Below are 55,609 nucleotides of genomic sequence, written 5' to 3' on the forward strand. Positions count from 1 at the left end.
CCGCCACTGTCGGTGGCCGCCGCTACTCTCGCTCGTATGGCTGTCTCCCCCTCCCCCCAAAAACCGCTCCCCGCCGGCGAGGGGGGCCGGGGAGGGCGGGGCGGCGGGCTGAGGGCGGCGGGCTGAGGGTGAGGCGGCCGCCACTGTCGGTGGCCGCCGCTACTCTCGCTCGTATGGCTGTCTCCACGTCCCCCGAAACGCCGATCCCGGTCGGCGAGGTGTCCCGGCTCATCGGCGGCTGGATCGACCGGCTTGGCGCGGTCTGGGTCGAGGGGCAGATCACCCAGCTCTCCCGTCGCCCCGGCGCGGGCGTGGTCTTCCTGACGCTGCGCGATCCGTCCCACGACATCTCGCTCCGCGTGACGTGCTACCGCCAGGTCTTCGACAAGGTCGCGGACGTGATCAGCGAGGGCGCCCGGGTGGTGGTGCACGCCAAACCGGAGTGGTACGCCCCGCGCGGTCAACTCTCCTTGCGGGCCGCGGAGATCCGGCCGGTCGGGGTCGGTGAGCTGCTCGCGCGGCTGGAGCAGCTGAAGAAGTCGCTGGCGGCGGAGGGGCTGTTCGCGGCGGACCGCAAGAAGCCGCTGCCGTTCCTGCCGCAGCTGATCGGGCTGGTCTGCGGGCGGGCGAGCGCCGCGGAGCGGGACGTGCTGGAGAACGCCCGGCACCGCTGGCCGGCCGTCCGCTTCGAGGTGCGCAACGTACCCGTGCAGGGTGTGCATGCGGTGCCGCAGGTGGTCGCGGCGGTGCAGGAGCTGGACGCGCTGCCCGAGGTCGACGTGATCATCGTGGCCCGTGGCGGCGGCAGTGTGGAGGACCTGCTGCCGTTCTCCGACGAGCAGCTGGTCCGGGCGGTGAGCGCGGCGGTGACGCCGGTCGTCTCGGCGATCGGCCATGAGCCGGACACGCCCCTGCTGGATCTGGTGGCCGATCTGCGCGCCTCGACTCCGACGGACGCGGCGAAGAAGGTGGTGCCGGACGTGGGCGAGGAGCTGTCCCGGGTGCAGCAGCTGCGGGAGCGGGCGCTGCGCGCGGTCGAGGGCTTCCTGCAGCGGGAGCAGCGGGGGCTGGCGGCGGCGCTGCAGCGGCCGTGCATGGAGCGTCCGCAGCGGATGGTGGACGAGCGCGAGGAGCAGGTCACGGCCCTGGTGGAGCGCGGCCGGCGGACGCTGGGGCATCTGCTGGACCGGGCCGATTCGGAGCTGACGCACACCCTCGCGCGGGTGGTCGCGCTCTCGCCCAGGGCGACGCTGGAGCGCGGCTATGCGGTGCTCCAGAAGGCGGACGGGGCGGCGGTGCGCTCCCCGGGGGAGGTCAGTTCCGGGGAGGAGCTGCGGGCCCGGGTGTCCGCGGGCGAGTTCCAGGTCCGGGTCGACGGCGTCCAGGGCGCTGTCAGTGACCCCGAATAGGGTGGGAGACATGGCGAAGGCGCAGGCGAAGACGGAGCGGGAGACGGACGGCGTGGCGGAGACGGAGCAGGGCCCGGCGGCCGGCGCGGACACCGGCGCGCGGGCCGCCCAGAGCGCGGAGCCCGCCGCGGAGCCGGGTCCGGACGCCGCCGGGCCGCAGCCGGGCGCGCCCGCGGCGGCGGACGCGGTGCCCTCGGTGGAGTCCACGCTCGGCTACGAGCAGGCGCGGGACGAGCTGATCGAGGTCGTCCGCAGCCTGGAGGCGGGCGGTACGACGCTGGAGGAGTCGCTGGCGCTGTGGGAGCGCGGCGAGGCGCTGGCGAAGGTGTGCCGCCGCTGGCTGGACGGCGCCCGTGCCCGGCTGGACGCGGCGCTGGCCGAGGAGCGGTAGGCGCGGCGGTCCGGGCCGCGCGCCGCGCGCGGATCAGGCGTCCCCTCACACCCATTCATGTGAACCGGCTCACAACACCCTCGATTTAGTTGAACATTAATCTACCCGCTTTAGAGTGGAGAGCACGGAGAACCGTGCAGTATGTGGACTGCGATATCCGCATCGTGGTACTCACCGCATCCGCGGCGGCTACCGCAGACCCGTTTGACCACCGAGCTGACCACCGAGGTGCCCTTTTATGTCTCTCGCCCTTGACGCCGCCGCCCAGGACCTGCTGTTCCGCGAGGCCCAGACCGCCAACACGTTCACGGACGAGCCGGTGACGGACGAGCAGGTCCAGGCGATCTACGACCTGGTGAAGTTCGGCCCGACCGCCTTCAACCAGTCGCCGCTGCGGATAACCCTGGTCCGTTCGCCCGAGGCCCGGCAGCGCCTGGTCAACCACGCCATGGGCGCCAACGGCCCGAAGACCCTGACCGCGCCGCTGACCGCGATCCTCTCCGTCGACCTGGACTTCCACGAGAAGCTGCCGGAGCTCTTCCCGCACGCCCCCGGCATCAAGGACAGCTTCTTCGCCGAGGCCGCCGTCCGCGAGGTCGCCGGCACCCAGAACGCCACCCTGCAGGCCGGCTACTTCATCGTCGGCGTCCGCGCCGCCGGCCTGGCCGCCGGCCCGATGACCGGCTTCGACTTCACCGGCATCGACAAGGAGTTCTTCGGCGACGGCAAGCAGAAGTCCTTCCTCGTCATCAACATCGGCAAGCCGGGCCCGGACGCCTTCTTCCCGCGCGCGCCGCGCCTGACCTTCGACGACGCCGTCACCACCGTCTGACGCCTGTCACCGCCCTCCGACAGCCGTCACCACCGTCTGACGGCCGTCGGAGAACCACGCAGGGGCCGCCGCACCCAGCCCGGGTGCGGCGGCCCCTGCGCGCTTCGCCTGCGTCAGCCCTACTTCGCCACCAGCGCGGCCGCCAGGTCCGCCAGCCGCCCGTACGGCGCGGTGCCGGTGACGACCGTGGTCACGCCCTTCTCCTCGCGGACCAGCGCCTTGTACCTGTCGCCCTCGTAGCGGTCCCACTTCTTGCTGCCGACGGCCTGCTTGCCCTCGGTCCTGGTGGCGCCGAGCGTGACCTCCTGGATGAACTTCCGCGCCGGCGCGTCACTCTGCTCGACCGCCGCGTACTGCTCCTCCGGGTCGAGCATGCCCAGGTGCCAGGCACCGCCCTTGCCGTCGTCGCTCACCTTGTAGGAGACGGAGGTGGCACGCCAGGTCTTGGGGAGCCCCTGGGGTGCGGCGACCGGATAGGGCGCCGCGCGCCGGGCGGTGATCAGCTCGACGCGGTAGTCGACCGTCTTCACCGCGTTCTTCGCCGCGTCCGCGCTCTCGTCGTGCGGGATGAAGATGTAGATCGCCCCGACCAGGACGCCGATCACTGCCAGCGACAGGACCATGTCCCGCACCGTTTGCCTGCCTCGCATACCTGCCACGCCCCTATGGTCCCCCATCCCGGCGCCGGCCCCGACAGGCCCCCCGGTGACGCCCGTCACCTGCGCGAACGCCGTGTCGCGCATCCCCCGGTCGGCCGCTCATGCGAAGGGCCCTCTGCTCATTTTGGCGACGTGCGGATACTGTGAACCTCTGGGGGAGACCCCCGCGCCCCCGCACAGCCACCCTCACTCCTCCACGGCCGTCGCCGTACAGAAAGGTGCGCTCGATGACCGAGCATCATCTCCCGTCCCAGCTCGAGGTCAGCCCCGAGGCCCCGGACCGCAACCTCGCCCTGGAACTCGTCCGGGTCACCGAGGCCGGTGCCATGGCGTCGGGCCGCTGGGTGGGGCGGGGTGACAAGAACGGCGCGGACGGCGCGGCGGTCAAGGCCATGCGCGCCCTGATCCACACCGTCTCGATGAACGGCGTGGTGGTGATCGGGGAGGGCGAGAAGGACAACGCCCCGATGCTCTACAACGGCGAGCGCGTCGGCGACGGTACCGGCCCGGAGTGCGATGTGGCGGTGGACCCGGTGGACGGGACGACGCTGACCGCCAAGGGCATGGCCAACGCGGTCTCCGTGATGGCGGTCGCCGAGCGCGGCTCGATGTTCGATCCCTCCGCGGTCTTCTACATGGACAAGCTCGCCACCGGCCCGGAGGCGGCGGACTTCGTCGACATCACGGCCCCGGTGGCGGTGAACATCAAGCGGATCGCCAAGGCGAAGAAGTCCGCGGTCGAGGACGTCACCGTCGTCATCCTGGACCGGCCCCGCCACGACGGCTTGGTCAAGGAGGTCCGCGAGGCCGGCGCCCGGATCAAGTTCATCGCCGACGGCGATGTCGCCGGCGCGATCATGGCGGCCCGCGAGGGCACCGGCGTCGACCTGCTGCTCGGCATCGGCGGTACGCCCGAGGGCATCATCGCGGCCTGCGCGCTGAAGTGTCTGGGCGGTTCGTTCCAGGGCAAGCTGTGGCCCAAGGACGACGAGGAGCGGCAGCGTGCGCTGGACGCCGGGCACGACCTGGACAAGGTCCTGCAGATCGACGACCTGGTCCGCGGCGACAACGTCTTCTTCGTCGCCACCGGCATCACCGACGGCGAGCTGCTGCGCGGCGTGCGCTACCGCGCCGAGACCGCCTACACCCAGTCCCTGGTGATGCGGTCCAAGTCCGGCACGATCCGGCAGATCGACTCCCAGCACCGGCTGTCGAAGCTGCGCGCCTACAGCTCGGTGGACTTCGAGCGCCCGAGCTGACGGCTGACCACCGGGACGACCCCGGACGCACTTCGCCCCCGCCGGAGAGGCTCCGGCGGGGGCGAAGTGGCCCATACGCGCGGTCGGTTCAGCCGGCCGCGGGCATATGGGCCGTACGCTGCAGCTCGGACTCCCGACGCCGGCGCCGGGTCAGCACGACCCTGCGCTCGGCCGCGGTGAGCCCGCCCCAGACGCCGTACGGCTCCGGCTGGAGGAGCGCGTGCTCCCGGCACTCGACCATCACCGGGCAGCGGGCACAGACCCGCTTCGCGGCTTCTTCCCTGGCCAGCCGCGCGGCGGTCGGCTCCTTCGACGGGGCGAAGAACAGCCCGGCTTCGTCCCGGCGGCACACCGCCTCGGAATGCCAGGGACCGGCCTCGTCGCGCGCAGGTACTCGCGGGGACGGAAGGACAGCGGCATCCTGCAGGGGCTGATGCGGTAGCAGCACGGTCTACTCCTGACGACGGCTTCGGCGCGAGAATCACCCTTGCCCGTCTCGCTGCGCACGGCCTTTTTCCGCACCCCGCAGCCGTACGAGAGACGATGCACCAGCCCTACCCGCTGTGCGCACGCTTATGCACACCGTGGCGATCGTGCGGAAAGGAGATCACGCGACAACGCGAAAAGTCGTACCGCGCCCCCGGGACGTCCGTGCGTCACCGGCCGCCGTCGAACCTCCCGCGGAAGCGGTCCCGGCGCTCCTGCCGCTCCAGGCGCAGCCGTTCGTGCCACTCGCGGTGCCGCTCGCGGTGCTCGTCGCGGAGCTGCCGGCGCAGTTCGCGGTGGTTCTCCCACATCCGGTCGCGCAGGTCGCTGATCAGCGCCCCGCGCTTGGGCCGGGCCTCCACGCTGCCGAGGACGGCGTAGCCGTTGACCTGGATCTGCGGGGCGTCACCGTCCTCCGCCTCGTGGGTGTCGATCTCGAAGGCACCCAGGATCCCGGAGCCGCTGCTGCGCAGCGTGACGTTCTCCGGCACCCGGATCTCCACGGAACCGAAGAGGGAGGTGACGGTGATCTCGACCTGCTGCTGCGGGAAGACCGCCTCGGTCAGGTCGATCTCCACGGAACCGAAGATCGCGACGGCGTTGATCCGCGCCGGGACGTGCCAGCGCCCCTTGCGGGACGCGGCGCTGAAGATCGCGACGAGGTTCTGGTCCGGAGGCGGCGCACCGGCGCCGGAAGCGGTCGCCGCCGCGCCCGCTCCCGGCTGCGGACGGCCGCCGGCCGCCGGCAGGTCGCGTACGACCGGCTCCAGCTCGCCCAGGGTCTTGGCGCGGTAGACCGTGTCGATCCGCTCGGCGTGCTCCTCGGGATCGAGGCGGCCCTCCGCCAGCGCCTCCCGGAGTATCGCGGCGATCCGGTCGCGGTCCGCGTCGGACGCCCGGATGTGGGCCTCGGCCGCGGGCGCGCCCGCTGGCCTGGTCGCGGCCTTGGTCAGGTCCACCGTTCGCGGGTTCTCGGGGCCCACTCGTCCCCCGTTGTCTGCATCCACGGCGCCAGCGTAGCGAAACGCGATAGATCGCGACTAGATATCGCGGGAGCGGACCACACATCCGCCCGAACCGGAGCGCGCACCTCCGCCGAACCGGAGCCTGCCGCCGACTGAGCCTTACCTCACAGCCCCGTCCGCGCGCCAGGGTTCTACGCTGTTGGGGCGCTGCCGCAGATGTCAGCCGAAGCCATCGTCGAGTAAGGATTGGCCGCGATGCCGGAATTCGCCTACACCGACCTACTGCCCACGGGAGAGGACAAGACCCCGTACCGCCTCATCACGAAGGAAGGTGTCAGCACCTTCGAGGCCGACGGCCGGACGTTCCTCAAGGTCGAGCCGGAGGCGCTGCGCAAGCTGGCCGAAGCGGCGATCCATGACATCCAGCACTACCTGCGCCCCGAGCACCTCGGGCAGCTCCGGAAGATCATCGACGACCCCGAGGCCTCGGCCAACGACAAGTTCGTCGCCCTCGACCTGCTGAAGAACGCCAACATCGCGGCTGCCGGCGTGCTGCCCATGTGCCAGGACACCGGCACCGCGATCGTGATGGGCAAGCGCGGCCAGAACGTGCTCACCGAGGGCGGCGACGAGGAAGCGCTCTCCCGCGGCATCTTCGACGCGTACACCCGGCTGAACCTGCGCTACTCGCAGATGGCCCCGCTGACCATGTGGGAGGAGAAGAACACCGGCTCCAACCTCCCGGCGCAGATCGAGCTGTATGCGACCGACGGCGGCGCCTACAAGTTCCTCTTCATGGCCAAGGGCGGCGGCAGCGCCAACAAGTCCTTCCTCTACCAGGAGACCAAGGCGGTCCTCAACGAGGACTCCATGATGAAGTTCCTGGAGCAGAAGATCCGCTCGCTCGGTACGGCCGCCTGCCCGCCGTACCACCTCGCGATCGTCGTCGGCGGCACGTCGGCCGAGTACGCCCTCAAGACCGCCAAGTACGCCTCCGCGCACTACCTGGACGAGCTGCCCGCCGAGGGCTCGCCCACGGGCCACGGCTTCCGGGACAAGGAGCTGGAGGAGAAGGTCTTCGAGCTGACGCAGAAGATCGGCATCGGCGCGCAGTTCGGCGGCAAGTACTTCTGCCACGACGTCCGCGTGGTCCGCCTCCCCCGGCACGGCGCCTCCTGCCCGGTCGCCATCGCGGTGTCCTGCTCCGCGGACCGCCAGGCCGTCGCCAAGATCACCGCCGAGGGCGTCTTCCTGGAGCAGCTGGAGACCGACCCGGCCCGCTTCCTGCCGGAGACCACGGACGAGGAACTGACCAAGGGCGCCGGCCCCGACCTCGACGCGGTCGCCATCGACCTCGACCGCCCCATGGACGAGGTCCTCGCCGAGCTGACCAAGCACCCGGTGAAGACCCGGCTGTCCCTGACCGGCACGCTGGTCGTCGCCCGCGACATCGCGCACGCCAAGATCAAGGAGCGCCTGGACGCCGGCGAGGAGATGCCGGAATACCTCAAGAACCACCCGGTCTACTACGCGGGCCCGGCCAAGACCCCCGAGGGCTACGCCTCCGGCTCCTTCGGCCCGACGACCGCGGGCCGGATGGACGCCTACGTCGAGCAGTTCCAGGCCGCCGGCGGCTCGAAGATCATGCTCGCCAAGGGCAACCGCTCGCAGCAGGTCACCGACGCCTGCGCCGCCCACGGCGGCTTCTACCTCGGCTCCATCGGCGGCCCGGCCGCCCGCCTGGCCCAGGACTGCATCAAGAAGGTCGAGGTCCTGGAGTACGAGGAGCTCGGCATGGAGGCGGTCTGGAAGATCGAGGTCGAGGACTTCCCGGCCTTCATCGTCGTCGACGACAAGGGCAACGACTTCTTCCAGGACCCGGCCCCGGCCCCGACCTTCACCAGCATTCCGGTGCGCCAGGGCGCCTGACCCGCCCGGCCCTCCCCCGGGCCGCCGCACACCACACCACCGCCCCGCCGAGCGAACTGCCGGCGGGGCGGAGTGCGTCGGGCCGGGAACAGATCCCCTCCGCCGGGCACTGTCATAGGTATGAGTGACACGAGTGCAGTGGGTGACGGCGGCGGGTTCCGGGTGGAGCACGACTCGATGGGCGAGGTCCGGGTGCCCGCGGGGGCCAAGTGGCGGGCGCAGACGCAGCGCGCGGTGGAGAACTTCCCCGTTTCCGGGCAGCGGCTGGAGCGGGCGCACATCGAGGCGCTGGCGCGGATCAAGGGCGCGGCCGCCAAGGTGAACGCCGAACTGGGGGTGCTGGACAAGGACGTCGCGGAAGCCGTGCAGGAGGCGGCCGCGGCGGTCGCCGGGGGTGAGTGGGACGCGCACTTCCCGGTCGACGTGTTCCAGACGGGCTCCGGGACGTCGTCGAACATGAACACCAACGAGGTCATCGCCACGCTCGCGAGCGAGCGGCTGGGACGGGACGTCCATCCGAACGACCACGTCAATGCGAGCCAGTCGTCCAACGATGTGTTTCCCTCGTCGATCCACATCGCGGCCACGTCGGCGGTGCTGAACGATCTGATTCCGGCGTTGGAGCATCTCGCGGCGGCGTTCGAGCGGAAGGCGGAGGAATTCGCGGACGTCGTGAAGTCGGGGCGGACGCATTTGATGGATGCCACGCCGGTGACCCTGGGGCAGGAATTCGGCGGATACGCCGCCCAGGTGCGGTACGGCGTGGAACGGCTGCGCAGTGCGGTGCCGCGGCTGGCGGAGCTGCCGCTCGGCGGTACGGCCGTCGGGACGGGCATCAATACCCCGCCCGGGTTCTCCGCCGCGGTGATCGCGGAAGTGGCCCGGGCCACCGGACTGCCGCTGACCGAGGCCCGCAATCATTTCGAGGCGCAGGGCGCGCGGGACGGGATCGTCGAGACCAGCGGGCAGCTGCGGACGATCGCCGTCGGGCTGACGAAGATCGCCAATGACCTGCGGTGGATGGCGTCGGGGCCGCGCACCGGGCTCGCCGAGATCAACCTGCCGGATCTCCAGCCCGGTTCGTCGATCATGCCGGGGAAGGTCAATCCGGTGATTCCGGAGGCGGTGCTGATGGTCGCCGCACAGGTCACCGGGAATGACGCGACGGTGGCCGCGGCCGGCGCGGCCGGCAATTTCGAGCTCAATGTGATGCTCCCGGTGATCGCGCGGAACGTCCTCGAATCGATCCGGCTGCTCGGCAATGTGGCGCGGCTGCTGGCGGACCGTACGGTCGACGGCATCACGGCCAATGCGGAACGGGCCCGCGAATACGCCGAATCGTCGCCGTCCGTCGTCACCCCGCTGAACAAGTACCTCGGTTATGAAGAGGCGGCCAAGGTGGCGAAGAAATCGCTCGCCGAGCGGCGGACGATCCGTCAGGTGGTCCTGGACGAGGGGTACGTGGAGCGCGGGCTGCTCACCGAGGAGCAGCTGGACGAGGCGCTGGACGTGCTGCGCATGACCCGGCCGTGACCCGCCCGCGGGCCCGCCCGTAACACCGCGAGCAAGGTACGTTACCGCGCCCGTAACGCGCGCTGCGTCTCATGTCACGGCGGGCGTCATACGGCACCTCTAAAATCTGCCCATGACAGCGGACATGGTGGACACGACGGAAGGCGAGGCGGCCGGCGGGCGCGGGACGTCCGGGGTGCGGCAGGCGGCGGCGGACGGCGCGGCGGGCAGGTGGGCGCCGGGCGACCACGTCCTGTGGCGCTACCGCGACAACGCCGACCCGGGGCGCTTCCACATCTGCCGGCCGATGACCGTCGTCCAGGACACCGAAGAGCTGCTGGCGGTGTGGATGGCGCCGGGGACCGCGTGCATCAGGCCGGTGCTGGCCGACGGCACGCCGGTGCACCGCGAGCCGCTCGCCACCCGCTACACCAAACCGCGCCGGACCACCCGCGACCACTGGTTCGGCACCGGCGTGCTGAAGCTCGCGCGGCCCGGCGACCCCTGGTCGGTCTGGCTCTTCTGGGAACAGGGCTGGCAGTTCAAGAACTGGTACGTCAACCTGGAGCAGCCGCGCCGTCGTTGGTCAGGGGGAATTGACTCCGAGGACCACTTCCTCGACATCTGTGTCTATCCGGACCGGCACTGGGAGTGGCGGGACGAGGACGAATTCGCACAGGCGCAGCGGGACGGGCTGATGACGAAAGCGCGGGCCGCGGAGGTCCGGTCCGCCGGACGGGCCGCGATCGCCCAGATCTCGGCCTGGCGCGAACCGTACTCGGACGGGTGGGAGGACTGGCGGCCCGACCCGGCCTGGCAGGTCCCCCGGCTCCCGGAGGACTGGGACCGCCCGCCGGAGTGTTTGCGGTCGTGAGGCAGTGAAGGGAAACGGGGTACACCGAGTGGGAGTGAAGGGGGCGGACCATGGAAAGGTGCGCCTTTGGGCAAAGCTGTTTCCCGCGGGGCGAGGAGCCGGTCCGAGCCCCCTTGCTGCGCCCCGGGTCTTCAAACGTAGGATCGTCCTCCGCAAGACTGCACAGGCGCAACTCCAGAACTGGAAAACGAACTTGACCGCGGTCGCAGGAGGGGCGAGGTCGTGAGCGCGAAGAGCTACGACGAGTACGAGGGCCTGAACCGGTTAGCGCTGGACCGGGCCGGGCAGGCCGACGCCTTCGACGCGATCGGCGACCGCTACAACGACGCCTTTCCGCACAAGGAGGGCCAGGTGTCCTCGGGCGCCTGGCTGGCCGGTGCACTGCCCGCCGGCGCCCGCGTCCTGGACGTGGGGTCCGGTACGGGCCTGCCGACCGCCCGTCAGCTCTCCGCGGCCGGGCACCGCGTGGTCGGTATCGATCTCTCCCCCTCCATGGTCAAGCTGGCCCGGGACAACGCCCCGGGCGCGGAGTTCCACCGCCTGGACATCGCCGATCTGCGGGGCGGCCGGCTCGGCGGCCCCGGTTCCTTCGACGGTGTCGCCGCTTATTTCTCGCTGTTGATGCTGCCCCGTGCGGAAATCCCTTACGCACTGGGCCTGCTGCATGATCTGCTACGACCCGGGGGCCTGATGGCCCTGTCGATGGTCGAGGCGGACGTGGACGACTTCCCGATCCCGTTCCTGGGCAACACGATCCGGGTATCGGGTTACCTGCGGGACGACCTGCGCCGGGTCGTGCACGACGCGGGTTTCGACGTCGTCGGGGAGGACGCCTACGCCTACGCCCCGGCGAGCACGGACGTACCACCCGAGATCCAGCTCTTTCTGCACCTGCGACGCGCCTGAAACGCAGCGCGTCGGGCGCGTCCCGTACGGGCTGCGCGCCCGGAACGCGGCGCGTCGGACGCGCAGCCCCGGACGGATGGAATCCCACGCGTGACGGAGCATCCCACCTCCCACGAATCGCGGCGGTCGGCCCCGACCGCCGCGCCCTCGGCGTCCCCTGCGCGGGGGCCGGGCCGGACACCGCCGCTGGGCGCCGTCCCGGACCCGCGCGGCGCCCTGCAGCAGCCCGCCGCGGCCGGCTTCGTCCCGGCGGGGCCGCCGGCCGGCCGGGCCGACGGCGAGCCGCCGGCGGACCACGGTGCGGCCCGGGACGACGCGGCGATTCCGTACGGGGAGGCGTACGGGGACACCTTCGGCGGCGCGGGCGCGTACCGTGGCGCGGGCATGTACAGCGGCGCGAACGCCTATGGCGGCGCGGACACTTACGGCGGCGACCCCTGGGGCGCCGACTCTTACGGGGAGGTGGCCATGCCGGCGAGCGGGCGGCCGGGCGGCGCACCGGACGGGGAGCGCGAGGCGGCCCCGGCGCGGCGGCGGGTGGCGCAGGGCGCGGTGGGCCGCGCGGGCACACCGGATCCGGCTGAGGAGCCGCACCGCGGCGAGCGTCCACGGCCCGGCGGCGAGGGCATCGGGCGGCCGCGGGACGGCGGCGCCGGACGGTCCCGGGCGACGGCCGGGGAGGCGACCGGGGCACAGGTGCCGGCGCCGGCCGGGCCGCCGCCGGGGCCGCCGCCCGCTCCGCTGCCGCCGGCCGGCCCGGCGCGTTCGGCGCATCCGGGCGAGAGCGGTGAGGTCGCGGCGGCCCGTCAGGCGGGCGGTGACCGGCTGCGGTTCATCGGTGCGGCGACCCGGCGGATCGCCCGTGGCATCGACCTCGACGAGATCGTGCTGGGGCTGTGCCGGGCGACGGTGCCGACCTTCGCCGACGCGATCCTGGTGTATCTGCGTGATCCGCTGCCGGTGGGCGACGAGCGGCCCACCGGGCCGGTGGTGCTGCGGCTGCGGCGTACCGACCGGATCCCGGAGGAGCCGGACACCAACGGCGGGCGGCTGCCGGTGCTGCCGGCGCAGCCCGATCTGGGTCCGGCGATGGGCGGCAGCGCCGCGGAGCTGGCCGAGGTCCGGCCCGGCGGTCCGCTGGCGGAGGTGCTGCGGGGCGTACGGCCGCTGTTCGGCGAGGCGCAGGCGGCACGGACCGCGCTGCCCGAGCTGCTGGGGCCGGATCCGCGGCTGCCCGGCGGGCACCGGGTGATCCTGGCGCCGCTGCGCGGGCGGCGGCGGGTGATCGGTGCGGCGGTGTTCCTGCGCAGGCCCGACCGGCCGGCGTTCGAGCCGGACGACCTGCTGGTGGCGGCGCAGCTGGCGACGCACACCGCGCTGGGCGTGGACAAGGCGGTGCTGTACGGCCGGGAGGCGTACATCGCGGACGCGCTGCAGCGCACGATGCTGCCGGACTCGCTGCCGCAGCCGACCGGGGTGCGGCTGGCCAGCCGTTATCTGCCGGCCGCCGAGACGGCCCGGGTGGGCGGTGACTGGTACGACGCGATCCCGCTGCCGGGCAGCCGGGTGGCGCTGGTGGTCGGTGACGTCATGGGGCATTCGATGACCTCGGCGGCGATCATGGGCCAGCTGCGCACCACCGCGCAGACCCTGGCCGGGCTCGACCTGCCGCCGCAGGAGGTGCTTCACCACCTCGACGAGCAGGCCCAGCGGCTGGGTTCGGACCGGATGGCGACGTGCCTGTACGCGGTGTACGACCCGGTCGCGCACCGGATCACGATCGCCAACGCGGGCCATCCGCCGCCGCTGATGCTGCACCGCGGTGGGCGTGCGGAGGTGCTGCGGGTGCCGCCGGGCGCGCCGATCGGCGTAGGCGGGGTGGACTTCGAGGCGGTGGAGCTGGACGCCCCGGCGGGGGCCACGCTCGTGCTGTACACCGACGGTCTGGTGGAGTCGCGGATCCGGGACGTGTGGACCGGGATCGAGCAGCTGCGGGAGCGGCTGGCGGAGACGGCCCGGCTGACGGGTCCGCATCCGCCGCCGCTGGAGCCGCTGTGCGACGAGGTGCTGGACATGCTCGGGCCGGGCGACCGGGACGACGACATCGCGCTGCTGGCGGCCCGGTTCGACGGGATCGCGCCGAGCGACGTCGCGTACTGGTACCTGGACCCGAAGGCGCAGACCGCCGGGCAGGCCCGCCGGCTGGCCCGCCGGGCGCTGGCGCGCTGGGGCCTGGACGACCTCACCGATCAGCTGGAGCTGCTGGTCAGTGAGGTGGTGACGAACGCGGTGCGGTACGCGGAGCGGCCGATCACGCTGCGGCTGCTGCGCACGGACGTGCTGCGCTGCGAGGTGGGGGACGATGTGCCGCAGCTGCCGCGGCTGCGGCAGGCCCGGCCGTCGGACGAGGGCGGGCGGGGGCTCTACCTCGTCAACCGGATGGCCCGGCGCTGGGGTGCGACCCGGCTGAGCATGGGCAAGGTGGTCTGGTTCGAGCTGAGCATGCCGCCGGGGACGCCGCGGCGCTGACCCGGTCCCGTACGACGAACAGCGCGGCCCCCGCCGGTTCGGCGGGGGCCGCGCTGTTCGTCGTGGCGGACGGCTTCCGGCGTCAGTTGAAGCCCGGCAGGCTGTTGGCGCCCTTGGTGCCGCCGTTGCCGTCGCCGCTGGTGCCGCCGTCGGCGCCGCTGGTGGTGCCGCTGGTGTCACCGCCGTCCACGCCGCCGTCCGGCGGGGAGGCCGAGCCGCTCGGGGTGGTCGGGCTGCTCGGGCGGCCGCTCGGGGTGTGCGACGGGCGGCCGGACGGGGACGACGGGGTGCCGCTGGGGGTGCTGCTCGGGGTGCCGGTGGGCGACGGCGTCGTCGACGGGGTGGCGGTCGGCGACGGGGTGGTGGTCGGCGGGATCGCGGCGCCCATGTCCGTCTCCAGGTCGAAGTCGCCGCCGTCGCCGCCGCCGAGCGCGCTCTCCGTGTAGTCCGCCCACACCTTGGCCGGGTAGCCGCCGCCGTTGACCCGGCCGCCGCCACCGGTGCCCTTGAGGGTCACCTGGGCGCCGCCGTTGGGCGACTCGCCGAACATGCCGACCGCGGTGACCAGCTTGGGCGTGTAGCCCACGAACCAGGCCGACTTGTCGTCGTCGGAGGTACCGGTCTTGCCGGCCGCCTTGTAGGCGGTGTTCTTGACGGCCTCCGAGGCGGTGCCGTCGTTGACCACGCCGGTGAGGACGGAGGTCACGGTGTCGGCGGTCCGCCGGTCGAGGACCTCCGGGCCGATCGGGTCCTTGAGCTGCTGCTCGGTGTCCACGCCGTTGACGCTGTGCACGGCCTTGGTCACGAGGGTGGGGGTGACCTTCTTGCCGTGGTTGTCGAGCGTGGCGTACGCGCCGGCCATCTGGAGCGGGCTGGCGCCCATGGTGCCCAGGGTCATGGCCGGCTTGACGTCCATCTTGGAGCCGTCCATGCCGAGGCTGACCGCGGTCTTCTTCACGTTCTCCAGGCCGACGTCCTGGCCCATCTGCGCGAAGACCGCGTTGACGGAGTTGTTGGTGGCCGTCTGGACGGTGATCCTGCCGTAGTCGCGCTCGTCCTCGTTGGGCGGCGCGAAGGGGATGGTGCCGCCGACGACCGGACGGCGGTTGTGGCCGTCGTAGATCGTGTTCGGGGTGATCGGCACGCCGTCCTGGGTCTGCGCGCTGTTCTGCATCGCGGAGGCGAGGATCAGCGGCTTGAACGTGGAGGCCGCCTGGTAGTCGGAGCGGGTCGCGTTGTTGGTGTAGTGCTTCGGGTAGCCGGCACCGCCGTACATCGCCACGATGTGGCCGGTCTTGGGGTCGACGGAGGTGGCGCCGAGCTGGGCGTCCGCGTCGACCTTGCGGGCCTTGGCGTTCAGGTCGCGGGTGAGCTTGCGCTTGACCGCCCGCTCCAGCGCCTTCTGCTTGTCCCTCTCGATGCCGAGGGTGATCGTCCAGCCGCCGGCGTCGAGCTGCTTGCCGTCCACGCCCGCGGCCAGCAGCTCGCGCCTGGCCTCCGCGACGAGGTAGCTGGTCTGCCCGCCGACGCCGGGCAGCGGCTTGGGATCCTTCGGCTTCTGGAACTTCTGCTTGGCGCGCTGCTGCGGCGAGAGCCAGTGCATCTCGACCATGTTGTTGAGCGTGTACGCCCAGCGCTCCTGGGCCCGCTTCTTGCCGTCCGCGGTCGCGAGGGACCAGTCGTACTGGTTCGGCGCCTGGAGCAGCGCGGCGAGGTAGGCGCCCTGCGAGACGGTGAGCTTGTCGACGTCCACGCCGTAGTAGGCGCGGGCGGCGGCCTGGATGCCGTAGGCGCCGCGGCCGTAGTAGCTGGTGTTGAGGTAGCCGGCGAGGATCTTGTCCTTGCCCAGCTTGTTGTCCACCTTCAGCGAGATGACGATCTCCTGGAGCTTGCGGCTGACCGTCTGCTCCTGCGTCAGGTAGTAGTTCTTGACGTACTGCTGGGTGATCGTCGAACCGCCCTGCTTCCCCTTGCCCATCAGGGTGTTGAGGATGCCGCGCGCGGTGCCCATCAGGTCGACGCCGGAGTCGTGGTAGAAGTTCTTGTTCTCGGCGGCGACGAAGGTGCGCTGCACGGCCCACGGGATCCGGTCGAGCGAGACGTTCTCGCGGTTGACCTGTCCGGCCCGGGCGAGGATCTTGCCGTCGGCGTACTTGTAGACGTTGCTCTGGAGCTGGGCCTGCTTGTTGCCGTCGTTGGGGATGTCCACGTACAGGTACAGCCCGATGAAGCCGAGGATGCCCAGCAGGCACACCCCGAGGAAGGTCCCGAGGATCTTCTTCCAGGTGAAGAGGCGGCGTATGCCGGACTTCTTCTGCTTCGTCTTGGCCCGGCGGGCGCTCCCCTGCTGCGCCCGTCTCGCTTCGGCTCGGCCCATCGCTTCGACAACTCCAGTCGTTCCGCCCCCAGCTAACTCAGCTGTTGAAGCTAACACCGCATCTGTCAACAAATACTCATCGATCAAGGCTTTTCCCGACGTGACAAACAGCACCCGGCCCGACGGAACCAGGGGGTGGGTTTTCTGCGTCGCCCGGCTCCCACCTGCGCACTTGTCGTAAATCGGGCTCGGCGCGGGGGCTGGACGCCCCGGCCACCCGTCCGTTAATCTGCTATCACTTTGCTAGACCAGCGACATCATCGAATGCGGTGGACATCACGCGCCGTATCGGGAGAAACGGGGATCTTCATGTCCGAGAAGCCAACGGCCGACCACCTCACCGGCCCCACCTCAGGCCGCACCGCCACCGCCGGCGACGACCTCGCCGTCACCGGCCCCGAGATGCCCGGCCCGCAGATCCGCGAGGTCAGGGCGCACAGCATCGCCGGCGGGCTCGCCCTGCTGCTGACCGTGCTCGGCGTGGCGCTGGGCGTCGGCGGGATCGCCGTCGGCGGCATCCTCGCCGACGGCGGCAACAAGGCGGCCGGCATACCCCTGATCCTCGCCGGGGCCGCGATCCTGCTCGGCTCCCTCTTCTGCATGACCGGCGTGAAGATGGTGGCCCCCGGCGAGGCCCGGGTCATCCAGCTCTTCGGGCGGTACGTCGGCACCATCCGCACCGACGGCCTGCGCTGGGTCAATCCGCTGACCACGGCCCGCAGCATCTCCACCCGGGTGCGCAACCACGAGACCGCGGTGCTGAAGGTCAACGACGCCTACGGCAACCCGATCGAGCTGGCCTCGATCGTGGTGTGGCAGGTGGAGGACACCGCCCAGGCGCTGTTCGAGGTCGACGACTTCCTGGAGTTCGTCGCCACCCAGACCGAGGCGGCGGTCCGGCACATCGCGATCGAGTACCCCTATGACGCACACGACGAGGACGACCTGTCGCTGCGCGGCAACGCCGAGGAGATCACCGAGAAGCTGGCCCTGGAGCTGACCGCGCGGGTCCAGGCGGCCGGCGTGCGGATCATCGAGTCCCGCTTCAGCCACCTCGCCTACGCTCCCGAGATCGCCTCGGCGATGCTCCAGCGCCAGCAGGCCGGCGCGATGGTCGCGGCCCGCCAGCACATCGTCGAGGGTGCGGTCGGCATGGTGGAGCAGGCGCTGGCGAGGATCAGCGAGCAGGGCATCGTCGAACTGGACGAGGAACGGAAGGCTGCCATGGTCAGCAATCTGATGGTGGTGCTGTGCGGCGACCGGGCCGCCCAGCCGGTGCTGAACACGGGCTCGCTGTACCAGTGAGCACCGGGACCCCGGAGGAGTCCGGCGCCGAAGGCGGACGGACCCCCGCGCGACGGCCGCAGCAGCGCAAGCAGGTGCTGCTGCGGCTGGACCCGTTGATCCATGACGCGCTGACCCGCTGGGCGGACGACGAACTGCGCAGCGCCAACGCGCAGATCGAGTTCCTGCTCCGCAAGGCGCTCTCCGAGGCGGGGCGGCTGCCCCGGGGCGCGGGGGCGATCCCGCGCCGGGGCCGCCCGCCGAAGAAGCCGGACGGCCGGCAGTAGGGCCGCACGCCACGACGGGTGGCGCCGCCTCCTCCACCTATACACCTGGCGTATACACCGCCGTTACACCGCCAGTAGGGTGGTCGGCATGTCAATCGGTCACACGCTGCTGGGCCTCCTGGAGTCCGGCCCCCGTCACGGCTACGACCTCAAGCGGGCCTTCGACGAGCACTTCGGCCAGGACCGCCCGCTGCACTACGGGCAGGTCTACTCCACGATGTCCCGGCTGCTGAAGAACGGCCTGGTCGAGGTGGACGCGGTGGAGCCCGGCGCCGGCCCGGAGCGCAAGCGGTACGCGATCACCGACGCCGGCGTCACCGATGTCGCGCAGTGGCTGACCCGCCCGGAGAAGCCCGAGCCGTACCTGCAGTCGACGCTCTACACCAAGGTGGTGCTGGCCCTGCTGACCGACCGCAACGCCGCCGAACTCCTCGACGCCCAACGCGCCGAACACCTGCGGATGATGCGCGGACTGACCGAGCGCAAGCGCACCGGCGACCTCGCCGACCAGCTGATCTGCGACCACGCGCTGTTCCATCTGGAGGCCGATCTGCGCTGGCTGGAGCTGACCGCCGCCCGGCTGGAGAAGCTGGCGGAAGCGGTCCGGACATGACGCCCGAGGGCTCCCTGCTCGCCGCCGAGGGGCTGCACAAGGCCTACGGCCGCACACCGGCCCTCGTCGGCGCGGACTTCTCGATCCACCCCGGTGAGGTCGTCGCCGTGATGGGACCCTCCGGCTCCGGCAAGTCGACCTTGCTGCACTGCCTCGCCGGGATCATCACCCCCGACTCGGGCACGGTCCACTACGGCCCGCACACCCTCACCGGCCTGACCGACGCCCAGCGCAGCGCCCTGCGCCGCACCGACTTCGGCTTCGTCTTCCAATTCGGGCGTCTGGTACCGGAGTTGACCTGCCTGGAGAACGTCGCGCTGCCGCTGCGGCTGAACGGCACCCGGCGCAAGGAGGCCGAACGCCGCGCCCACGAGTGGCTGGAGCGCCTGGAGGTCGAGGCGGTGGCCGGCCAGCGGCCCGGCGAGATCTCCGGCGGCCAGGGCCAGCGGGTCGCGGTCGCCCGGGCGCTCGCCACCCGGCCCCGGGTGGTCTTCGCCGACGAACCCACCGGCGCGCTGGACTCGCTCAACGGCGAGCGCGTGCTGACCCTGCTGACCGACACCGCGCGGGAGACCCGTGCCGCCGTCGTCCTGGTCACCCACGAGGCCCGGGTGGCCGCGTACTCCGACCGGGAGGTCGTGGTGCGCGACGGCAAGGTGAAGGACATGCTGGCGGGCCTGATATGAGCCCGCTGCGCTCCCGCACCGGCACCTACGGCGCGGGCGGCGAGGGCCGCGGCCCGCTCGGCGCCGCCCGCTTCGGCCCCGGCGTCTGGGCCCGCGACCTCGCGATGGGCATGCGGTTCGCGGCCGGCGGCGGCCGCGAGGGCTGGATCCGCACCGCGCTGACCGCCGCCGGGGTCACCCTCGGCGTGGCCGTGCTGCTGCTCGGCGCGTCCGTCCCGCACCTGATGGACGCCTGGCACGGCCGGGAGAAGGCCCGCGAGAACCTCGGCCAGCGGCACCAACCCCGGCCCTCCGACACCACCCTGCGCTACGCCTCCGCCGACACCACCTTCCGCGGCACCGAGGTCCGCGGCCGGCTGGTCCGCCCCGACGGCACGCACCCGCCCGTCCCGCCCGGCATCGACCGCCTCCCCGGCCCCGGCCGGATGCTGGTGTCCCCCGCCCTCAAGGACCTGCTCGGCTCCCCCGGCGGTGCCCTGCTGCGCGACCGCCTGCCGTACGAGATCGCCGGCACCATCGGCGACGCGGGGCTGCTCGGCCCGAAGGAGCTCACGTACGTCGCGCAGAGCGCCACCCTGGCCGCGCCGGACGGCTACCGCATCGACCACTTCGGCAAGAGCTGGGACCCGCGGCCGATGAGCGCCCCGGCCGTACTGCTGGTGATCATGACCTGTGTGGCGCTGATGACGCCGGTGATGGTCTTCATCGGCACGTCGGTGCGGTTCGGCAACGAGCGCCGCGAGGAGCGGCTGGCGGCGCTGCGCCTGGTCGGCACCGACGTCCCGACGACCCGCCGGATCGCCTCCGGCGAGGCGCTGTTCGGCTCGCTGCTCGGGGTGGCCGGCGGTGCCGTGCTGTTCCTGGCCGCCCGCGGGCTCGCCCCGTACATCACGCTGTGGGACATCAACGTCTTCCCCGCCGACATCACCCCCGGCCCGCTCGCCGCCGCCCTGATCACGCTGCTCGTCCCGGCCGCGGCGGTCCTGGTCACCCTCCTCGCCCAGCGCTCCGTCACCGTCGATCCGCTCGGCGTCGTCCACCACCGCCGGCCGGTCCGCCGCCGGCTGTGGTGGCGGCCGGCGCTGCCCGCCGTCGGTGCGCTGCTGCTGGTGCCGCTGTCCTGGGAGGGGCCGTGGACCGACAACCCGCTCAACACCGTCCGCCTCGCGGCCGGTGCGATGCTGCTGCTGCTCGGGGTCACCGCGCTGCTGCCCTGGCTGGTGGACGCGGTGGTCGGCCGGCTGCACGGCGGGCCCGTCTCCTGGCAACTGGCCGTCCGCCGCCTGCAGTTGAGCAGCAGCTCGGCCACCCGCGCGGTCAGCGGGATCACCGTCGCGGTGGCCGGCGCGATCGCCGTCCACATGCTGATGACGGGCATGCAGGCCGGATACGCCGCGGCTTACGCGGAGTCCGGCAAGCTGCCGCGGATCGGCCTGTGGGGCAACGCGAAGGACTGGCCCAGGGCCCAGCGGGCGCTCACCGCGCTGCGCGCCACCCCCGGTGTGACGGACGCCCGCGGGACCATCGACGGCCTCGCCGGCCCGCTCCCCACCGACCGCGCCCCCGTCTCCGCCACCCACCCCTCCACCTTGGCCATCGGCAGCTGCGCCGAACTGCGCCGGCTCGCCCAGCTGCCCTCCTGCCGGGACGGCGAGGTCTTCCTCACCTCCCACAACCCGGATCCCGACCCCGCCCTGGTACCCGGGGCCCGGCTCGACCTCAACCCGCCGATCGTGCGGGGCGACCGGCTCGACCCGCACCCCTGGACGATCCCCCGGTCCGCCCGCACCGCCCGGCTGCTCTCCCCCGGCCACGGCCCCGAAGGGTCCTTCTACGACCTGCTGGTCACCCCGTCCGCGCTCGACCCGAGCCGGCTCAACGCCCCCAGCATGGAGCTCCGGGTCGACTTCGACCGCTCCGTCCCCGACGCGGTGGAGCACATCCGCACCACCGCGTCCCGGCTCGACCCGGCCGTGCAGGAGTCGTCCGCGGTCGACAATCCGCACGACGGCCAGTACTCCAGCGTCCGCAACGCCCTGTTCGCGGGCGCCGTGGTCACCCTGTTGCTGATCGGCGCGGGCCTGATCATCACCACCGTCGAGCAGCTCCACGAGCGCCGCCGCCTGCTCTCCACCCTCGACGCCCACGGCATCCGCCGCGCCACCCTCGGCCGGTCCCTCCTCTGGCAGACCGCCCTCCCCGTCCTCCTCGGCCTCGCCCTCGCCCTGGCCTGCGGACTCTCCCTCGGCGCCCTGCTCCTCACCATGATCGACAGCGCCGTCACCGTCGACTGGCCGGTCGTCCTCGCCATGACCACCACCGGCGCCGCCGTCATCCTCTTCGTCACCGCCCTGAGCCTGCCGCCACTGTGGCGCATGATGCGACCGGAGGGGCTGCGGACGGAGTGAGGTGCGGTGCCCTCGAACGGGTGAACGCTGTCGTACAGGACGCTTACGGCCGGTTCTGCCTACGATGATGGCCTCGGCACAAGCCAACGGGAGGCATGCATGTCCGCAGCAGCTGTCGAGGGTCCCTACGCGCACGGCCGCGCGCCTCTGACACTCCTCGAACAGGCCGACCAGCTCATGAAGCAGCTCCCGGGCCACCGCGTCGAGATCCTCGGAGGCGTCCTCACCGTGACCCCACCCCCTGACCCTGCCCACGCCAAGGGGCTCTCCCGCCTCCGGCGTCCCTTCGTCTCGGCGGGGCTGGACGGCGGCCGGACGGAGGTACTGGAAGGTCTCGGCATGTGGCTGCCGGGCGGCCCGGACGATTTCGCCGTTCCCGACCTCTCCGTGGTGGACGCCGACTTCCAGGATCACGTCGTCGAGTACGGGTGTTGTGACCCGGCGGTCTTCCGTATGGTGCTTGAGGTCACGTCCGGGAACTACGCGAACGACCTGCGCACCAAGGTGGCCGCCTACGGTGGCGCGCGGGTCCCGGTGTACGTGATCGTCGACCGCAGGCATGAGCGCCTGCACGTACTCACCGAACCCATGGCGGACGGGTACTCCGTGCACCGCATTCACCTGGCCGGGGAGAAAGTCACCCTGCCCGAGTCGATCGGCGCCGAAGTCGTGCTGGATGTGGGGCAGGTGCTGGACGACGCCCGGCCGCCGGCCCGCCGTAGCTGACCCTCACCCCTTCACCATCCGCACCGGCAGCCCCCGCAGCGCCTCCCGCAGTGCCGCCGCGAACTGCTCGAACTCCTCCTGGCGGGCCGCTCCCGTGCGCATGGCCAGGGCGATCCGGCGGGACGGGGCCGGGTCGGCGAAGTAGCCGGTGGTGAGCTGGTCGTTGCGGCCGGTCTCGACGCGGAGGGCGGTGCGCGGCAGGAGGGTCACGCCCAGGCCGCCGGCCACGAGCTGGACGAGGGTGGAGAGGCCCGCCGCGCTCGTCGTGACCGGGGTGTTCTCGTCGCGGCCGGCCTCCCGGCAGATGTCCAGGGCCTGGTCGCGCAGACAGTGGCCCTCGTCGAGCAGCAGCAGGTCGAGTTCCTGGAGCGCCTGGCGGGGGATGTCGCCGCGGCCGCCGAGCCAGTGGTCCTTGGGCGCGACGAGCACGAAGTCCTCGTCGAAGAGCGGGAGTTCGGTGACCTGGGGGACGCCGAGGGGGACGGCGAGCAGCAGCAGATCGAGGCGCCCGTGCGCCAGGCCGTCGAGCAGGGACGCGGTCTGTTCCTCGTGGACCTGGAGGTCCAGGTCGGGGTAGGTGTCGTGGACCAGGCGGAGCACGGCCGGGAGGAGGTACGGCGCCACGGTCGGGATGACGCCGAGCCGGAGGACGCCGGTGAAGGGCGCACGGGCCGCCTCGGCCTCCTCCATCAGGTCGCCGACGGCCTCCAGGACCGTACGGGTCCGGGCCGCCACCCGTTCCCCCGCGGGCGACAGCAGCACCTTGCGCGTCGTACGCTCCAGCAGCTGCACCCCGAGGGCCTCCTCCAGTGCGGAGACCGCGCCGGACAGTGCGGGCTGGCTCATGCCGATCTCGGCCGCCGCCTCGCGGAAATGCAGATGCTCGGCCACCGCTGCGAACGCCCGCAGCTGGGCCAGGCTGGGCTGGCGGGTCCGGCCGCCCTGGCTGGCTGGTGAAGCCACTGATAACCACCTCCGATCAACATCAACCAGTCTAGCTATTTCCCTGATCAATGCGTCCTGTGGCACTGTGACTTCCGTCCAAGCCTCAAGGAAAGCCCCAAAAGGGACTTTCTACGCAACAAGGAGAGCGCGTGCTCACTGTCGGTGACAAGTTCCCCGAGTTCGACCTGACTGCCTGTGTCTCGCTGGAGAAGGGCAAGGAGTTCGAGCAGATCAACCACAAGACCTACGAGGGCAAGTGGAAGATCGTCTTCGCGTGGCCCAAGGACTTCACCTTCGTGTGCCCGACCGAGATCGCCGCGTTCGGCAAGCTGAACGAGGAGTTCGCCGACCGTGACGCGCAGGTCCTCGGCTTCTCCGGCGACTCCGAGTTCGTGCACCACGCCTGGCGCAAGGACCACCCGGACCTGACCGACCTGCCCTTCCCGATGCTCGCCGACTCGAAGCACGAGCTCATGCGCGACCTCGGCATCGAGGGCGAGGACGGCTTCGCGCAGCGCGCCGTCTTCATCGTCGACCAGAACAACGAGATCCAGTTCACGATGGTGACCGCCGGCTCCGTCGGCCGTAACCCCAAGGAGGTCCTGCGGGTCCTCGACGCCCTCCAGACGGACGAGCTGTGCCCGTGCAACTGGAGCAAGGGCGAGGACACCCTGGACCCGGTCGCGCTGCTGGCTGGTGAGTGAGACCCATGGCCCTCGATGACCTGAAGTCCGCGGTCCCGGACTACGCCAAGGACCTCAAGCTGAACCTCGGTTCGGTGATCGGCAACAGCGACCTGCCGCAGCAGCAGCTGTGGGGCACGGTCCTGGCCTGCGCGATCGCCTCCCGGTCGCCGAAGGTGCTGCGCGAGCTGGAGCCCGAGGCGAAGGCGAACCTCTCCGCCGAGGCGTACACCGCCGCCAAGTCGGCCGCCGCCATCATGGCGATGAACAACGTCTTCTACCGGACCCGGCACCTGCTGTCGGACCCGGAGTACGGCAACCTGCGCGCCGGCCTGCGGATGAACGTCATCGGCAACCCGGGCGTCGACAAGGTCGACTTCGAGCTGTGGTCGCTGGCCGTCTCGGCCATCAACGGCTGCGGCATGTGCCTGGACTCGCACGAGCAGGTGCTGCGCAAGGCCGGTGTGGAGCGCGAGACGATCCAGGAGGCGGTCAAGATCGCTTCCGTCCTGCAGGCCGTCGGCGCCACCCTGGACGCCGAGGCCGCACTCGCCGAGTGACCCGGTAGCCCTACGGCGCCCGAAACACGCCAGAACCCCGCGGACGTTCCGTCGTCCGCGGGGTTCTGCGTGTCTTTGTCCGGGTGCTACTCCCGTTCACCGTCACCGTCGTCGTCGCTCCGGGCCCGCCGGACCGGCGGCGGGGTCGGCGCCACCCCGATGGCGGTGGCGCCGCGCGGGGCCACCGCCATCCGCACCGCCTGCTCCCGGGAGTACGAGCGCAGATACCCGACGACCGTGTTGGTGACCGCCACCAGGGGCACGGCGACGACCGCACCGCCGATCCCGGCGATCAGCCCGCCGGCCGCGACCGAGAGGATCACCGCGAGCGGGTGCACCCGGACCGCCCGGCCCAGGATGAACGGCTGCAGCACATGGCCCTCGATCTGCTGCACGGCCAGCACCACCGCCAGCACCATCAGCGCCGTGAACACGCCCTGGGTGACCAGCGCGACCACGCACGCCAGCGCGCCCGAGACCACCGCGCCGACCAGCGGGATGAAGGCGAACAGGAAGATGAAGACGGCGAGCGGGACGGCCAGTGGCACGTTGAGGAAGTACAGCCCGATGCCGATGAAGATGGCGTCGATGAGCGCCACGATCACCGTGCCGCGCACATAGGCAGTCAGGGTGCGCCAGGCCCGCGGCCCGGCGCCCGCCACGCCCTCCCGGGCCGCGCCCGGGACGAGCTTGAGCACCCACTCCCAGATCCGCCGCCCGTCGTAGAGCAGGAACAGGGTGGTGAACATGGCCAGCAGGATGCCCGTGAGGACCTCCAGGACGACGGTGACGCCCTCCAGGCCGACCGAGGTGATCGCCTCGGTGTTGGCGCCGATCGCGTCCTGCAGGTTCTTGGCGATGCTGTTGATCTGACTCTCGGTCACATGGAACGGGCTCTTCAGCAGCCAGCCCTTGAGCTCGCTGATGCCCTCCTGGATGCGGCTGGAGACCGAGTCGATGTTGTCCTGGACCTGCCACACCACGAACCAGCCGACCAGGCCCAGGATCACGAAGCCGCCGATGAAGGTCAGCGTGGTGGCCGGCCCGCGCGGCAGCCCGCGCCGGCGCAGCCAGCCGACCGTCGGCTGGAGCAGCGCGGTGATCAGCATCGCCGCGATGAAGGACAGCACGACCAGCTGGATCGTGGTGATCACCCGCGCCAGCACCCACAGCGTGGCGGCCAGCACCAGCAGCCGCCAGCCCGCCTCGGCGGCGACCCGCACGCCCCACGGCACGGCGTCGACCGGATCGGGCGGGGCCGCCACGGCCGGCGCGTACGAGGGCGGCGCGGGCACCGAGTCCGGTGCCCGCGAAGGGGCCGACGGCGCCGCGTCCTCCGCGCCCGTGCCCGGATGCGGTACGCCGTCCCCGGCCCCCGGCAGCTGCGTGCGGGGCACGGCGAGCGTGGCCACCGGCGCGTCGGCCACCGGACCGTCGAGCGCCGACGACGCCGAGCGCTCGGCACGCCCCAGCTCGTCCGCGTCCTCGGCTGCTGCGGCGGCGGCCTCGGCGCGGCGGCGCTGTTCCTCCAGCCGCTGCGAGAGCCGCGTCAGACCGGCGCCGAGGCCACCGACCCACTGAGGCAATCTGGACATCTGCCTTCCTCTTCCCCTCCCGTGCGCCACGTTGACGGGCACGACGTTACCCGTGCGCGACGCACGAAACCCCCGACGCGGTGCGTTCGGGGGTTTCGAGAGGCGCGGTGTGCGGCCGGACGGGCCTAGTACCAGCTGTTCGCCTGCCAGAACGACCAGGCGCCGCAGGGGCTGCCGTAGCGGTCGTTCATGTAGTTCAGGCCCCACTTGATCTGGGTCGCCGGGTTCGTCTGCCAGTCGGAGCCCGCGGAGGCCATCTTCGAGCCGGGCAGCGCCTGGACGAGGCCGTAGGCACCCGAGCCGGCGTTGGTGGCGCGGTAGTTCCAGCCGGACTCGTGGCTCACGATGTTGCTGAAGCACTGGAACTGGTCGCCGGCCATCATCTGACGCGCGATGGCCTGCGTCTCGGCGATGGTGTACGAGCTCTTGCCGACCAGGTCGCCGAGGTCGGTGCGCGCGGAGGAGCGGGACGCGGCCAGCTCCTTCTTCTTGCGCGCGTCGGCTTCCTTCTTGGCCTGCTGGTCCGCGGCGTCCTTCTTGCTCTGCGCGGTCTCCGCGGCAGCCTTGCGCGCGGCCTCCTGTGCGGACTTGAGGGCTGTCGCGTCCGCCTGGGTGGACGCCTCGTCCGCCTGCTGCGTCAGGGAAGCCGTCTGCACCTGGGCCTGAGCGCCTGCGGGGATGTCGGCAATGGTCGTCGCGTCGGCAGCGGTGGCCTCGGCGTTGACCGTGGCGGGCTGCCCTGCAGCGACGCCGACGACGGCGCCGACGGTGGTGACCGCGGTGGCGGATGCCACGGCGAATCCCCGGACCGAGATCCGGCTCACACGTTTTCCTTCCAGCATCGCCCGCTTAGGTGACCTCGCGGACGCAATCGTGCCCCTGGCGCTGGTCTCCCCTTGTTCCGGGCCCTGTTGAGCGGGCGGGACCGGCTGGTCACGGGAGGCACTGGCCCGGTACGTCCCCCTCGGGGTCCGCGTGGTGCTCGGGCGGCATACGGCAACTCACTATGAAGTTCGGTTGTTCTGCACCGCTGGGGGTGCGGATGCCGTATGCGGGGCCTGACAGGACCCAGACTCTGCCCGAACGACACACCGGGAATCAATTCCCGGCCGGGTGTGAAAGCTCACACCTCGTTTACCCCCGGGTATTTTCGGATATCGGCGCGCAGCAGAACGCCGCCCGGCTAAGCTCCTTCGCTTCGCCGGGCGGCACCGCCTTACAGCGGGTCAGATCCGGACAACTGGCCCGATCCGAGCGGTTGTCCAGGTCTGGTGGGTCAGATCCTGACGTCCTCCAGCATTTCGGTCACCAGTGCCGCAATCGGCGACCGTTCCGAGCGGTTCAGGGTGACATGGGCGAAAAGCGGATGTCCTTTCAGCTTCTCGACGACCGCGACCACTCCGTCGTAACGCCCGACCCGGAGGTTGTCCCGCTGGGCGACGTCATGGGTGAGCACAACCCGGGAGTTGGCCCCGATACGGGACAGAACCGTCAAAAGGACATTGCGCTCCAGGGACTGGGCCTCGTCCACGATGACGAACGCGTCGTGCAGCGACCGCCCGCGGATGTGGGTCAGCGGCAGCACCTCCAACATGCCGCGGCCCACCACCTCTTCGATGACGTCCTTGGTGGTCACCGCGGACAGCGTGTCGAAGACGGCCTGCGCCCAGGGGCTCATCTTCTCCGCCTCGCTGCCCGGCAGATAGCCCAGCTCCTGCCCGCCGACCGCGTACAGCGGACGGAACACCATCACCTTGCGGTGCTGCCGGCGCTCCAGCACCGCCTCCAGGCCCGCGCACAGCGCCAGCGCCGACTTGCCCGTGCCGGCCCGCCCGCCCATCGACACGATGCCGACGTCCGGGTCGAGCAGCAGGTCCAGCGCGATCCGCTGTTCGGCGCTGCGCCCGTGGATGCCGAACGCCTCCCGGTCGCCCCGGACCAGCCGGACCGTGCCGTCCGCGGTGACCCGGCCGAGCGCCTTGCCGCGCTCGGACTGCAGTACCAGACCCGTGTGCACCGGCAGCCCGGCCGCCTCCGGTACGTGCACGGTCTCGGCGGAGAACAGGTCGTCGACCTGCTCGGCGGGGACGGCCACCTCGGCCATCCCGGTCCACCCGGACTCGGTGATGGCGAGTTCGGCGCGGTACTCCTCGGCCAGCAGGCCCACCGAGGACGCCTTGATGCGCATCGGCAGGTCCTTGGAGACGACCGTGACGTCGAACCCCTCGGCCTGGAGGTTGCGCGCGACGGCGAGGATCCGCGAGTCGTTGTCACCCAGCCGGCTGTGCCCGTTGATGAAGCCCGGGGGCAGGATGCCGGGGTCGGAGTGGTTCAGTTCGACCCGGAGCGTCCCGCCGAGCTCTCCGATGGGGATGGGCGCGTCCAGCCGCCCGTGCTGCACCCGGTACTCGTCCAGCCGGCGCAGCGCCTGCCGGGCGAAGTAGCCGAGCTCGGGATGGTGCCGTTTGGCCTCCAGTTCCGTGACCACCACGACCGGCAGCACGACCTCGTGCTCGTCGAAGCGGGCCATGGCGCCTGGATCCGCCAGCAGCACACTGGTGTCGAGGACATAAGTGCGCCGGTCGTTGTCACGGCGCTGCTTGCTGTTCACCACGGGTGGACGAACCCCCTCGGATGAGGTTGGGGTGCGACGGCGTCGCGGGGCGATGTGCTCCCGGGGACGTGGTGCGCCCAGCGGCTGCTGGGCAGCGTCCTCGGGACCCCCGGCCATCTCATGACCGGACCGGGCTCAGGCCACGATGCGCGGGCCGAGCGCCGGCCCCTCGCGTCGCCCGTGCGGTGCGCACGGATCTCCGTGATGTGCAAAGGGCCTCCCGGGCGGACGGCCCCATGCCGTCCGCTGAGATGCGGCGCCCGATGGCTTGTTCCGGACGCCGACCTGGATGGGATATTCCCTCGAACCCCCGTCGCCATGCCACGGCATATGACGCACGGTCGATGAACCTTGGGTTACGCGTGATCGCTTTGCCGGGGCCGGCCGGCGCGGGCGGCGCAAGAGGGGCCGACCGGGTGGTTCCCGGCGAAGACGACGTCAGAAAAGCCCCCGCCGGGGCCCGTTCGGGGCCGGCGGGGGCTTCGCCGCGAGGAGGGTGCGGCCTGCTAGAACCCGTAGCGGCGGTGCCGGGCCGCGTAGTCGCGCAGCGCACGCAGGAAGTCGACCTTCCGGAACGCCGGCCAGAAGACCTCGCAGAAGTAGTACTCCGAATGGGCGCTCTGCCACAGCATGAAGCCCGACAGCCGTTGTTCGCCGCTGGTCCGGATCACCAGGTCCGGGTCGGGCTGGCCGCGGGTGTAGAGGTGCTCCGCGATCCGGTCGATGTCGACGATCTCGGCCAGTTCCTCGAAGGAGGTGCCGCGCTCGGCGTGTTCCAGCAGCAGCGAGCGCACCGCGTCCGCGATCTCCTGCCGGCCGCCGTAGCCGACCGCGACGTTGACCAGGATGCCCTTGTTGTCGAGGGTGGCCGCCTCGGCCTCCTTGAGGACCGTCTGGGTGGCCTCGGGCAGCAGGTCGCGGTTCCCGACGTGGTGCACCCGCCAGCGGCCGTCGGCGGCCAGGTCCCGCACGGTGTTCTCGATGATGCCGAGCAGCGGCTTCAGCTCGCCCTCGGGCCGGTCGAGGTTGTCCGTCGACAGCAGCCAGAGCGTGACGACCTCCACATCGGTCTCCGCGCACCAGCCGAGCAGCTCGCCGATCTTGGCCGCGCCGGCCTGGTGGCCCTGCTCGGTCGTCCGCCCGTCGGCCCGCGCCCAGCGCCGGTTGCCGTCGAGGATGACGCCGATGTGCTTGGGCACCTGGGTGTGATCCAGGCGACCCTCCACCCGCCGCGCGTAAAGCCGGTAAACCAGATTCCGCAGTGCGGGCGGATACGGGATGCGCATCCCGGAAGATCGCAGCATGTGTGGTCCAGCCCCTCCGTGCCAATGGCGGTCGCCCCGTCGCCTCAAGTGGGCAACTTTACTTCTCGGCTGTCGAGACAGCCCCATCAGGTAGGTCACAGGTACGTGATAGGGAGATGAGCATGACTGGCACCGACTACCGCGCCGCGGATTCCCGCTACGACTCGATGAAGTACCGGCGAACGGGGCGCAGCGGACTCAAACTCCCCGCTATCTCCCTTGGACTGTGGCACAACTTCGGGGACGACCGCACCCTGAGCTCCCAGCGGGCCATCCTGCGACGCGCCTTCGACCTGGGTGTCACCCACTTCGATCTGGCCAACAACTACGGCCCGCCGCCCGGCTCCGCCGAGCTGAACTTCGGAAAGATCTTCGCGCAGGACTTCCGCGGCTACCGCGACGAGATGATTCTCTCCACGAAGGCCGGATATCTGATGCATCCGGGCCCCTACGGCGAATGGGGTTCGCGGAAATATCTCCTCTCGTCGTTGGATGCGTCACTGAAGCGGATGGGTGTCGATTACGTCGATATCTTCTACTCGCACCGCTTCGATCCGGACACCCCGCTGGAAGAGACGATGGGCGCGCTGGCCTCCGCCGTCCACCAGGGCAAGGCGCTCTACGTCGGCATCTCCTCCTACAACGCCGAGCAGACCCGGGACGCCGCCCGCATACTGCGCGAAATGGGCGTACGGCCGCTGATCCACCAGCCGTCGTACTCGATGATCAACCGCTGGACCGAGGACGACCTGCTGCTGGACACCCTCGAGGACGAGGGCATGGGCTGCATCTCCTTCGCGCCGCTGGCCCAGGGCCTGCTCACGGACAAGTACCTCGACGGCATTCCCGAGGGCTCGCGCGCCTCCCAGGGCAAGTCCCTGGACCCGAACCTGCTCTCCGAGGACGTGGTCCGCCGGCTGCGCGGCCTCAACGAGATCGCCGGCCGGCGCGGGCAGTCGCTGGCCCAGCTGGCCCTGCGATGGGTGCTGCGCGACGAGCGGATGACCTCGGCGCTGATCGGCGCCAGCAGCGTCACCCAGCTGGAGGCCAATGTCGCGGCCCTCGACGCCCCGGCCCTCACGGACGCCGAGCTCGCCGAGATCGATCGGTTCGCGACGACCACGGACGGCGTGAACATCTGGGCCCGCCGGGGCTGACCCGGCCGGCGGGCCACCGCCCGGAGGCACTGCTTTCCGGCCATCTCCGAGGGCGGTCCGCGACCCGCTCGCGGGCCGCAAAGAAAAGCGGGCCGGTCCGTGGGGGGGATACGGACCGGCCCGAGGGGGGGTTTCCACCATAACCCCGCGGAAGGGGTGCTGTGTGCACCGGCGCGCGCGGCGGCGTGGCTCCGGCGCGGCGACGGGGGTGGAAGGCGGGCCGTGCGCCCCTGCGCCCGCGCGGGCGTACGGGCCCGGCGGCGCCCCGGCGAGGGGGTCAGCGGGCCGCCAGTGCGGCCGGCAACAGGCCGCAGAACGCCCCGGCGATCAGGAAGGGCCCCAGTGGTACGGCGGTTTTCCGGGCGCCGCGCCTGACGATCAGCAGTCCGGCGGCGTAGAGCCCGCCGAGCAGCACCCCGGCCGCGCCGCCGGTGACCAGGGTGCGCCAGCCGTACCACCCAAGGGCGACCCCCAGTCCGAGCGCCAGCTTGACGTCACCCAGTCCGAGTCCCGCCGGGTTGACGAGGTGCAGGATCAGGTAGCAGGCGGCGAGCACGAGACCGGCCAGGAGGGCCCGCCACCAGGCGCCGGTGTCGCCGGTGAACCGGCCGGCGAGGCCCAGTGCCGCCGCGAGGACGGCGGCCAGCGGCAGCGTCAGCACGTCCGGCAGCCGCCGCACCCGCCAGTCGACGATCACCAGCAGCACCGCGGCCGGCGCCGCCAGCAGCCAGGCGACGAGTTCCGGCCGCGGCCCGGTGGCCGCCGCCAGAGCCACGCAGACCAGCGCGGTGACCGTGGCCGTCGGCGCCCCGGCGGGCCCGTACGCCCCGCAGGCCGGGCAGCGCCCCGGTCCCAGCCAGCCGCGCGCCGCGCCGGTGATCGGGTGTCCCCCCGGGCACTGCGCGCGCCACTCCTCCTCGGGGCCGACGGCCATCCGGTGGGCGGGGCGCGGTATGAGCAGCCCGGCCGCGGCCCCGTAGGCGGCGGCGAGCACCATCAGCATCACTGACACGGTCCGACCCTATGGGGGCGTCTCCCGGGGCAGGCCGGGAGCTGATAGAACGCGGGGCATGGCGCGTTGGAGGAACGGACCGGGGGTGCTGTACGGCGCGGAGCGTGCGGTGCCGGTGGAGATCGCGGCCTCGTACCGTGCCCGGGCCCGCGGTCTGCTGGGCCGCGACGGCATCGAGGGGGCCCTGCTGCTGACCCCGGCGAGCGGGGTGCACACCTTCCGGATGCGGTTCGCCATCGATGTGGCCTATCTGGGCCGGGACTTCCGGGTGCTGGCGGTGCGCACCATGCCGCCGGGCCGGCTGGGCCGCCCGCGGCTGCGCGCCCGGCACGTCCTGGAGGCGGCGGCCGGTGCGATGACGGACTGGGGCCTGCGCCCGGGAATGCGGCTGCGCGTCGAGCCGACGCCCGCGCCGGAGGCCGCCGGGCGCTGAGCCCCTTTCCGTCGGGCGCTGAGCCCCGTACCGCCGGGTGCGGTCACTGCTGCCAGTCGGCCACCAGCGCCAGCAGTCCGGGGAAGCGCGCCTGGAGGTCGTCCACCCGGACGTGGCTGCGCCGCTCCAGCCCGTACTGCCGCTGCCGGATCAGACCGGCCTCCCGGAGCGTGCGGAAGTGGTGGGTGAGCGAGGACTTGGGCCGGTCCAGGCCGAACCAGCCGCAGGTGTGGTCGAACTCCTCGGACTCCAGCAGCAGCGTGCGCACGATGTGCATCCGCAGCGGATCGCTCAGCGCGCCCATGACGACCTCCAGCCGCAGTTCGTCCCGCGCCGGTTCCGGCAGCGGTTCGGGCGCACCGGCCGGCACCGGTCGCTGCGCCGGCTCGGTCCAGGCACGTGGGGTGGACGACATGGGGGCGCTCCTCCGGTTCGGGGCGGTCGGGCGGCAGTTGGCGGGCGGCCGCTCCGCCGCCCGGCACAGCCCACTTCGCAGTACGACTTGCATCGTACTGCGGCATGGCTGTACGAATCTCTTCGTACAGCCTGTACGACTCAACTCGTACAGGCCGATGAGGAGGGGACACCCATGCCCGCAACACCCACCGCGGCGCCCGGAACCAGGCCCACCGCGAGTCCGGCGCCGGCCGCGACCACCGCCGTACCGCCCGCACGGGAGGTCTGGTTCGCCGCCTGGCCAGTGGTCGCGATCTTCGTGCTGTCGAACGCGGCGATGCCGTTGTACGCGCTCTGGCAGCGCCAACTCGACTTCAGCTCCGGCACGTTGACGCTGATCTACGCCGCGTACGTGGTCGGTCTGCTGGGCGCGCTGCTGGTGGCGGGCGTCGCCTCGGACCGGCTCGGGCGCAAGCCGGTGCTGGTCCCGGCGCTGCTGCTGGCCCTCGTCGCCTGCCTCGTCTACGCCACCGCGCCCTCGGTGGCCGCGCTCGCCGTCGCCCGGCTGCTGACCGGCGTGGCCACCGGCGCCGCCGTCTCGGCCGGGATGGCCGCGGTCACCGACCTGGCCGCGGGCCGCCGGATCGGCCCGCTGCTGGCCTCCACCGCCATGGTGCTGGGCGCGGGGATCGGCCCCGTACTGGCCGGGGTGCTGTCACAGACCGCGCCCGCGCCGACCGTCACCGTCTTCGTCGTCGAGGGCGTCCTGCTGGCCACGGCGCTGGCGGCGGTGGTCCGGATGCCGCTGCCGGGTCGGAGCGGGACGGCCGGCGCCGCGCCGGGCGGCTGGGTGCGGCTGCCCGGCGTACCGCGCGCCAACCGTCGCCATCTCGCCCTGGGGCTGGCCGCGTTCGCGCCGGGCATCAGCGCCACCGCCTTCGTGCTGTCGCTCGGGCCGTCGCTGCTCGCCGGACTGCTCGGTACGACCGACCGCGCGCTCGCGGGCGGGCTGGCGCTGGCGATGTTCCTGTCCGCCACGGGCGTGCAGTTCGCGCTGCGCCGTCTCGCGGTCCGTACGGTCCTGCTCGCTTCCGGCGCGGCCACCGTCACCGGCACGCTCGCGCTGGTCACCGCGGTCCACACCGGCACCCTGGCGCCGCTCGTCGTCGCGGTGCTGCTGGCCGGGGCGGGCCAGGGTGCGGGCCAGCTGGGCGGGCTGACGCTGCTGAGCCGCGAGGTCCCGGCCGGCCGCCGCGCGGAGGCCAACGCCGCGCTGAACGCGGGCGGTTACTTCCTGGCGGGCGCCCTCCCGGTCGCCGACGGCTACCTCAGCGACGCCATCGGCCTCCCGGCGGCCGCCACCACCTTCGGCCTCGCCGTCGCCGCGCTGGCCGCGGGAGGTGTGGTGCTGGTGGCGCTACGGGGCGGGCAGGCGCGGTAGCGAGCGGGGCGGCCCGGGCTCCCGGCCCGTACCGCCCCGAGATCCGGCCGTCTGCTCAGAACGCGCTCATCGCCGCGTCCGCCACGCCCTCCAGCGCCGCGCGGCCGATCCCGGCCCGGGCCGAGACCCGCAGCCCGCCGATCGTGGCGATGACGAGGTGGGCGAGCGTGCCGGCGCCCGTCCGCGAGGTGAGGTCGCCGGCCCGCTGCCCCGACTCGATCACCGCCCGGAGCGCCGCCAGCCGTGCGGCGTAGTCCCGTTCCAGCGTGGCCGCGACCGACGGGTCGTGGGCCGAGATCTCGATGCAGGTGTTGACGACCAGACAGCCGCGGCCGTCCGCACCGGCCGCGCACTCGTCGTCGATCGTCCGCTGGAGCAGCGCGCGGATCTTCTGCCGGGCCGGCAACTCGCTCTCCAGCAACTCGTACGTCTGGGCGTTCCTGCGCTCCATGTAACGGGCCAGGGCCCGTTCGAACAGGTCGTGCTTGCTCTTGAAGGTGTTGTAGATGCTGCTGCGTCCCAGCCCGGTGGCGTCACAGAGGTCCTGGGTGGACGTCGCCTCGTAGCCGGTGATCCAGAACGCTTCCATCGCGGCGTCGAGCGCCCGGTCCTCGTCGAACTGCCTGGGTCGCGCCATGGCATCAACGTAGCACGATTTGAATCGCTCGGTCCAATATTGTCCGGCCGGTCCCTTCGGGCGGCTTGCCGTCCCCCGGTCCCCGAGTGATCACATGCGCGGATGAACGCACGCCCTCCCGTCCTCGCCGACCCGGACCGGCGGCTGCTCGCCGTCGTCATCGACGTGGTGATCGCCGCCGTCGCGCTGTCGGTCATATCGGCGGCCGTCGGCCTGGCCGTCACCCTCGGCCGCTCGGCGGACAACTCGCCCTTCTACCTGACCCTCCTGACGGCCGTGGCGATGGTGTTCCTCTACTCGCCGCTGCTGACGGCCCTGTGCGGGGGCACGGTGGGCAAGCTGATCTGCGGTCTGACCGTCGTCCGGGTGGCCGACGGCCGCCGGCTGGCCTACGGGACGGCCCTGGCGCGGCATCTCGCGCACCTGGGGATGTGGGCGGTGCCGGTGCTCAGCCAGGTCGACGCGCTGTTCTGCCTCTGGGACCGGCCGTACCGGCAGTGTCTGCACGACAAGGCCGCGGGCACCCTGGTCCTGCGCACCCGGGAGCCCGCCCCGTCCTTCCCGCCGCCGTACCCGCCCCCGGGCACCTACCCTCCGCCGGGCGGCTGTCCGCCCCCGGCGCCCTTCCCGCCCCCGGCTACGAACCCGCCCGCGGGAAGCTGACCTCGACCCTGCGGTTCTTCTTGCGGCCTTCCTCGGTGTTGTTGTCCGCGATCGGGTACTGCTCGCCGTAGCCGCGGATCTGGAAGCCGACCTCCGAGCCGAGGTCCTTGGCCAGCTCCTCCTGGACGGCGGTGGCCCGCTTCTTGGACAGCACCAGGCCGTGGCTCGCCGAGCCGAGGTTGTCGGTGAAGCCGAAGACCCGCAGGGTGGTGGCGCGCTGCTTCCTGACCTCGTCGGCGATGGTGCCGATCCGGGACACCGCGTCCCCGGTCAGCTCGGCGCTGTCCTTCCCGAACAGCACCTCGGCCTGCAGCGCGAACGTCACGTTGTCGTTGGTGTCCTGCCGCCGCTCCGAGCCGTCGTCGGTCTCCACGATCGACTTGATGTTCAGCACCTTCGCCGGCGCCAGCTTGGCCCCCTGCACCATCCGCAGATCGGGGTCGTGGGGGTCGATACGCACGGGTGGGCCGGAGTCCTCGGTCACCCCCGGCGGATCGGCGTGGGCGGGGGGCGCCGACAGCGCGGCGGCCAGCAGCAGCGCGACGACGGCCGGGACGGCGCCACGGGGCATCCGGTGCGAACGGGGGGAACGGGGCGTGGGGTTCACGGTCATCGGGCGGCCCGCTCAGTCCGTGATCTGCACGGTCGCCGGCGGCATGGTCGGCAGCTGGAAGTCGACCTCGGTCACCTTGGCCGGTGGCGCCGGGAACTGCGCGAATATCGGGCGGCTCGCTCCCGGCATCAGCCCGCTCAGGCCCGTCGTGCACAGGCACTCGCCGTTGGTGTCCCGCAGCACCAGATAGCGCTTCTTGCCCGCCTTGTCGACCAGAGTGGCGCCCGAGATGGACGAACGCGACCGCAGCTCGGTCTCGTTGGAGCGCCAGTCGATGGCGTTGAAGGCGCGGCTGCCGTGGTTGCTGACCGTGCCGTTGACGGTGACGAAGCCGCCGGAGTCGCGGACCACGGAGTTCAGGGTGACCACGATGCCGTCCGCGCCCTTCATCTCGCCGATCACCTTGCTGGAGTCGGCCGCCGGGGTGCCGGGGCCGCCGTCCTTGGGCGTGCTGCTACGGGCCGGCGGCTTCTTGTCGTCCGTCCGCGCACCGCCGTCCCCGCCGCCACCGCAGCCGGACACGACGAGAGCCAGGCCGACAGCGCTCGCCATGGCGACCGCTCCCCTGGCGGCCTTCGTGGTGCGCCGAATGCTCATGGATGCGATTCCTTCGATCGTCGGGTGCCCGGTGCGGGTCGGTGTGGTGGTCTTGGGCGGTCAGTGGGCCAGCCGTACGGAGAAGAGGTCGGAGGCGTCGGGGAGGTGCGTCGGGTCGCCGGCGTCGAGGGTCCATTCCTTGCCGTCGCAGGTGATCGTGACGGGGGCGGGCCCGGGGTCGTCCTTGCCGCCGCCCTTGCCCGCTCCGCCGTCCTTGCCGCCCTTGCCGCGGCCGTCACCCTTGCCGTCCTTGCCGTCCTTGCCGCCGGCGTCGCCGCCGGCGGGTGCGGGGGCGCAGCGCGGGCCGACCACCGAGGTCGCCTCGGCCGACGCGTGCTTGCCCGCGGTACCGGGGATGACCGAAGCCCCCACGGTGTTCCGGGTCCTGACGGTGACCGCGAACGAGGTCGGCCAGGAGTCCGGGACGCAGCCGGAGACCTCGGCGTCGTTGCGTCCGGCGAACCAGTCCGCGCTCTCGCAGGCCGCCGGGGAGGGGGCACCGCGCCCGTTCAGCAGGTCCTCCCAGGCGGCCTTGTCGGTCTCGTAACTGCCGTCGCGGACGCCGTCGAGCACGCCCTTGGCCAGCAGGTCGCGGTACTTCTGCCCGGCGGCGAGCGCGGCGGCGTCGGCGGCGGTCTGGGCGCCGTTGCGGGTGGCCGCCGCCTGCCCCACGGCGAAGAAGGCGAGCGCGAGGAAGAGCAGGCCCGCGACCGCCACGAGGTAGAGCGGGAAGGCCTGCCCGGCGTCACGCGCGCCGCGGCGCGGTTCGGCGACCGTCATGGCGGTGGCGGCCCGGGGCCCTAGATGCCGACGACGTCGGAGATCTTGTTGGCGATGGCATTGGCGATCTGGCTGCCGAAGTCCGTGGTCGACAGGACCAGGACGATCGCCACGACCACCGCGATGATGCCGAGGTACTCGATCGAGGTCTGTCCCCGGTCGTTCCCCAAAAACCGCTTCGCCATCGTCTTCCCCTCCATGGGCGGCCGCACCGCTCTGGTCCGGCTGGTCTGCCCCCGTGGTGTCGGCGCGGTCGGCCGCGCTCATGACACCAGAAAAGTACGCCGGAACGGTGTTCCCCGGACAGGGATTCCGTACCCAATCCTCTTTCGGGGACACGGGCGGAAGATACAACGGCGCCTTTCGGCCACGCTCATGCACCTCGTCCACCCCCGCTCCCCCTCCGGACCGCGTCCCGGCGCCGATGCCCATGCGGACCGGCCGGCCTCCCCGCGCCCGAGCGCGGCGGTGACCGCCGGTCCACCCACTGTGACACAACTCGTTGCTGTTGCGAAGGCGTTGACGGGAAAGCGGGTCGTGCACCGCATGCATCCGGCCGGACCCGGCACGGCATTGCGCCGACCGCCGTACGCCCGGACCGTCCGTCGCCACGGCGTCGCGCGGGCGCCGCCTCAATCCCCCATCAGCGAGCCGAAATTGGTGCCCGAGCCGAGGAAGAAACCCGCGATGAGCAGGATCATCGTCGCCGGCACCATGAACGTGGTGACGACCATGGTGGCCTTGGGGACGGCCCGGGCGGCGCGGCGGCGGGCGTTCTGGGCGTCGGTCCGGCGCATGTCGTTGGCGATCTGGATCAGGGTGTCGACGATGGGCGAGCCGAGTTCCTCGCCCTGCTGGAGGGCGGTGACGAACTGGGCGACCTGTTCGGAGTCGTTGCGTTTGCGCAGTTCCTCGAAGGCGGCACGACGGCTGACGCCCATGTCCATCTGCCGCAGGGTGATCCGGAGTTCATCGGCCCACGGGCCTTCGTATTTGTCCGCGACCCGGTCGAGTGCCTGGCGGAAACTCAGCCCGGCGCTGACGACGACCGCGAGCACGTCCAGGAAGTCCGGCAGGGTCCGCTCGATCGTGTCCTTGCGCTGGCGGATCGCGGCCCAGATGCCGACCTCGTTCCAGAAGAGGCCGAAGAGCACCATCAGGACGCCGAGAACCGGCTGACCGCGCAGGAACATCACCAGCGCGCCGATGAAGCCGAGGGCGCCGTAGACCGCCCGGCGAGCGGCGTAGCGGTCGACGGTGAGGCCGCCGGGGTTGCCTGCCAGGTCGATCCGGCGGCGGATGCGGGCGGTGCGCTTCTCGCCCATCAGGCGCAGCACGAGCGGGGCGTAGCGCATGCCGAGGCGGTCCACGGCCGAGCCGACGGCCGTCGTCCGGGTCGCACCGACCTCCAGGGACAGCGCCAGGTCGGGCGGCAGCCGGGCCTCGCGGCGGTACAGGGCGACCCCGCACGCGATGCCGACGACCGAGAGGGCGAAGGCCGCGGCCAGCAGAATTCCGATTCCCATCCTGTTTCCCCTCCCGGTCCCTCAGACGTCGATCTTGGACAGCCGGCGGATGAAGAAGAAGCCCAGCCCGTAGAGGACGAAGGCGACCACGACCGCGAGCTGGCCGAGGAAGGAGGACGTCATGCGGTCGATGGCACCGGGGGCGATGCGGTTCATCAGCAGCAGGGTGCCGACGCCGAGGAGCGGGACGACGTAGGCGGTGACGGTGACCTGGGAGAGCTGGGTGCGGACCTCGCGACGGGTCTCCTTGCGCTCCTCCAGTGTCGTGGTGAGGTTGCGCAGCGAGCCGACGACGGTGCCGCCGGCGCGGTTCGAGAGGACGAGGGTGGTGACGAGGACGACCAGTTCGCGGGAGGGCAGGCGTTCGGCGAGTTCACCGAGGGCCTCGTCGATGGAGTGGCCGACGGCGAGCTTGGCCGCCACCTTGGCCAGTTCCTCGCCGGCCGGGGCCTCCAGTTCCTCGGCCGCCATCCCCAGGGCCGTGCGCAGCGCCAGCCCGGCCTGGGTGGCGTTGGCCAGGATCCGGGAGAGTTCGGGGAGCTGGTTGATGAACCTCTCGATGCGTTTCTGGCGCTGCCAGTTGAGGAACGCGAAGGCCGCCCAGATCGCGACCAGCGCGGCGATCGGCCCGAAGAAGGGGGCCAGGACGGCATGCGCGACCAGCCAGAGGGCCACGACCGCGACGAGCATGCCGACGAAGAACTCGCCCGGGGTGACGTCCAGGCCGGTGGCGGCCAGCCGGAGTTCCAGGCGGCGGCCGAAGCGGGTGCCGCGCAGGGCCCGGTCCACGGACGGGAAGCGGCGGCGTTTCCCGGTCGCCGGCAGCCCGTGCTCGTCGGCGAGGCGGTCGACGACGGCCTGGCGCTGGGCCCGCCCGGCCGCGTAGCTGCGGACGCCGGCGACGGCGAGCACCGCGCACAGCAGCGCGGCCCCGATGGTGAGCTGGACGAGGGGGCTCGTGGAGGACGTGATCGGCCCCCCGGCGGCGGTGGTCAGGGCCCAGCCGGTCATGAGGTGGCCTTCCGGGTGGCGAGTTGGTCGTCGGTGGCCGCCACGCCGAAGGCGGGCGGGGTGGGTTCGCTCGCCATGAAGAGGCGCTCGGCCACCCGTCGGGGCAGCGGGAAGTAGCGGAAGCGGCCGTGCACGATCCGGTCGGCGCCCATGGGTTCGGCGTCGAACCGGCAGACCGTCGCGATCCGGTAGTCCTCGTGGCCGCGCGAGTCGAGGATGGCGATCTCGCTGATCCGGCGGGAGCCGTCGGCGTGCCGGGTGAGCTGGACGATGCAGTCGACGGCGCTGTTGATCTGGTCCCGCAGCGCCTCGAAGGGGATCTTCACGTCCGACATGGAGGCCAGCGTCTGCAGCCGCATCAGGGCGTCCTCGGCGCTGTTGGCGTGCACGGTGGCGAGCGAGCCGTCGTGGCCGGTGGACATCGCCTGGAGCATGTCGAGGGTCTCCCCGCCGCGCACCTCGCCGACGATGATGCGGTCGGGGCGCATGCGCAGGGAGTTGCGTACGAGGTCGCGGATGGTGATCCGGCCCTTGCCCTCCACGTTGGGCGGCCGGGCCTCCAGCCGGATGACGTGGGTCTGCTGGAGCTGGAGTTCGGCGGCGTCCTCGACGGTGATGATCCGCTCGCCCTCCGGGATGAGGCCGGAGAGGGCGTTGAGCAGGGTGGTCTTGCCGGCGCCGGTGGCACCGGAGACCACCACGTTGAACTTGGCGCGCACCAGCCCTGCCAGCAGCATCAGCATCTGCTCGTCGAGCGTGCCCCGGCCGATGAGTTCGGCGAGGGTGTAGGCGCGCGGGAAGCGGCGGATGGTGAGCGTGGCGCCGTTCAGGGCGAGCGGCGGGATGATGACGTTGACGCGCTCCCCGGAGGGGAGGCGGGCGTCGACCATCGGATTGGACTCGTCGACGCGGCGGTTGACGGTGGAGACGATCCGCTCGATGGTCTGCATCAGCTGTTCGTGCGAGGCGAAGCGGACCGGGACGAGCTCGACCCGGCCTGCGCGTTCGACATAGACCTGGTCGGGCCCGTTGACCATGATCTCGGTGATCGAGGCGTCTTCCAGCAGCGGTTCCAGCACGCCCAGGCCCAGCGCCTCGTCGACCACCCGGCGGATCAGCTGGGCCCGTTCGGCGGTGGAGAGCACCGGGCCCTCGCGGCTGATGATGTGGCCGAGGACGCGCTCCAGCCGGGACCGGCGCTCGGCCGCGGCCAGCGAGGACATCTCGGCGAGGTCGATCTCCTCCAGCAGCTTGGCGCGGTAGGTGGCGACCAGGTGACTGTCGTGGCGCGGCTCACCGGCCGGCTCGGGCGCGACGATCCGGGCTTTCAGACTCATCGCGGGGGTGCTCCTTCGTACGGGCTCGCTGCTGCCGCGCCCTGCGGGTCGGCGGGGCGGGGCATGGTGGCGCTGCGGCTGGCGGAGCCGAAGTCGTCGACGCCGGGGATGATCGAGGGGATGGTGACGCGTGCGGTCGCGCTGACCGCGTCGCCGCCCTCGCTGACGGAGATGGTCGCGCGGTCCGCGACCCAGCCGCTCATCGCGGCCCGGCCGGCGGACCGCGGATCGGTCTCCCGGTCGGCCCGGTCCATCGAGGCGGTACGGGCCGCGGCGCGCGCGCCGGTGCCGGCCTGCTGGACGGTGTAGGCCGCCAGGCCGAGCTGGACCACGGCCAGCGCGACGACCAGGAGGATCGGCAGGAAGCCGAGGAACTCGATGGAGGCCTGGCCTCGGTCGCGGCCGTGGCGGAGCCTTGGGGCGGGACCGCGGAGCCCTCCGGGGGCCCCGGCGGCACGACGACGGGGCACGGTTCCGGAGCGGCGAACCGTCCTCATCGGCTGTCCTCCTTCGCGGCGCCGGCCGAGCCGGTGAGGTGCCCCGGGAAGCTGGCCAGGCCGGGGAAGAGCACCGGGACGCTGATCCGGACGGTGGCCTTCCACAGGCCGGCCTCGGTGGTGCAGGAGGCCGAGGAACCCCCCTGCCAGGCGGGCGGCAGCTGGTCCACGGCGGCGGTACGGCAGGCGCCGGCGCCGCCGTCCCGGGTGGCGGTGGCCGCCCGCGCGCCCCGGTCGGCGGCGTGCGCGGCGAGCGAGTAGCTGTACCCGACCAGCACGAACTGCCAGAGCAGCACCAGGACCAGCAGGATCAGCGGCAGCAGTCCCAGGAACTCCACGGAGACCTGTCCGCGGTCGTCGCCGCCCAGTGGGCGCCGCACCGCTCAGCCCTCCTCGTACGGGCCGGCCGGGTCGAACGGCCCGGGCCCGCCGGCCGCCGTCGCCTGCCCCCGCCGGACGCCGAACCGTCCGGCGCCCGACCCCGGTACCGACCCCGACGCGGCCCCGGAGGCCGCGCCCGGACCCGTCCCGGAACCGGAAGCCGCCCCCGTGGTGAGCGCCTTGCGCTTGCGCCCCGTCAGCGACGGACGCGCCCGGTGGCTGCCCCGGCCCTGCCGCGCGGCCGGTGACTCGACCAGCCCCAGCTCACCGGCGAGCGCCCAGAGCGCCTGCTTGACCGTCGACCGGGCGTCCAGGTCCTGTATCCGGCCGGCGTCCACACACGGCTGGAGTTCCTTGTACGCCGCCGGGACGTGCGCCCGGGCCGTGCGGGTGCCGGTGGCCTTGGCGACCACCGGCGGCTGGATCTCGGTGCTGCGGGTGAGCCGGTTGACGACCGTGGTGGTGTCCTCGGCCTTGCGGATCTGCAGCCGGTCCCACAGCCGCACCTGCCGCTTGGCGGCCCGTACGGCGACCACGTCCGGGGTGGTCACCAGCAGGGCGACGTCGGCGAGTTCGACGGCCGCGGCGTTCGCCGACTGCATCTGGGAGCCGCAGTCGACCACCACGACCTCGTAGCGGGAGCGCAGCGCGCCGAGGATCTGCCGGGCGGCCCGGTCGTCGACCTCCTCGCCGCGCTCGCCCTCCTCCGGCGCCAGCAGCAGCGCCAGGCCGGTGTGGTGGTCGTGCACCGCGTCCTGGAGGACCCGTACTGACAGGTCCTGGATGCCGGCCAGGTCGACGACCGAGCGGCGGAACTGGACGTCCAGGTAGGAGGCGACGTCCCCGGACTGCAGGTCGAGGTCCACCAGCGCGACGCTGCGGCCCGCGGCCCGGGCGGCCAGCGCGAGCTGGACGGCGGCGACGGTGGTGCCGACGCCGCCCTTGGCGCCGGTCACGGTCACCAGCCGGCCGGCCGGTCCGGGCCGGGCCTCCGGGTTTCCCCCCAGGTGCACCCGTACGCCGGCGGCCCACTGGGCGGCGGCCTGCACCCGGGCGGCCAACTCGTCGTAGCCCAGCGGCAGTCCGACGACGCCCCGGGCGCCGGCGTCCATCGCCGCGGAGAACAGCGCGGGCCCGGCGTCGGTGGTGATCAGTACGACGCCGACGGCGGGGAAGCGGAGCGCGATCTCGCGGATCAGCTCCAGCGCCGGTGCCGGCCCGATCCGCTCATGGACCAGGACGACCTCGGGCAGCGCCTCGACGGCGGGGCCCGGGCCGGTGTCCACGGCGGGCTGCGCCGCGGCCCCGGCCAGGGCGTCGAGCAGTGCGGTGCCGTCGGCGACCACGGGCGCCGGTTCGGCGTCCGGCAGCTGGTTGAGCAGCGAGGTCACCGCGCGGGCGGCGTCCGGGTCGCCGATCGCCGGGAGGATGCGGATGGTCACCTGGGCCTCCGGGTCACTTGTCGCCGTCGAGGGTGTAGGTGCGCTGGCTCGGCGGGATGGTGGCCTCGCTGCCGGGCGCGAGCAGCGCCAGCCGTACGTGGGAGGCGAACGACTCGGCGTACGCGACCCGCTGGGCGTCCTGGGTGTTGAGCGCGAAGGTGATCGGCACGGCCTCGCCGGCCTGCCGGTTGGCCGCGTTCGTGTCGCCGGGGTCCTTGGCCTCCAGGGGCGTCAGCTTGCCGACGTCGATGACCTGGGCGGCGGACACGATCACCTTGGAGACCGGCTTGTCCTCGGGGCGCTTGCCCTCGAAGGTGGCGTAGATGTTCACCCGGGCGCCGGGGTTGATCTTGCCGGCCACGCCGGTCGCGGCGTCGATCATGATGGCGATCTCCTGCTGCCCGGCCTTCAGCGCCGGCCGCTCGACGATCATGTCGTCCTGGAGCAGCGACCCCTTCTTCAGCGGGGTCACCGCGATCTTGCCGCTGACCTGGTCCAGATCGGTCACGGCGGTGGGCGGCAGCCAGCGCTGCGGCATCTTCACCTTCTCGAACTGCCCCGGATCCAGCGCTTTATAGGCCGCGACGTCCGTCTTCAACCGGTACGCGGTCTTCTCGGGACCGACCTTGGACTCGACGTTCCTGATCACCGACAGCACGCCGACGAACGCGCCGACCGCACAGAGAACCGACAGGAGCAGCAGGATCACTCCGCGGCGCTGGCGTGAGTTCATGGGGGAGGGACCTCGATCGGGACGGGGGTGGGGCGGGAAGGGGGCGGGGACGAGGACGGGACGGTCGGGTCGGCGGGGCGGTTCGGTGGGCGGTTCGAGGGTTGCCGGATCGGCCGGTGTCAGCGGGCGCGGGCCACCGTCCGTGGGGCACCGGGGGTTCCGGGAACGTTCGGTGTGTCCGGTTCACCGGCGAAGTCGGGGTGGCCGGGGAGGTACCGGCGGCCGGGGGCGGAGCGCGGGACGTCGGTCGCGTACGGATTGCCCGGGACGGGGCGGCCGGACCCGTAGGGGTTCCCCGGAACTCCCGCCCCGGGGACGCCGTTCGGGAGCTCCGGCCCGCGGACGTCCACCTGCCCCGGCGCGCGCCAACCGGCGGGCGGACCACCGTATCCGTCCGTCACCCCCGGCCCGCCGGGCACGCCCGACGGCGCCACCGGTGCCAGTCCCCGCTCGGCCCAGGGCACGGACGGCGGCGGACCGGACTGCGGTGCCGGGCCGGAAGGCGGCGTGGTGGACGGCGGGGCGGACGGGGCGCGGGAAGGGTCGGCGGCGGGGGCCGGCTCCGCGGGCGCCTCCGCCGCGGGTCCCGGGGCCGCGGGCGACTCGCCGGCCGGGCCGGGGGCCGGGAGCGACTGCGGGCCGGGGCCCGGGGCCGGGAGCTGGTCCGCCGCCGGGTGCGGGGCGTTCGCCGTCCCGGCGCCGGTCTCCGCTCCCGGCCCGGCTATGGCCGCGGGGCCGCGCCCGGCGGGGCCGCCGCCTCGCGCCGCCCGGTCCCTGGCCAGCGGTGCCGTGCAGAACGCGCACCGGTCGCCCAGCACTTCCAGCCCGCACCAGCCGCACTCCTCGCGCCGTACCGACGCGACCAGTTGGCACAGGACCGCCGGGTCCGGGATGCCCGCGGCGAATTCGATCAGCTTCTGGGTGCCCCACCAGCGTGCGGACTCGGCGGGCAGCCGCACCTCGTACGCCCCCTGCACCTGCCAGGCCGGGGCGAGGGTGCCGGTGACCCAGTCCGCGGTGAGCTGCCCGCGGGCCACGGCGAGTTCGGTGGCGAATCCGGGCGGCCGCAGTCCGGCCTCGGTGGCGTGCCGGTCCAGGTGCACCAACTGCGGTGCGGGGTGGGCCAGGACGGCGAAGTGGGCGCCCGGCAACCAGGACTTCACATGGGCGCGCAGATCGACCTCGATGTGGTCCAGCCCGGTGACACTGCCCAGCAGGGCACCGGCATGGATGTAATGGCTCAGCAGCCGGGCCGCGCTGGCCAGGACACCGGGGCTGAAGTCGTACAGGGACAACTGCCGCAGCTGACGGGCCAGCAGGGCGACGCCCAGCGGCGGCAGGGACACCGGGACGATGGCGATCCGGTCGCTCTCCAGGACGGCGCGGAGGGTGTGCAGCCGCCGGATGTGCTCGGGCGGGCAGGCGGAGGAGTACAGCACGACCAGATGGCCGTGGTGTTCCAGCACCGCGCTGGTCTCCGTCAGGGCGTCGTCCAGGGGCGTCAGGTGCGGGGCGGGCAGGACGACGGCAGCGGGTACCTGCCGGTTGGTGGGGGCACTCCCCCAGCTACCGCCGGGGGCACCCCCACCCTGCTCGAACGAAGTGGAGAGCAGGGGGGACGGCAGCGTGAGGTCAGGGCTGGTGACTGCAATCGCGGTCGGCACGTCGCTCCCCCACTCCCTCCGGCCGCCGGGGGTCCCGGGACCGCGGATCGGCACAGCTCTGCGCCATCGGCGCCATACGCTCAGCACTTTATCCACAGAGATACGTCCCGGAGAACACGTTCTGGGCTACTCGTCTTGACCATCGCGACGGTCGAAGTGACCACCGCCGCCATGACCCACCCGATGACCTTCGCGATGACCACCGGCCGGCGGCAAACCCCGCATACGGACTCGAACGGCGAGAACGGCAACTCCCGTTTCCGGCACGGCCCTTGACAGGAGCATTGGTCTGGACCACGTTGTACGGCACGCACACACAGGGGCCCCTGAGCGCGCATCCGTACCACCCGTCTCACTTCCCCCACTCCCCCCACGGAGGCAGTCGTGGTTCGCGCACGATCAGATGCGGTTCGCGCCCGGTCAGGCTCTCGCGGCACCCGGCCAGGGTTCGTTGGCGCCCGGTCAGGTCCGGACGTACGCAAGGTCAGGAGGAGGCTGCTCGCCGGGCTGGCCGCCGCGGTGCTGACCTCGGGCGGCCTCGTCGCCGCCGGCACGGCCCAGGCCATGGAGGAGCACCCGGCCGCCGCCCCGGCCGCCCGCTTTGCGGCGCACCCCGCCGCCGTCCCGGCCCACGCCCTCACCGGCTACTGGCAGAACTTCAACAACGGCGCCACGGTGCAGAAACTCAAGGACGTCGACGACGCCTACGACATCATCGCGGTGTCGTTCGCCGACGCCACCGACCGGCCCGGGGCCATCACCTTCCACCTCGACCCGGCCGTCGGCTACGGCTCCGTGGACGACTTCAAGGCGGACATCAAGGCCAAGCAGGCGGCCGGCAAGTCCGTGATCATCTCGGTCGGCGGCGAGAAGGGGGCGATCTCGGTCAACGACGACGCCTCCGCCAAGAACTTCGCCGACTCGGTCGACACGCTCATGGACGAGTACGGCTTCGACGGCGTCGACATCGACCTGGAGAACGGCCTCAACGCGACGTACATGACCCAGGCCCTGAAGGCCGTGCACGCCGTGCACGGCGACGTCGTGGTGACCATGGCCCCGCAGACCGTCGACATGCAGTCACCCCAGAACGAGTACTTCAAGACGGCGCTCGGCATCAAGGACTTCCTGACCGCCGTCAACATGCAGTACTACAACAGCGGTTCCATGAACGGCTGTGACGGCAAGGTGTACGCCCAGGGCTCGGTGGACTTCCTGACCTCGCTCGCCTGCATCCAGCTCGAGAACGGCCTGGACCCGTCGCAGGTCGGCATCGGCGTCCCGGCGTCCGACCGCGCGGCCGGCAGCGGCCACGTCGCCCCGTCCGTCGTCAACGACGCACTCGACTGCCTGACCAAGGGCACGGGCTGCGGCTCGTTCAAGCCGTCGAAGCAGTACCCGGGGCTGCGCGGCGCGATGACCTGGTCGACCAACTGGGACGCCGCCAGCGGCAACGAGTTCGCCCACCAGGTGGGCGCCCACGTCCACGGCCTCCCGTAGGGAGGGCCGCCGGAAAGTGCTGCCAGGTCCCGCGCACACCGTGCACGGGACCTGGCTCCGCTCCGTTCCGTCAGCGCCTGCGGCAGATCACCTCCGCACGCCCGCCGGCTTCGGCAACGCACAGCCCGCCGCGCTCAGGTCCAGCTTGTTCCCGGCGCCGAAGCACTTCGGGATCCCGTAGGTCTCCTCGGCGTAGTTGGTGCCCTGGTGCACCGTGACGTTGCCGTTCTCGTCGACCTCGCACGGGTTGTTGACGGTGCACTTCTCGCCGTCCTCATTGCCCGTGTTGTTGATCGCCGCGACCTTGCCCGTCGTGGTGTCGACCACCGGCGAACCGGACGTGCCGCCTATGGTCTTGCACTCGGGGGTGTAACGGACCGAGTCCTTCCAGGTCCAGTCGCCCTCCTTGAGGGTGGGCACGAACCCGTCGATGCTGCAGGTGTAGATCTTCTTCCAGTATCCGGAGACCACACTGATCCCGGCACCCTTGGCCGGGTGCTCGGTGGCGAGTTCCAGCGGCTTGATCCCGTACTTCTGCTCGATCTGGGCGTATGTGGAGCCGGTCTGGTAGATCGTGACGTCGGTGTCGGTCATCGTCGCGTAGGCGACCTTGGTGGCCCTGATCGTGCCCACGCCGCGCGCCGACTTGTCGAGAAGGGTGAAGCTGCGGCGGGACGGCTGGTCGACGATCACCTCGCCCGGGCCGGGCATACCACTTTCCAGACAGTGGCCGTTGGACATCACCAGGGCCGGGTCGTTCGCCTGCGAGGTGGGCATCCGCACCACCGAGCCGGAGCAGTTGCTCAGCGCCACGGTGCCGGCGAAGTTCACCGCCTTGGTCCTGTACTGCCCGTGGTGCGACGCCGCCCGCTCGGGCGCGGCCTGCGCCGTTGGGACGGTGCCCACCAGGGCTGCGGCTCCCAGCACGGCCGTGGCCAGGGTGCCGACGAGAGGTCTGTTCATGTGGGGGTCCTCTCAGCTCTGTCACCGAGAGCCCGCACGAACCCTCGGTTTTGTCGTGCGCATTGTCAGCGCCACACCCCACCGGGGCAACCAATCCGCCGAAATCGATGGGAAGTTGACGGACATCGCAGCCGCCCCGGGCCCTTCCACCCCCGCCACATCTGGCCGTCCCGCACCTTGACCCGCCCATGCCAACCCCAAAACACTGGCGGCGTCGCTTCGCCTCACACCCCACAGGAGACCGCATGCGACCACGGATACGCGGCGGACGGTCGACCGTCCTCGCCGCGCTGCTCTCCCTCGCGCTCGCCGCCCCGATCACCGCCGCGCAGGCCCTGGACTCTCCGGCCGGGGCCGCCGCCGGTGCCACGGCGCCGGGTGGCGCGGACCGGACCAACCCCGACCGGCAGCCCCATCAGTACGAGGTGACCGGGCCGGCCACACCGGCGGCCCGTACCGCGCTCGCGGCGACCGGTGTCAGCATCGACGAGGTGCACGCCCGGTCGGTCGTCATCACGGCCGACCGGACCCAGGCCGGCACCCTGCGACAACTCGGTTATCAGGTACGGCAGTTGCCCGACCTGCCGACGGCCCGTCCGGCCGCTCCGGGTACCCGCGTCAAGGACTTCCCGGCCGGCTACACCGGCTACCACACCTACGCCGAGGCCACGAAGGAGATCGACACGCTCGTCGCCAAGTACCCGGCGATCCTGTCCAAGCAAGTCATCGGCAGGTCCCACGAGGGCCGCAACATCCTCGCCCTCAAGCTCAGCAAGAACGTCACCAAGGACGAGAACGAACCCGAGGTCCTCTTCACGGCCCACCAGCACGCCCGGGAACACCTCACCGTGGAGATGGCCCTCTACCTCCTGGGCGAGTTGACCTCGAAGTACGGTTCGGATCCGCGCGTCACGAAGATCCTTGATTCCCGCGAGATCTGGATCGTGCCGGACCTGAACCCGGACGGCGGCGCGTACGACATCGCCTCCGGCAGGTTCCGGATGTGGCGGAAGAACCGGCAGCCCAACGCCGGGACCAGCGAGGTCGGCACCGACCTCAACCGCAACTGGGCCTTCAAGTGGGGCTGCTGCGACGGCTCCTCCGACGACCCGGCCGACGAGACCTACCGCGGCCCCTCCGCCGCCTCCGCCCCCGAGGTGCAGGTGGTATCGAAGTTCGTCCGCAGCCGCGTGGTCGGCGGCAAGCAGCAGATCAAGGCCGCCATCGACTTCCACACCTACAGCGAACTCGTGCTGTGGCCGCAGGGCTTCACCCACGACCCCACCGGCCCCGGCATGACCCAGGACGAGCACGACACCTTCGCCACCCTCGGCAAGAAGATGGCCGCCACCAACGGCTACACCCCCGAGCAGTCAAGCGAGCTCTACATCACCGACGGCTCCATCGACGACTGGCTGTGGGGGGACCAGAAGGTCTTCGCGTACACCTTCGAGATGTATCCGTCCTCGGGCCACGGCGGTTTCTATCCGAAGGACTCGGTGATCGCGAAGGAGACCGCACGCAATCGTGAGGCGGTGCTCCAGCTGCTGGAGACCGCGGACTGCGTGTACCGCGTGATCGGCAAGGAAGGGCAGTACTGCAAGGGCAGGTGAGCCGGAACACGCACGGAAGGCACGGGCCGCCGCGGCGCCGCGGGGATGCCGGGATGCGGCGGCCCGTGCCCTCACACCACCAGGCTCACCAGGGCCGCCATCGCGAACCCCGCGACCGACAGGACGGATTCCAGCACCGTCCAGGTCTTCAGCGTGTCGCGTTCGGTGATGCCGAAGTACTTGCTGACCATCCAGAAGCCACCGTCGTTCACGTGCGAGGCGAAGATCGAGCCCGCCGAGATCGCCATGATGACGAGTGCGGTGAAGGGCTGCGAGTGGTGGCCCGCCTCGATCAGCGGCCAGACGATGCCGGCCGTGGTGACGATGGCGACGGTCGCCGAGCCCTGGGCCACGCGCAGGACCAGGGAGATCAGGTACGAAAGGACGATCACCGGCAGGCCGATGCCCTTGAAGGTGTCGGAGAGGGCCTGGGCGATGCCGCTGCCCTTGAGGACCGCGCCGAAGATCCCGCCCGCGCCGACGACCAGCAGGATGTTGCCGACCGGCTTCAGGGAGGCGGTGGACACCGTCTCCAGGGACGTGCGGGACCAGCCGCGGCGGATGCCGAGCAGGTAGTACGCGAGCAGCAGCGCGAGGGTCAGGGCGACGAAGGGGTGGCCGAAGAACTCGATGACCGAGCGGCCGGTGGAAGGGCCGAAGGCGATCGAGGAGAAGGTGGCCAGCAGGATGAGCACCAGCGGCGTGCCGATGATGGCGAAGACGGTGCCGAGCGGGACCGGCTTCTCCGTCGGTGTGACGCCGGACTTCCGCTGTTCCTCGGTGAGCGCGGCCTTCGCCTCCTGTGCGGCCTCGACCATGTCCTGCGGTACGGGCACGAAGATCCGCCTGCCGATCCAGGCGGCCCAGCCCCAGGCGGCGAGCACGGCGGGGATGCCGCAGACGATGCCCATGAGGATGACCCAGCCGAGGTCGACGTGGAGCAGGCCCGCCGCCGCCACCGGGCCCGGGTGCGGGGGCAGGAAGGCGTGGGTCATGGACAGGCCGGCGAGCAGCGGCATGCAGTAGAGGACGATCGACCTGCCACCCCGCTTGGCGGCCGCGTAGACGATCGGTGCGAGGACGAAGATGCCGACGTCGAAGAAGACCGGGATGCCGAAGATCAGGCCGGTCAGGCCCATGGCGAGCGGCGCCCGCCGTTCGCCGAAGAGGCGGAGCAGGCGGGCGGCCAGCACCTCGGCGCCGCCGGAGACTTCGAGCACCGCCCCGAGCATGGTGCCGAGGCCGATGATGATCGCGACGTGGCCGAGGGTGCCGCCCATGCCGGACTCGATGAGCGAGACGGCGTCGGACTTCTGGACGGTGCCGAAGAGTTCGGTGACGGAGAGGCCGGCGCCGAGGCCGACGGCTGTCGAGACCGCCAGGAGGGCCACGAACGGCTGGAGCCTGACCTTGATGATCAGGACGAGCAGCAGCACGATGCCGAGCGCGGCGACGGTCAGCAGTCCGGCGGTGCCGCCGAGGAGCGGGAGGATGCCGCCGGTGTGGGGTGGGGCGGGGGTCGGCGCGGGGGCGGCCGCGGCGAGGGAAGACAGGGCCATGAGGGGGGACCTCGTAATTCCATGAGTCTTTCTCGGTGGGCAGGGGGGATCGCGGCACGGCGCACCGGGAGGGGCGCCGAACCGTGACGATCTACGAACTGCGGGGCGAGCAAAGGGAGTTGAGCCGGTCGGTCGGCTCAGCTCAGGACGGCGAGGGCGTCGATCTCGATGAGCAGGCCCTGGGGCAGGCCGACGTAGACGGTCGTGCGGGCGGCCGGGGCCTCCTTCAGGCCCTGCTCCTCGAAGTACTGGTTGTAGATCTCGTTCATCTCGGCGAAGTGGTCGGTGTCCGTGAGGTAGACGCGCATCATCATCACGTCGTCCCAGGTGGCGCCGCCCTCTTCGAGGATCGCCTTGACGTTCGCGAAGGTCTGCAGGGTCTGCTCGCGCAGGGTCGGGCCGGCCGGGGTGGGGGCCTGGCCCGGGGCCGCGGGGAGGAAACCGACCTGGCCCGCGACCTGCAGGATGTTGCCCTTCTTCACACCGTGGGAGAACTTCGCGGGCGGGGTGGTGTGGGTGGCCGGGGTGAGGGCGGTCTTCTCGCTCATGCTCATGCTTCCTTGGTCGGTGGACTGCCGGAGTACTCCCGGCTGATGGCGTCGGCGGTGCGGCGCACCAGGGGGAGCAGGGTGAGGAGTTCCTCGGCGGAGACGACGACGTTCGGCGCGGAGACCGACATGGCGGCGACGACGCGCCCGTCCGTGCCGCGGACGGGAGCCGCGACGCAGTTGATGGACTCCTCGTGGCCACCGAGGTCGGTGGCCCAGCCCTGTTCGCGGACCTTGGCCAGTTCGGCGAGGAAGGCCGTGGCGTCGGGGGTCGAACGGGCCGTGTAGCGGGGGTAGTCGAGCGTCGCGGCGAGGGTGCGGCGCTCGGCTTCCGGAAGGTCGGCGAGGAGCAGTTTGGCGACCGCGGCGACGGTGATCGCGACGGGCTTGCCGATCCGGGAGTACATCCGGACCGGGTAGCGGCTCTCGACCTTGTCGATGTAGAGGACCTCGTTCTCCTCGTGGACAGCGAGGTGGACCGTGTGCCCGCACTTCTCGTTGAGTTCGACGAGGTGCGGGTGGGCGATCTCGCGTACGTCGAGGTTCTCGACGGCCTCCTGGGCGAGCGCGAAGAGGCGGGCACCGAGGCGGTAGCGCTGGTCGGCCTGCCGGTGGACCAGGCCGTGTTCGTGGAGGGTGCGCAGCAGCCGGAGGGCGGTGGACTTGTGCACGCCGAGCCGGTCGGCGACCTGGCCGAGGTCGGCGGGTCCTTCGGCGAGCAGCGGCAGGATGCTGAGCGCGCGGTCGACGGTCTGGCTCATGGGCTCGGTACCTCCTCGGCGGCCCTGCGGTCGGCTGCGACGGTCCAGCCGGGGCCGAGGTGCAGTTTCCCCCAGGCGGCGTCGTCGAGCGCGGCCAGCCCGTCGGCGAGGGCCCGGCCGGGCGGGGCCGCGAGGTCGCCGGGGACGGTGAGGGCGGCGGCGGCGAAGAGGTGGCCGTATCGGGCCCGGGCGCGCAGCGGCAGGCCGCGGAGGGTGGCGGAGAGGAATCCGGCGGCGAACGCGTCGCCGGCGCCGACGGCGGCCACGACCTCGACGTCGAGCGCGCGGACGGTGGTGGCGGTGGCACCGTCCGGGCCCCCGTCGTGGAAGACGACGGCCCCTTCCGCACCCCGCTTGACCACCAGGACCTCCGGCTCGGGCAGGGCCGCGCGGATCGCCCGGCTGCCGGTGAGGCCCCAGGCGTCCCGGGCCTCGTCCTCACCGACGAAGACCAGGTCGGCCCCGCGCGCGAGGTCGAGCAGGACCCGCGGGCCGAGGGGGGTACCTCCCTGTTCATGGGGGCGCCCCCGCTCGGACGAAGTCGAGAGTGGGGGCGGAGCCGAGAGCTTGGGGGAGCCGCGCCACAGGCCGGGCCGGTGGTTGACGTCGAACGAGACGAGGGGGCGGCGGCCGGGGCGGCGCGCGGTCAGGGTGCGCAGCAGGTCGAGGCAGTCGGTGGACAGGGCCGCGGTGATGCCGGAGAGGTGCAGGATGCGGCCGTCCTGGAGGGCGCCGGTGTCCAGGGTGGTCACGGACATGGCGGAGGCCGCGGAACCGGCGCGGTAGTAGGCGACCTCGTGGGCGTCGGTGGCGCGGTCGCCGGCGGTGCGGAAGTAGATGCCGGTGGGGCGGGCCGGGTCGCGGCGCACCGCGGAGGTGTCGACGCCGTAGCCGGCGATGGTCGCCACGAGGTGGTCGCCGAAGCCGTCGGCGCCGACCCGGCTGACCCACTTCGTGCGGTGGCCGGCGGCGGCGAGCATGCAGGCGACGTTGGACTCCGCACCGCCGATGGCGCGGTGGAAGGAGGGGACGTCGGCGAGCCGTCCGGGCCGGCCGGGCAGGAAGGTGACCATGGACTCGCCGAGGCAGACGACGTCGGCGGCCGGGGCGGGGGTGCCGTCCGGGCCGTGGGTGCCGCTGCCGTCCGGGGTCGCGGTCACGATCGTGTGCACTCCTTCGCTGGGCTTGTCCGGGCGGGCCGTGCGTGGCCCGCCGGCACCGGAGGGTCTTCCCGACGATGTCTGCAACTTCCTGCGGTTTCCTGCGGTTTCCCGCCGTGTTTCCCACCATTGACCGGGCGATGGCCCGGATGTTAGACAGCTGCCAGCGATATGCGCAATGGTCGTTGCAGAGCATGCAACACGATCTTTGAGGAGGCCCCATGACGGGGGAGCGGCTCGCGCAGGGACTTGCGGAACTCGCCGACGAACGCGTCGACCACCGCTTCAAGGGGCTTCCCCCGGACGCCGAGGGGCTGACCGTCGGCGAGCTGGCCGCCGAGCGCCGCAACCTCTTCGACGGCGGGTTCACCACCCCCGTCCTGGCCCTCTCCGCGGAGGCCGTCGAGCACAACCTGGCCGCCCTGGAGACCTATTCCACCCGGCACGGCCTGGCCTTCGCCCCGCACGGCAAGACCTGTATGGCCCCCCAGCTCTTCGCCCGCCAACTGGAGCACGGCGCCTGGGGCATCACCGCGGCCGTCCCGCACCAGGCCCGGGTCTACCGCACGTACGGCATCCAGCGGATCTTCCTGGCCAACGAGCTGGTGGACGCCGCCGCGCTGCGCTGGCTGGCCGGTGAGCTGGCCGCCGACCCCGACTTCCGCTTCGTCTGCTACGTCGACTCGCTGCCCGGCATCGCGCTGATGGACACCGCGCTGCGGGAGGCCGGCGCCACCCGCCCGGTCGACGTGGTCATCGAACTGGGCGCGGGCGAGGGCGCCCGCACCGGCGTCCGTACCGAGGCCGAGTGCCTCGAACTCGCCGACGCCATCGCGGGCGTGGACACCCTCCGGCTGGTGGGCGTCGCCGGGTACGAGGGCGAGGTGCCGGACGCCGACGGCGAGCGGGTGCGCGCCTGGCTGCGCCGGCTGGTGGCACTGGCCGTGGAGTTCGACAAGGCCGGCCGGTTCGCCGATCTGGACCGGATCATCGTCAGCGCCGGCGGCAGCGCCTGGTTCGACGCGGTCGCCGAGGTCTTCGAGGAGATCCCCGCGCTGTCGGCGCCGGTCCTGAAGCTGCTGCGCTCGGGCGCGTACGTCTCGCACGACGACGGCCACTACCGCCGGCTGACCCCCTTCAACCGCGTCCCGGAGGAGGGCGATCTGCAGCCCGCCTTCCGGCTGTGGGCGCAGGTCGTCTCCCGCCCCACGCCCGGCCAGGCGTTCCTCAACGCGGGCAAGCGCGACGCGGCCCACGACCTGGACCTGCCGCGGGCCCAGGTCGTGCGGTCCGGCCGGGACGGCACCGAGCGGCCGGCGGACGGGATCACCGTCACCGGGCTGTCCGACCAG

54 protein-coding genes (1 of these 54 cut by a window edge) are annotated in these 55,609 nt (G+C 72.0%); 25 read left to right on the top strand and 29 right to left on the bottom strand.

What is annotated here, in order from left to right; translation table 11 throughout:
- Positions 1-173 precede the first annotated feature (173 nt).
- The 3 genes from xseA to IG62_RS0111930 all read left to right on the top strand — a co-directional run bounded on the left by xseA (position 174) and on the right by IG62_RS0111930 (position 2,632).
- Complete coding sequence (xseA, locus tag IG62_RS0111920; protein ID WP_199812462.1) at positions 174-1,409, top strand: exodeoxyribonuclease VII large subunit; 1,236 nt, start codon at positions 174-176, stop codon at positions 1,407-1,409.
- A 187-nt stretch (positions 1,410-1,596) separates the two neighbouring features.
- Positions 1,597-1,800: an exodeoxyribonuclease VII small subunit gene (locus tag IG62_RS41760; RefSeq protein ID WP_037838208.1), complete on the top strand. Its 204-nt coding sequence runs from the start codon at positions 1,597-1,599 to the stop codon at positions 1,798-1,800.
- A 238-nt stretch (positions 1,801-2,038) separates the two neighbouring features.
- A complete protein-coding gene (locus IG62_RS0111930) occupies positions 2,039-2,632 on the top strand; it encodes a malonic semialdehyde reductase (protein WP_030800813.1) in 594 nt (197 codons plus the stop codon).
- 119 nt (positions 2,633-2,751) lie between these two features.
- Here the strand turns inward: IG62_RS0111930 and IG62_RS0111935 are convergent, their stop codons facing one another.
- A complete protein-coding gene (locus tag IG62_RS0111935; protein WP_030412198.1) occupies positions 2,752-3,282 on the bottom strand; it encodes a DUF4245 domain-containing protein in 531 nt (176 codons plus the stop codon).
- 236 nt (positions 3,283-3,518) lie between these two features.
- On the opposite strand from IG62_RS0111935, the gene glpX reads away from it, so the two are divergent.
- Positions 3,519-4,550 carry a class II fructose-bisphosphatase gene (glpX, locus tag IG62_RS0111940; RefSeq protein WP_030800816.1) on the top strand — a complete coding sequence of 344 codons (1,032 nt, stop codon included), beginning with the start codon at positions 3,519-3,521 and terminating at the stop codon, positions 4,548-4,550.
- A gap of 88 nt (positions 4,551-4,638) precedes the next feature.
- On the opposite strand, the gene IG62_RS0111945 is transcribed toward glpX, so the two are convergent.
- Positions 4,639-4,998 carry a WhiB family transcriptional regulator gene (locus tag IG62_RS0111945; RefSeq protein WP_030800818.1) on the bottom strand — a complete coding sequence of 120 codons (360 nt, stop codon included), beginning with the start codon at positions 4,996-4,998 and terminating at the stop codon, positions 4,639-4,641.
- 208 nt (positions 4,999-5,206) lie between these two features.
- Positions 5,207-5,995: a DUF1707 SHOCT-like domain-containing protein gene (locus IG62_RS0111950; protein ID WP_037838194.1), complete on the bottom strand. Its 789-nt coding sequence runs from the start codon at positions 5,993-5,995 to the stop codon at positions 5,207-5,209.
- Positions 5,996-6,247: 252 nt separating this feature from the next.
- Between IG62_RS0111950 and IG62_RS0111955 the strand changes: the two genes are divergently transcribed.
- The 5 genes from IG62_RS0111955 (at position 6,248) to IG62_RS0111975 (ending at position 13,751) form a co-directional block, all read left to right on the top strand.
- Entirely contained in the window at positions 6,248-7,930 is a 1,683-nt protein-coding gene (locus tag IG62_RS0111955; RefSeq protein ID WP_107052958.1) for a fumarate hydratase, read from the top strand.
- Positions 7,931-8,050: 120 nt separating this feature from the next.
- Positions 8,051-9,463 (top strand): class II fumarate hydratase, encoded by a 1,413-nt coding sequence (locus tag IG62_RS0111960; RefSeq protein ID WP_051797960.1) that lies wholly within the window; start codon positions 8,051-8,053, stop codon positions 9,461-9,463.
- A 112-nt stretch (positions 9,464-9,575) separates the two neighbouring features.
- Complete coding sequence (locus IG62_RS0111965; protein WP_030800825.1) at positions 9,576-10,316, top strand: DUF402 domain-containing protein; 741 nt, start codon at positions 9,576-9,578, stop codon at positions 10,314-10,316.
- A 222-nt stretch (positions 10,317-10,538) separates the two neighbouring features.
- Positions 10,539-11,222 carry a class I SAM-dependent DNA methyltransferase gene (locus IG62_RS0111970; RefSeq protein WP_030800828.1) on the top strand — a complete coding sequence of 228 codons (684 nt, stop codon included), beginning with the start codon at positions 10,539-10,541 and terminating at the stop codon, positions 11,220-11,222.
- A 90-nt stretch (positions 11,223-11,312) separates the two neighbouring features.
- The gene (locus IG62_RS0111975; protein WP_030800830.1) at positions 11,313-13,751 is read left to right on the top strand and encodes a SpoIIE family protein phosphatase; all 2,439 of its coding nucleotides are present in this window, start codon (positions 11,313-11,315) and stop codon (positions 13,749-13,751) included.
- 82 nt (positions 13,752-13,833) lie between these two features.
- Here IG62_RS0111975 and IG62_RS0111980 read toward each other — a convergent pair whose 3' ends face one another.
- On the bottom strand, positions 13,834-16,128 hold the full coding sequence (locus tag IG62_RS0111980) for a transglycosylase domain-containing protein (RefSeq protein WP_030800833.1): 2,295 nt from the start codon (positions 16,126-16,128) through the stop codon (positions 13,834-13,836).
- Between the two features lie 402 nt (positions 16,129-16,530).
- On the opposite strand from IG62_RS0111980, the gene IG62_RS0111985 reads away from it, so the two are divergent.
- The 6 genes from IG62_RS0111985 (at position 16,531) to IG62_RS0112010 (ending at position 22,132) form a co-directional block, all read left to right on the top strand.
- Positions 16,531-17,433 carry an SPFH domain-containing protein gene (locus IG62_RS0111985; protein ID WP_234326441.1) on the top strand — a complete coding sequence of 301 codons (903 nt, stop codon included), beginning with the start codon at positions 16,531-16,533 and terminating at the stop codon, positions 17,431-17,433.
- A complete protein-coding gene (locus IG62_RS0111990) occupies positions 17,430-17,699 on the top strand; it encodes a hypothetical protein (RefSeq protein WP_030800837.1) in 270 nt (89 codons plus the stop codon). The genes IG62_RS0111985 and IG62_RS0111990 overlap by 4 nt, the downstream gene beginning before the upstream one ends.
- A gap of 88 nt (positions 17,700-17,787) precedes the next feature.
- Positions 17,788-18,312 carry a PadR family transcriptional regulator gene (locus IG62_RS0111995; RefSeq protein ID WP_030800840.1) on the top strand — a complete coding sequence of 175 codons (525 nt, stop codon included), beginning with the start codon at positions 17,788-17,790 and terminating at the stop codon, positions 18,310-18,312.
- Complete coding sequence (locus IG62_RS0112000) at positions 18,309-18,998, top strand: ABC transporter ATP-binding protein (RefSeq protein WP_030800842.1); 690 nt, start codon at positions 18,309-18,311, stop codon at positions 18,996-18,998. The genes IG62_RS0111995 and IG62_RS0112000 overlap by 4 nt, the downstream gene beginning before the upstream one ends.
- Positions 18,995-21,406, top strand: a complete 2,412-nt coding sequence (locus tag IG62_RS0112005; RefSeq protein WP_030800844.1) for an FtsX-like permease family protein — start codon at positions 18,995-18,997, stop codon at positions 21,404-21,406. Before IG62_RS0112000 ends, IG62_RS0112005 begins: the two co-directional genes overlap by 4 nt.
- 99 nt (positions 21,407-21,505) lie before the next feature.
- Positions 21,506-22,132: a Uma2 family endonuclease gene (locus IG62_RS0112010; RefSeq protein ID WP_030800847.1), complete on the top strand. Its 627-nt coding sequence runs from the start codon at positions 21,506-21,508 to the stop codon at positions 22,130-22,132.
- 3 nt (positions 22,133-22,135) lie between these two features.
- Here the strand turns inward: IG62_RS0112010 and IG62_RS0112015 are convergent, their stop codons facing one another.
- A complete protein-coding gene (locus tag IG62_RS0112015) occupies positions 22,136-23,095 on the bottom strand; it encodes a hydrogen peroxide-inducible genes activator (RefSeq protein WP_051797962.1) in 960 nt (319 codons plus the stop codon).
- Between the two features lie 131 nt (positions 23,096-23,226).
- Here IG62_RS0112015 and IG62_RS0112020 point away from each other — a divergent pair, with 131 nt between their 5' ends.
- Together IG62_RS0112020 and IG62_RS0112025 are read left to right on the top strand one after the other, a co-directional pair.
- The gene (locus IG62_RS0112020; RefSeq protein WP_030800852.1) at positions 23,227-23,781 is read left to right on the top strand and encodes a peroxiredoxin; all 555 of its coding nucleotides are present in this window, start codon (positions 23,227-23,229) and stop codon (positions 23,779-23,781) included.
- A gap of 5 nt (positions 23,782-23,786) precedes the next feature.
- Positions 23,787-24,320, top strand: a complete 534-nt coding sequence (locus IG62_RS0112025; protein WP_030412180.1) for an alkyl hydroperoxide reductase — start codon at positions 23,787-23,789, stop codon at positions 24,318-24,320.
- An 86-nt stretch (positions 24,321-24,406) separates the two neighbouring features.
- Here IG62_RS0112025 and IG62_RS0112030 read toward each other — a convergent pair whose 3' ends face one another.
- The 4 genes from IG62_RS0112030 to IG62_RS0112045 form a co-directional block, all read right to left on the bottom strand.
- Complete coding sequence (locus tag IG62_RS0112030; protein WP_030800855.1) at positions 24,407-25,915, bottom strand: AI-2E family transporter; 1,509 nt, start codon at positions 25,913-25,915, stop codon at positions 24,407-24,409.
- Between the two features lie 125 nt (positions 25,916-26,040).
- Positions 26,041-26,739, bottom strand: coding sequence for a transglycosylase SLT domain-containing protein (locus IG62_RS0112035; RefSeq protein WP_030800857.1), 699 nt, complete (start codon positions 26,737-26,739; stop codon positions 26,041-26,043).
- A gap of 452 nt (positions 26,740-27,191) precedes the next feature.
- Positions 27,192-28,529: a PhoH family protein gene (locus IG62_RS0112040; protein WP_030800859.1), complete on the bottom strand. Its 1,338-nt coding sequence runs from the start codon at positions 28,527-28,529 to the stop codon at positions 27,192-27,194.
- Positions 28,530-29,035: 506 nt separating this feature from the next.
- Positions 29,036-29,815 carry an isoprenyl transferase gene (locus tag IG62_RS0112045; protein ID WP_030800863.1) on the bottom strand — a complete coding sequence of 260 codons (780 nt, stop codon included), beginning with the start codon at positions 29,813-29,815 and terminating at the stop codon, positions 29,036-29,038.
- Between the two features lie 140 nt (positions 29,816-29,955).
- Between IG62_RS0112045 and mgrA the strand changes: the two genes are divergently transcribed.
- A complete protein-coding gene (gene mgrA, locus IG62_RS0112050) occupies positions 29,956-30,990 on the top strand; it encodes an L-glyceraldehyde 3-phosphate reductase (protein ID WP_030800865.1) in 1,035 nt (344 codons plus the stop codon).
- A 277-nt stretch (positions 30,991-31,267) separates the two neighbouring features.
- Here mgrA and IG62_RS0112055 read toward each other — a convergent pair whose 3' ends face one another.
- Complete coding sequence (locus tag IG62_RS0112055) at positions 31,268-32,002, bottom strand: prepilin peptidase (protein ID WP_030800867.1); 735 nt, start codon at positions 32,000-32,002, stop codon at positions 31,268-31,270.
- Positions 32,003-32,060: 58 nt separating this feature from the next.
- On the opposite strand from IG62_RS0112055, the gene IG62_RS0112060 reads away from it, so the two are divergent.
- Entirely contained in the window at positions 32,061-32,435 is a 375-nt protein-coding gene (locus tag IG62_RS0112060; protein ID WP_030800870.1) for a DUF192 domain-containing protein, read from the top strand.
- 43 nt (positions 32,436-32,478) lie between these two features.
- Here IG62_RS0112060 and IG62_RS0112065 read toward each other — a convergent pair whose 3' ends face one another.
- Positions 32,479-32,850, bottom strand: a complete 372-nt coding sequence (locus IG62_RS0112065) for a helix-turn-helix domain-containing protein (protein WP_030800872.1) — start codon at positions 32,848-32,850, stop codon at positions 32,479-32,481.
- A gap of 174 nt (positions 32,851-33,024) precedes the next feature.
- Between IG62_RS0112065 and IG62_RS0112070 the strand changes: the two genes are divergently transcribed.
- Complete coding sequence (locus IG62_RS0112070) at positions 33,025-34,272, top strand: MFS transporter (RefSeq protein ID WP_030800876.1); 1,248 nt, start codon at positions 33,025-33,027, stop codon at positions 34,270-34,272.
- Between the two features lie 55 nt (positions 34,273-34,327).
- Here IG62_RS0112070 and IG62_RS0112075 read toward each other — a convergent pair whose 3' ends face one another.
- Positions 34,328-34,909, bottom strand: a complete 582-nt coding sequence (locus IG62_RS0112075) for a TetR/AcrR family transcriptional regulator (protein WP_030800878.1) — start codon at positions 34,907-34,909, stop codon at positions 34,328-34,330.
- 102 nt (positions 34,910-35,011) lie between these two features.
- On the opposite strand from IG62_RS0112075, the gene IG62_RS0112080 reads away from it, so the two are divergent.
- Positions 35,012-35,572: an RDD family protein gene (locus IG62_RS0112080; RefSeq protein WP_051797964.1), complete on the top strand. Its 561-nt coding sequence runs from the start codon at positions 35,012-35,014 to the stop codon at positions 35,570-35,572.
- Here IG62_RS0112080 and IG62_RS0112085 read toward each other — a convergent pair.
- The 12 genes from IG62_RS0112085 to IG62_RS0112140 all read right to left on the bottom strand — a co-directional run bounded on the left by IG62_RS0112085 (position 35,547) and on the right by IG62_RS0112140 (position 46,153).
- Complete coding sequence (locus IG62_RS0112085; RefSeq protein WP_234326433.1) at positions 35,547-36,143, bottom strand: OmpA family protein; 597 nt, start codon at positions 36,141-36,143, stop codon at positions 35,547-35,549. The two genes, IG62_RS0112080 and IG62_RS0112085, sit on opposite strands and share 26 nt — an antisense overlap.
- A gap of 54 nt (positions 36,144-36,197) precedes the next feature.
- Positions 36,198-36,782 (bottom strand): hypothetical protein, encoded by a 585-nt coding sequence (locus tag IG62_RS0112090; protein WP_030800885.1) that lies wholly within the window; start codon positions 36,780-36,782, stop codon positions 36,198-36,200.
- 60 nt (positions 36,783-36,842) lie between these two features.
- Positions 36,843-37,562, bottom strand: coding sequence for a pilus assembly protein TadG-related protein (locus IG62_RS0112095; protein ID WP_030800887.1), 720 nt, complete (start codon positions 37,560-37,562; stop codon positions 36,843-36,845).
- A gap of 20 nt (positions 37,563-37,582) precedes the next feature.
- Entirely contained in the window at positions 37,583-37,747 is a 165-nt protein-coding gene (locus tag IG62_RS47780; RefSeq protein WP_006603411.1) for a hypothetical protein, read from the bottom strand.
- Positions 37,748-38,194: 447 nt separating this feature from the next.
- Positions 38,195-39,088: a DUF5936 domain-containing protein gene (locus IG62_RS0112105; RefSeq protein WP_030800891.1), complete on the bottom strand. Its 894-nt coding sequence runs from the start codon at positions 39,086-39,088 to the stop codon at positions 38,195-38,197.
- Between the two features lie 21 nt (positions 39,089-39,109).
- Complete coding sequence (locus IG62_RS0112110; protein WP_051797965.1) at positions 39,110-40,099, bottom strand: type II secretion system F family protein; 990 nt, start codon at positions 40,097-40,099, stop codon at positions 39,110-39,112.
- A complete protein-coding gene (locus IG62_RS0112115) occupies positions 40,096-41,436 on the bottom strand; it encodes a CpaF family protein (RefSeq protein WP_030800896.1) in 1,341 nt (446 codons plus the stop codon). Before IG62_RS0112115 ends, IG62_RS0112110 begins: the two co-directional genes overlap by 4 nt.
- Positions 41,433-41,933, bottom strand: a complete 501-nt coding sequence (locus IG62_RS0112120) for a TadE family protein (protein WP_030800898.1) — start codon at positions 41,931-41,933, stop codon at positions 41,433-41,435. The genes IG62_RS0112115 and IG62_RS0112120 overlap by 4 nt, the downstream gene beginning before the upstream one ends.
- Complete coding sequence (locus IG62_RS48575) at positions 41,930-42,313, bottom strand: TadE/TadG family type IV pilus assembly protein (protein WP_030800900.1); 384 nt, start codon at positions 42,311-42,313, stop codon at positions 41,930-41,932. The genes IG62_RS0112120 and IG62_RS48575 overlap by 4 nt, the downstream gene beginning before the upstream one ends.
- Before the next feature lie 3 nt (positions 42,314-42,316).
- Complete coding sequence (locus IG62_RS0112130; protein ID WP_030800903.1) at positions 42,317-43,756, bottom strand: AAA family ATPase; 1,440 nt, start codon at positions 43,754-43,756, stop codon at positions 42,317-42,319.
- Between the two features lie 13 nt (positions 43,757-43,769).
- Positions 43,770-44,489: a Flp pilus assembly protein CpaB gene (gene cpaB / locus IG62_RS0112135; protein WP_030800905.1), complete on the bottom strand. Its 720-nt coding sequence runs from the start codon at positions 44,487-44,489 to the stop codon at positions 43,770-43,772.
- A 119-nt stretch (positions 44,490-44,608) separates the two neighbouring features.
- Positions 44,609-46,153, bottom strand: coding sequence for a hypothetical protein (locus IG62_RS0112140; RefSeq protein WP_030800908.1), 1,545 nt, complete (start codon positions 46,151-46,153; stop codon positions 44,609-44,611).
- A 135-nt stretch (positions 46,154-46,288) separates the two neighbouring features.
- Here IG62_RS0112140 and IG62_RS47180 point away from each other — a divergent pair, with 135 nt between their 5' ends.
- Positions 46,289-46,429, top strand: a complete 141-nt coding sequence (locus IG62_RS47180; protein ID WP_158795035.1) for a hypothetical protein — start codon at positions 46,289-46,291, stop codon at positions 46,427-46,429.
- A 219-nt stretch (positions 46,430-46,648) separates the two neighbouring features.
- The gene (locus IG62_RS0112150) at positions 46,649-47,653 is read left to right on the top strand and encodes a glycosyl hydrolase family 18 protein (RefSeq protein ID WP_030800910.1); all 1,005 of its coding nucleotides are present in this window, start codon (positions 46,649-46,651) and stop codon (positions 47,651-47,653) included.
- A gap of 87 nt (positions 47,654-47,740) precedes the next feature.
- Here the strand turns inward: IG62_RS0112150 and IG62_RS0112155 are convergent, their stop codons facing one another.
- A complete protein-coding gene (locus IG62_RS0112155; RefSeq protein WP_030800912.1) occupies positions 47,741-48,616 on the bottom strand; it encodes a S1 family peptidase in 876 nt (291 codons plus the stop codon).
- A 245-nt stretch (positions 48,617-48,861) separates the two neighbouring features.
- Here IG62_RS0112155 and IG62_RS0112160 point away from each other — a divergent pair, with 245 nt between their 5' ends.
- Positions 48,862-50,229, top strand: a complete 1,368-nt coding sequence (locus IG62_RS0112160; RefSeq protein WP_030800915.1) for a M14 family metallopeptidase — start codon at positions 48,862-48,864, stop codon at positions 50,227-50,229.
- A gap of 71 nt (positions 50,230-50,300) precedes the next feature.
- On the opposite strand, the gene IG62_RS0112165 is transcribed toward IG62_RS0112160, so the two are convergent.
- From IG62_RS0112165 to IG62_RS0112180, 4 genes are all read right to left on the bottom strand, one after another.
- Complete coding sequence (locus IG62_RS0112165; protein WP_030800917.1) at positions 50,301-51,788, bottom strand: GntP family permease; 1,488 nt, start codon at positions 51,786-51,788, stop codon at positions 50,301-50,303.
- Positions 51,789-51,925: 137 nt separating this feature from the next.
- A complete protein-coding gene (locus tag IG62_RS0112170) occupies positions 51,926-52,336 on the bottom strand; it encodes a RidA family protein (protein WP_030800919.1) in 411 nt (136 codons plus the stop codon).
- Positions 52,337-52,338: 2 nt separating this feature from the next.
- Positions 52,339-53,097 carry an IclR family transcriptional regulator gene (locus IG62_RS0112175; RefSeq protein WP_030800921.1) on the bottom strand — a complete coding sequence of 253 codons (759 nt, stop codon included), beginning with the start codon at positions 53,095-53,097 and terminating at the stop codon, positions 52,339-52,341.
- On the bottom strand, positions 53,094-54,170 hold the full coding sequence (locus tag IG62_RS0112180; protein ID WP_234326444.1) for a sugar kinase: 1,077 nt from the start codon (positions 54,168-54,170) through the stop codon (positions 53,094-53,096). Before IG62_RS0112180 ends, IG62_RS0112175 begins: the two co-directional genes overlap by 4 nt.
- Positions 54,171-54,478: 308 nt before the next feature.
- Between IG62_RS0112180 and IG62_RS0112185 the strand changes: the two genes are divergently transcribed.
- Positions 54,479-55,609, top strand: the 5' portion of a protein-coding gene (locus IG62_RS0112185; RefSeq protein ID WP_030800926.1) for an amino acid deaminase. It continues 159 nt past the right edge of the window; the window shows 1,131 of its 1,290 coding nt (coding positions 1-1,131); its start codon is at positions 54,479-54,481; the stop codon falls past the right edge of the window.

Source organism: Streptomyces sp. NRRL S-337 (assembly GCF_000720175.1).
Lineage (GTDB): Bacteria > Actinomycetota > Actinomycetes > Streptomycetales > Streptomycetaceae > Streptomyces > Streptomyces siderophoricus.

Excerpts from the sequence above, each read along its gene's own strand:
- IG62_RS0112085 (WP_234326433.1), bottom strand. The coding sequence starts at position 36,143 with ATGCCCCGTGGCGCCGTCCCGGCCGTCGTCGCGCTGCTGCTGGCCGCC.
- IG62_RS0111985 (WP_234326441.1), top strand. The coding sequence starts at position 16,531 with ATGCCCGGCCCGCAGATCCGCGAGGTCAGGGCGCACAGCATCGCCGGC.
- IG62_RS0112090 (WP_030800885.1), bottom strand. The coding sequence starts at position 36,782 with ATGAGCATTCGGCGCACCACGAAGGCCGCCAGGGGAGCGGTCGCCATG.
- IG62_RS0112010 (WP_030800847.1), top strand. The coding sequence starts at position 21,506 with ATGTCCGCAGCAGCTGTCGAGGGTCCCTACGCGCACGGCCGCGCGCCT.
- IG62_RS0112005 (WP_030800844.1), top strand. The coding sequence starts at position 18,995 with ATGAGCCCGCTGCGCTCCCGCACCGGCACCTACGGCGCGGGCGGCGAG.
- IG62_RS0112075 (WP_030800878.1), bottom strand. The coding sequence starts at position 34,909 with ATGGCGCGACCCAGGCAGTTCGACGAGGACCGGGCGCTCGACGCCGCG.
- IG62_RS0112030 (WP_030800855.1), bottom strand. The coding sequence starts at position 25,915 with ATGTCCAGATTGCCTCAGTGGGTCGGTGGCCTCGGCGCCGGTCTGACG.
- IG62_RS0112025 (WP_030412180.1), top strand. The coding sequence starts at position 23,787 with ATGGCCCTCGATGACCTGAAGTCCGCGGTCCCGGACTACGCCAAGGAC.
- IG62_RS0112095 (WP_030800887.1), bottom strand. The coding sequence starts at position 37,562 with ATGACGGTCGCCGAACCGCGCCGCGGCGCGCGTGACGCCGGGCAGGCC.
- IG62_RS0111930 (WP_030800813.1), top strand. The coding sequence starts at position 2,039 with ATGTCTCTCGCCCTTGACGCCGCCGCCCAGGACCTGCTGTTCCGCGAG.
- IG62_RS0112155 (WP_030800912.1), bottom strand. The coding sequence starts at position 48,616 with ATGAACAGACCTCTCGTCGGCACCCTGGCCACGGCCGTGCTGGGAGCC.
- IG62_RS0112180 (WP_234326444.1), bottom strand. The coding sequence starts at position 54,170 with ATGGTCACCTTCCTGCCCGGCCGGCCCGGACGGCTCGCCGACGTCCCC.
- IG62_RS47780 (WP_006603411.1), bottom strand. The coding sequence starts at position 37,747 with ATGGCGAAGCGGTTTTTGGGGAACGACCGGGGACAGACCTCGATCGAG.
- glpX (WP_030800816.1), top strand. The coding sequence starts at position 3,519 with ATGACCGAGCATCATCTCCCGTCCCAGCTCGAGGTCAGCCCCGAGGCC.
- IG62_RS0112115 (WP_030800896.1), bottom strand. The coding sequence starts at position 41,436 with ATGAGTCTGAAAGCCCGGATCGTCGCGCCCGAGCCGGCCGGTGAGCCG.
- IG62_RS0112045 (WP_030800863.1), bottom strand. The coding sequence starts at position 29,815 with ATGCGCATCCCGTATCCGCCCGCACTGCGGAATCTGGTTTACCGGCTT.
- IG62_RS0112175 (WP_030800921.1), bottom strand. The coding sequence starts at position 53,097 with ATGAGCCAGACCGTCGACCGCGCGCTCAGCATCCTGCCGCTGCTCGCC.
- cpaB (WP_030800905.1), bottom strand. The coding sequence starts at position 44,489 with ATGAACTCACGCCAGCGCCGCGGAGTGATCCTGCTGCTCCTGTCGGTT.
- IG62_RS0112120 (WP_030800898.1), bottom strand. The coding sequence starts at position 41,933 with ATGAGGACGGTTCGCCGCTCCGGAACCGTGCCCCGTCGTCGTGCCGCC.
- IG62_RS0112080 (WP_051797964.1), top strand. The coding sequence starts at position 35,012 with ATGAACGCACGCCCTCCCGTCCTCGCCGACCCGGACCGGCGGCTGCTC.
- IG62_RS0111965 (WP_030800825.1), top strand. The coding sequence starts at position 9,576 with ATGACAGCGGACATGGTGGACACGACGGAAGGCGAGGCGGCCGGCGGG.
- IG62_RS0112105 (WP_030800891.1), bottom strand. The coding sequence starts at position 39,088 with ATGGGAATCGGAATTCTGCTGGCCGCGGCCTTCGCCCTCTCGGTCGTC.
- xseA (WP_199812462.1), top strand. The coding sequence starts at position 174 with ATGGCTGTCTCCACGTCCCCCGAAACGCCGATCCCGGTCGGCGAGGTG.
- IG62_RS0112070 (WP_030800876.1), top strand. The coding sequence starts at position 33,025 with ATGCCCGCAACACCCACCGCGGCGCCCGGAACCAGGCCCACCGCGAGT.
- IG62_RS0111935 (WP_030412198.1), bottom strand. The coding sequence starts at position 3,282 with ATGCGAGGCAGGCAAACGGTGCGGGACATGGTCCTGTCGCTGGCAGTG.
- IG62_RS0112065 (WP_030800872.1), bottom strand. The coding sequence starts at position 32,850 with ATGTCGTCCACCCCACGTGCCTGGACCGAGCCGGCGCAGCGACCGGTG.
- mgrA (WP_030800865.1), top strand. The coding sequence starts at position 29,956 with ATGACTGGCACCGACTACCGCGCCGCGGATTCCCGCTACGACTCGATG.
- IG62_RS0111995 (WP_030800840.1), top strand. The coding sequence starts at position 17,788 with ATGTCAATCGGTCACACGCTGCTGGGCCTCCTGGAGTCCGGCCCCCGT.
- IG62_RS0112165 (WP_030800917.1), bottom strand. The coding sequence starts at position 51,788 with ATGGCCCTGTCTTCCCTCGCCGCGGCCGCCCCCGCGCCGACCCCCGCC.
- IG62_RS0112160 (WP_030800915.1), top strand. The coding sequence starts at position 48,862 with ATGCGACCACGGATACGCGGCGGACGGTCGACCGTCCTCGCCGCGCTG.
- IG62_RS0112170 (WP_030800919.1), bottom strand. The coding sequence starts at position 52,336 with ATGAGCGAGAAGACCGCCCTCACCCCGGCCACCCACACCACCCCGCCC.
- IG62_RS0111980 (WP_030800833.1), bottom strand. The coding sequence starts at position 16,128 with ATGGGCCGAGCCGAAGCGAGACGGGCGCAGCAGGGGAGCGCCCGCCGG.
- IG62_RS0112000 (WP_030800842.1), top strand. The coding sequence starts at position 18,309 with ATGACGCCCGAGGGCTCCCTGCTCGCCGCCGAGGGGCTGCACAAGGCC.
- IG62_RS0112110 (WP_051797965.1), bottom strand. The coding sequence starts at position 40,099 with ATGACCGGCTGGGCCCTGACCACCGCCGCCGGGGGGCCGATCACGTCC.
- IG62_RS0112060 (WP_030800870.1), top strand. The coding sequence starts at position 32,061 with ATGGCGCGTTGGAGGAACGGACCGGGGGTGCTGTACGGCGCGGAGCGT.
- IG62_RS0111960 (WP_051797960.1), top strand. The coding sequence starts at position 8,051 with ATGAGTGACACGAGTGCAGTGGGTGACGGCGGCGGGTTCCGGGTGGAG.